The 51,004-nt window shown below is 58.4% G+C and carries 46 protein-coding genes; 28 read left to right on the top strand and 18 right to left on the bottom strand.

The features are described from left to right. Positions 1 to 669: 669 nt before the first annotated feature. Both B5F27_RS08795 and prmA read right to left on the bottom strand, forming a co-directional pair. Positions 670 to 1,419 (bottom strand): 16S rRNA (uracil(1498)-N(3))-methyltransferase, encoded by a 750-nt coding sequence (locus B5F27_RS08795; RefSeq protein WP_087366645.1) that lies wholly within the window; start codon positions 1,417 to 1,419, stop codon positions 670 to 672. Between the two features lie 30 nt (positions 1,420 to 1,449). Then, the gene (gene prmA / locus B5F27_RS08800) at positions 1,450 to 2,364 is read right to left on the bottom strand and encodes a 50S ribosomal protein L11 methyltransferase (protein WP_087366648.1); all 915 of its coding nucleotides are present in this window, start codon (positions 2,362 to 2,364) and stop codon (positions 1,450 to 1,452) included. 554 nt (positions 2,365 to 2,918) lie between these two features. Here prmA and B5F27_RS08805 point away from each other — a divergent pair. From B5F27_RS08805 to B5F27_RS08845, 9 genes are all read left to right on the top strand, one after another. Then, a complete protein-coding gene (locus B5F27_RS08805; RefSeq protein ID WP_087366651.1) occupies positions 2,919 to 4,388 on the top strand; it encodes a PTS transporter subunit EIIC in 1,470 nt (489 codons plus the stop codon). Between the two features lie 222 nt (positions 4,389 to 4,610). Next, positions 4,611 to 5,339 (top strand): glucosamine-6-phosphate deaminase, encoded by a 729-nt coding sequence (gene nagB / locus B5F27_RS08810; RefSeq protein ID WP_087247948.1) that lies wholly within the window; start codon positions 4,611 to 4,613, stop codon positions 5,337 to 5,339. A gap of 101 nt (positions 5,340 to 5,440) precedes the next feature. Further along, complete coding sequence (nagA, locus tag B5F27_RS08815; protein WP_087247950.1) at positions 5,441 to 6,568, top strand: N-acetylglucosamine-6-phosphate deacetylase; 1,128 nt, start codon at positions 5,441 to 5,443, stop codon at positions 6,566 to 6,568. A 350-nt stretch (positions 6,569 to 6,918) separates the two neighbouring features. Then, positions 6,919 to 7,827, top strand: a complete 909-nt coding sequence (locus B5F27_RS08820) for a phosphate ABC transporter substrate-binding protein (protein ID WP_087366654.1) — start codon at positions 6,919 to 6,921, stop codon at positions 7,825 to 7,827. A gap of 201 nt (positions 7,828 to 8,028) precedes the next feature. After that, positions 8,029 to 8,871 carry a phosphate ABC transporter permease subunit PstC gene (gene pstC / locus B5F27_RS08825; protein WP_087248010.1) on the top strand — a complete coding sequence of 281 codons (843 nt, stop codon included), beginning with the start codon at positions 8,029 to 8,031 and terminating at the stop codon, positions 8,869 to 8,871. Between the two features lie 31 nt (positions 8,872 to 8,902). Then, complete coding sequence (pstA, locus tag B5F27_RS08830; protein WP_087366739.1) at positions 8,903 to 9,730, top strand: phosphate ABC transporter permease PstA; 828 nt, start codon at positions 8,903 to 8,905, stop codon at positions 9,728 to 9,730. A gap of 19 nt (positions 9,731 to 9,749) precedes the next feature. Next, positions 9,750 to 10,520 carry a phosphate ABC transporter ATP-binding protein PstB gene (pstB, locus tag B5F27_RS08835; RefSeq protein WP_087247954.1) on the top strand — a complete coding sequence of 257 codons (771 nt, stop codon included), beginning with the start codon at positions 9,750 to 9,752 and terminating at the stop codon, positions 10,518 to 10,520. A gap of 26 nt (positions 10,521 to 10,546) precedes the next feature. Beyond that, positions 10,547 to 11,215, top strand: a complete 669-nt coding sequence (gene phoU / locus B5F27_RS08840; protein ID WP_087247956.1) for a phosphate signaling complex protein PhoU — start codon at positions 10,547 to 10,549, stop codon at positions 11,213 to 11,215. A gap of 237 nt (positions 11,216 to 11,452) precedes the next feature. Further along, positions 11,453 to 11,857: a helix-turn-helix transcriptional regulator gene (locus tag B5F27_RS08845; RefSeq protein WP_087366657.1), complete on the top strand. Its 405-nt coding sequence runs from the start codon at positions 11,453 to 11,455 to the stop codon at positions 11,855 to 11,857. A 193-nt stretch (positions 11,858 to 12,050) separates the two neighbouring features. On the opposite strand, the gene B5F27_RS08850 is transcribed toward B5F27_RS08845, so the two are convergent. The 10 genes from B5F27_RS08850 to B5F27_RS08895 form a co-directional block, all read right to left on the bottom strand. Continuing rightward, positions 12,051 to 13,976: a DEAD/DEAH box helicase gene (locus B5F27_RS08850; protein WP_087366660.1), complete on the bottom strand. Its 1,926-nt coding sequence runs from the start codon at positions 13,974 to 13,976 to the stop codon at positions 12,051 to 12,053. 126 nt (positions 13,977 to 14,102) lie between these two features. Further along, positions 14,103 to 15,398 carry a DUF1015 domain-containing protein gene (locus B5F27_RS08855; protein WP_087366663.1) on the bottom strand — a complete coding sequence of 432 codons (1,296 nt, stop codon included), beginning with the start codon at positions 15,396 to 15,398 and terminating at the stop codon, positions 14,103 to 14,105. 45 nt (positions 15,399 to 15,443) lie between these two features. Further along, on the bottom strand, positions 15,444 to 16,580 hold the full coding sequence (locus tag B5F27_RS08860) for a putative glycoside hydrolase (protein ID WP_087366664.1): 1,137 nt from the start codon (positions 16,578 to 16,580) through the stop codon (positions 15,444 to 15,446). 122 nt (positions 16,581 to 16,702) lie between these two features. Continuing rightward, positions 16,703 to 17,335: an Rnf-Nqr domain containing protein gene (locus B5F27_RS08865; protein ID WP_242962142.1), complete on the bottom strand. Its 633-nt coding sequence runs from the start codon at positions 17,333 to 17,335 to the stop codon at positions 16,703 to 16,705. After that, positions 17,332 to 18,057: an Rnf-Nqr domain containing protein gene (locus tag B5F27_RS08870; protein ID WP_087247967.1), complete on the bottom strand. Its 726-nt coding sequence runs from the start codon at positions 18,055 to 18,057 to the stop codon at positions 17,332 to 17,334. The genes B5F27_RS08865 and B5F27_RS08870 overlap by 4 nt, the downstream gene beginning before the upstream one ends. After that, positions 18,054 to 19,073, bottom strand: a complete 1,020-nt coding sequence (locus tag B5F27_RS08875) for an RnfABCDGE type electron transport complex subunit D (protein WP_087366667.1) — start codon at positions 19,071 to 19,073, stop codon at positions 18,054 to 18,056. The genes B5F27_RS08870 and B5F27_RS08875 overlap by 4 nt, the downstream gene beginning before the upstream one ends. A gap of 23 nt (positions 19,074 to 19,096) precedes the next feature. Then, positions 19,097 to 19,747 carry a ribulose-phosphate 3-epimerase gene (gene rpe / locus B5F27_RS08880; protein WP_087366670.1) on the bottom strand — a complete coding sequence of 217 codons (651 nt, stop codon included), beginning with the start codon at positions 19,745 to 19,747 and terminating at the stop codon, positions 19,097 to 19,099. Between the two features lie 260 nt (positions 19,748 to 20,007). Next, the gene (locus B5F27_RS08885; RefSeq protein ID WP_087366673.1) at positions 20,008 to 21,501 is read right to left on the bottom strand and encodes an ATP-binding protein; all 1,494 of its coding nucleotides are present in this window, start codon (positions 21,499 to 21,501) and stop codon (positions 20,008 to 20,010) included. Continuing rightward, entirely contained in the window at positions 21,501 to 22,199 is a 699-nt protein-coding gene (locus B5F27_RS08890; RefSeq protein ID WP_087247975.1) for a response regulator transcription factor, read from the bottom strand. The genes B5F27_RS08885 and B5F27_RS08890 overlap by 1 nt, the downstream gene beginning before the upstream one ends. 724 nt (positions 22,200 to 22,923) lie before the next feature. Then, positions 22,924 to 23,622 carry a hypothetical protein gene (locus B5F27_RS08895; protein WP_087366676.1) on the bottom strand — a complete coding sequence of 233 codons (699 nt, stop codon included), beginning with the start codon at positions 23,620 to 23,622 and terminating at the stop codon, positions 22,924 to 22,926. Positions 23,623 to 24,653: 1,031 nt separating this feature from the next. Between B5F27_RS08895 and B5F27_RS08900 the strand changes: the two genes are divergently transcribed. The 5 genes from B5F27_RS08900 (at position 24,654) to B5F27_RS08920 (ending at position 29,588) form a co-directional block, all read left to right on the top strand. Beyond that, positions 24,654 to 24,902, top strand: coding sequence for a DUF6061 family protein (locus tag B5F27_RS08900; protein WP_087366679.1), 249 nt, complete (start codon positions 24,654 to 24,656; stop codon positions 24,900 to 24,902). A 166-nt stretch (positions 24,903 to 25,068) separates the two neighbouring features. Further along, positions 25,069 to 25,296: a helix-turn-helix transcriptional regulator gene (locus tag B5F27_RS08905; RefSeq protein WP_087366682.1), complete on the top strand. Its 228-nt coding sequence runs from the start codon at positions 25,069 to 25,071 to the stop codon at positions 25,294 to 25,296. Positions 25,297 to 25,318: 22 nt separating this feature from the next. Next, the gene (locus B5F27_RS08910) at positions 25,319 to 26,128 is read left to right on the top strand and encodes a zinc ribbon domain-containing protein (RefSeq protein WP_087366685.1); all 810 of its coding nucleotides are present in this window, start codon (positions 25,319 to 25,321) and stop codon (positions 26,126 to 26,128) included. Between the two features lie 59 nt (positions 26,129 to 26,187). Next, positions 26,188 to 27,507 (top strand): SPFH domain-containing protein, encoded by a 1,320-nt coding sequence (locus B5F27_RS08915; RefSeq protein WP_087366688.1) that lies wholly within the window; start codon positions 26,188 to 26,190, stop codon positions 27,505 to 27,507. Positions 27,508 to 27,521: 14 nt separating this feature from the next. Then, positions 27,522 to 29,588, top strand: coding sequence for a DUF4839 domain-containing protein (locus B5F27_RS08920; protein WP_087366742.1), 2,067 nt, complete (start codon positions 27,522 to 27,524; stop codon positions 29,586 to 29,588). Between the two features lie 138 nt (positions 29,589 to 29,726). Here B5F27_RS08920 and B5F27_RS08925 read toward each other — a convergent pair whose 3' ends face one another. Continuing rightward, on the bottom strand, positions 29,727 to 30,635 hold the full coding sequence (locus B5F27_RS08925; RefSeq protein ID WP_087366746.1) for a hypothetical protein: 909 nt from the start codon (positions 30,633 to 30,635) through the stop codon (positions 29,727 to 29,729). Positions 30,636 to 30,669: 34 nt separating this feature from the next. Then, positions 30,670 to 31,515 carry a sigma-70 family RNA polymerase sigma factor gene (locus tag B5F27_RS08930; protein WP_204897036.1) on the bottom strand — a complete coding sequence of 282 codons (846 nt, stop codon included), beginning with the start codon at positions 31,513 to 31,515 and terminating at the stop codon, positions 30,670 to 30,672. A gap of 215 nt (positions 31,516 to 31,730) precedes the next feature. Between B5F27_RS08930 and B5F27_RS08935 the strand changes: the two genes are divergently transcribed. The 7 genes from B5F27_RS08935 (at position 31,731) to B5F27_RS08965 (ending at position 38,829) form a co-directional block, all read left to right on the top strand. After that, positions 31,731 to 32,351, top strand: coding sequence for a CHC2 zinc finger domain-containing protein (locus B5F27_RS08935; protein WP_087366691.1), 621 nt, complete (start codon positions 31,731 to 31,733; stop codon positions 32,349 to 32,351). Then, positions 32,329 to 33,693, top strand: coding sequence for a phage/plasmid primase, P4 family (locus B5F27_RS08940; RefSeq protein WP_087366694.1), 1,365 nt, complete (start codon positions 32,329 to 32,331; stop codon positions 33,691 to 33,693). The genes B5F27_RS08935 and B5F27_RS08940 overlap by 23 nt, the downstream gene beginning before the upstream one ends. A gap of 347 nt (positions 33,694 to 34,040) precedes the next feature. Next, on the top strand, positions 34,041 to 35,324 hold the full coding sequence (locus B5F27_RS08945) for a plasmid recombination protein (RefSeq protein WP_087366697.1): 1,284 nt from the start codon (positions 34,041 to 34,043) through the stop codon (positions 35,322 to 35,324). Between the two features lie 21 nt (positions 35,325 to 35,345). After that, entirely contained in the window at positions 35,346 to 35,561 is a 216-nt protein-coding gene (locus B5F27_RS08950) for an excisionase (RefSeq protein WP_333559428.1), read from the top strand. 143 nt (positions 35,562 to 35,704) lie between these two features. Beyond that, positions 35,705 to 36,892 (top strand): site-specific integrase, encoded by a 1,188-nt coding sequence (locus tag B5F27_RS08955; RefSeq protein ID WP_087366700.1) that lies wholly within the window; start codon positions 35,705 to 35,707, stop codon positions 36,890 to 36,892. A gap of 106 nt (positions 36,893 to 36,998) precedes the next feature. Continuing rightward, on the top strand, positions 36,999 to 38,132 hold the full coding sequence (gene ychF / locus B5F27_RS08960) for a redox-regulated ATPase YchF (protein ID WP_087366703.1): 1,134 nt from the start codon (positions 36,999 to 37,001) through the stop codon (positions 38,130 to 38,132). 13 nt (positions 38,133 to 38,145) lie between these two features. Next, positions 38,146 to 38,829, top strand: coding sequence for a 5'-methylthioadenosine/adenosylhomocysteine nucleosidase (locus tag B5F27_RS08965; RefSeq protein WP_087366706.1), 684 nt, complete (start codon positions 38,146 to 38,148; stop codon positions 38,827 to 38,829). 75 nt (positions 38,830 to 38,904) lie between these two features. Here the strand turns inward: B5F27_RS08965 and B5F27_RS08970 are convergent, their stop codons facing one another. The 3 genes from B5F27_RS08970 to malQ all read right to left on the bottom strand — a co-directional run bounded on the left by B5F27_RS08970 (position 38,905) and on the right by malQ (position 42,099). Next, complete coding sequence (locus tag B5F27_RS08970; protein WP_087366709.1) at positions 38,905 to 39,345, bottom strand: hypothetical protein; 441 nt, start codon at positions 39,343 to 39,345, stop codon at positions 38,905 to 38,907. Positions 39,346 to 39,499: 154 nt separating this feature from the next. Beyond that, entirely contained in the window at positions 39,500 to 40,303 is an 804-nt protein-coding gene (locus B5F27_RS08975) for a GGDEF domain-containing protein (RefSeq protein ID WP_087366712.1), read from the bottom strand. Between the two features lie 230 nt (positions 40,304 to 40,533). Continuing rightward, the gene (gene malQ, locus B5F27_RS08980) at positions 40,534 to 42,099 is read right to left on the bottom strand and encodes a 4-alpha-glucanotransferase (RefSeq protein ID WP_087366715.1); all 1,566 of its coding nucleotides are present in this window, start codon (positions 42,097 to 42,099) and stop codon (positions 40,534 to 40,536) included. Positions 42,100 to 42,303: 204 nt separating this feature from the next. Between malQ and B5F27_RS08985 the strand changes: the two genes are divergently transcribed. Genes B5F27_RS08985 through B5F27_RS08995 form a run of 3 tightly spaced genes read left to right on the top strand, consistent with a single transcriptional unit; the run spans position 42,304 to position 45,379 of the window. Continuing rightward, the gene (locus tag B5F27_RS08985) at positions 42,304 to 43,491 is read left to right on the top strand and encodes an alanyl-tRNA editing protein (protein ID WP_087366719.1); all 1,188 of its coding nucleotides are present in this window, start codon (positions 42,304 to 42,306) and stop codon (positions 43,489 to 43,491) included. 34 nt (positions 43,492 to 43,525) lie between these two features. Beyond that, positions 43,526 to 44,281: a tRNA (guanosine(46)-N7)-methyltransferase TrmB gene (gene trmB, locus B5F27_RS08990; RefSeq protein WP_087247989.1), complete on the top strand. Its 756-nt coding sequence runs from the start codon at positions 43,526 to 43,528 to the stop codon at positions 44,279 to 44,281. A gap of 24 nt (positions 44,282 to 44,305) precedes the next feature. Then, entirely contained in the window at positions 44,306 to 45,379 is a 1,074-nt protein-coding gene (locus tag B5F27_RS08995) for a putative ABC transporter permease (protein ID WP_087366723.1), read from the top strand. Positions 45,380 to 45,487: 108 nt separating this feature from the next. Here B5F27_RS08995 and B5F27_RS09000 read toward each other — a convergent pair whose 3' ends face one another. Further along, positions 45,488 to 46,180 (bottom strand): hypothetical protein, encoded by a 693-nt coding sequence (locus tag B5F27_RS09000; protein ID WP_087366726.1) that lies wholly within the window; start codon positions 46,178 to 46,180, stop codon positions 45,488 to 45,490. Positions 46,181 to 46,499: 319 nt separating this feature from the next. On the opposite strand from B5F27_RS09000, the gene B5F27_RS09005 reads away from it, so the two are divergent. From B5F27_RS09005 to thrS, 4 genes are all read left to right on the top strand, one after another. Continuing rightward, positions 46,500 to 46,727 (top strand): hypothetical protein, encoded by a 228-nt coding sequence (locus B5F27_RS09005; RefSeq protein ID WP_087247995.1) that lies wholly within the window; start codon positions 46,500 to 46,502, stop codon positions 46,725 to 46,727. 159 nt (positions 46,728 to 46,886) lie between these two features. After that, positions 46,887 to 47,525 carry an RpiB/LacA/LacB family sugar-phosphate isomerase gene (locus B5F27_RS09010; protein ID WP_087366730.1) on the top strand — a complete coding sequence of 213 codons (639 nt, stop codon included), beginning with the start codon at positions 46,887 to 46,889 and terminating at the stop codon, positions 47,523 to 47,525. 52 nt (positions 47,526 to 47,577) lie between these two features. Further along, on the top strand, positions 47,578 to 48,075 hold the full coding sequence (locus B5F27_RS09015) for a DUF1622 domain-containing protein (protein WP_087366733.1): 498 nt from the start codon (positions 47,578 to 47,580) through the stop codon (positions 48,073 to 48,075). A 756-nt stretch (positions 48,076 to 48,831) separates the two neighbouring features. After that, positions 48,832 to 50,619 carry a threonine--tRNA ligase gene (gene thrS, locus B5F27_RS09020; protein ID WP_087366736.1) on the top strand — a complete coding sequence of 596 codons (1,788 nt, stop codon included), beginning with the start codon at positions 48,832 to 48,834 and terminating at the stop codon, positions 50,617 to 50,619. Positions 50,620 to 51,004: the final 385 nt, after the last annotated feature.

Genomic DNA, 51,004 nt, shown 5'->3' on the forward strand with positions numbered 1-51,004 from the left:
CAAAGGAAGGTCCTTTCCTTTGTGTGCCTATAATACCATACCCCCCCCGGTGTCAAGACCCGATTTCAAATTTTCCCATTTTTGCTTAATTTTATATAGTTTGGGAAGGTCCATCTTGGATACAAGCCGTTTTGAGGTGGGAGAGGAGGAGGAAATTTCCCGGGTTCTGGTCCTCTGATTCAAAAATCTGCGGCGGCAAATTTGCAAAGAGCAATATGATCCTGAACGGCAGAAAAACGGCCAAAACCACACTTTAAAACAAAAAATCCCCGCCCCTGCGGTAAGCAGAAGCGGAGATTTTTGTATTTTATAGAGCTTTCCTATCTACCGGAAAGCAGCACACCAAAACAAACTATAGATTCGGCCTCGCAAAACCTTGGACTCACCGGGGCGCAGCCCGGGAACCTCATAAAGCGGCTGAAACCTCGCCGCCGGCAGGGCCTTGTAAGGACCACAGCAGTCAGCGGTACCAGGTGAAAAGCTTTTTGCCTACTTTTTCTCAAAAAGAGAAAATCAGGTTCTGCTTGAGCCTTGCATCGTACCGGGGCGCAGCCCGGGAGCCTCATAAAGCGGCTGAAACCTCGCCGCCGGCAGGGCCTTGTGAGGACCACAGCAGTCAGCGGTACCAGATGAAAGTCTTTTGCCTACTTTTCTTCCAGAAAAGTAGGGTTATTCGAGGTTTTGGGTGAGGGTCATGACCGAGGCCAAGACGGCCAGGGGCGCGGTCTCACAGCGGAGAATGCGGGGACCCAGGCCCACTGTTTTCGCGCCGGCGGCCGAGGCGGCCTCGGCTTCTTCGGCGGCAAAGCCGCCTTCGGCGCCGGTAACGATGGCAATGCGCAGCGGCCGTCCCTCAGGGGCCGGCGTGTCGGCCAGCAGCTGGCGCAGGGGCGCGCCGCCGCATTCATAACAGAACAGCACCAGGTCGTACTGGTCAAAGGTGCGGCAGACTGCTCCGAAATTGAGCAGCGGCATCCCTACGTCGGGCAGAATGCCCCGGCCGCACTGCTTGGCCGCCTCATAGGCGATGCGGTTGTAACGGACGTTCTTCTGGTCCTCCTTTTTGGGGGCCGCCACGCAGTAACGGCTGAAAAAGGGAATGATGTGGCTGCATCCCAGCTCAACGCCGTGGCGGATGATCTGCTCCAGCTTGTCCTGCTTGGGATAGCCCGCCAGCAGGGTCACTTCCACGGTGGGCTCCGCCGCCGAGGGATACCCCTCCTGGATGGAGAACTCCACTTCGTCCTCCCCAAAGCCGGTGATGGTGGCGGTATACTCCACGGCGTTGCCGTCGCAGAGGATCACCTGATCCCCTGCCCTGGCCCGCATGACCCGGGCCAGGTGATGGGCGTCGGCTCCCCGCAGAAAGGCCCGGCCCTCGGCGGGCCAGACATCGGTGGTAAAATAACGGTGCGGCATCTTGGTTTCTTCTCCTGTTGATTGGTAGGTTCAGGCGGCGGTGCAGATAAAGCAGACCCAGCCGCGCTTTTCTTTGCGCTCCTTCACTGCCAGGCCGGCAGCCTTCAAAGCTGCCTCCACCTCGTCGGCGCGGGTGTCAATGATTCCGCTGGCAATGAAATGCCCGCCGTCGGCCAGCAGTCCCGGCACCGCCGGGGACAGAGAGATGATGGCATTGGCCACGATGTTGGCGGCGACAATCTGATAGGTGCCGCTGGCCTGATCGGACAGGTCGCCCACCAGTCCGCGGAACTGGCTCTCCACCCCGTTGAGGGCGGCGTTTTCCACGGCGGTGCGGACCGCCACCGGGTCAATGTCCACGCCTTCGGCGCTGGCTGCCCCCAGCTTGAGGGCCGCAATGGCCAGAATGCCGCTGCCGGTGCCGATATCCAGCATCCGCTCGCCGCCCTGGACCAGCTCGTCCAGCGCCTCCATGCAGAGGCCGGTGGTCTCATGGCCGCCGGTACCGAAGGCCAGGCCCGGGTCCAGCAGCAGCTTGACCCGGTCGGTGTCGTACTCCTGCCAGGAGGGCACCACCGCCAGGCGCCGGCCAATCTCCAGCGGATGATAGTACTTCCGCCAGCCGTTCTGCCAGTCCTCCTGCTCTACCCCTTCGGTTTCCACCGTGTAGGCAATGCCGGCGGCCTCCATCCGGGCCTCGATGGCCGCCAGGGTCTCGGCAGGCTGGGCGCCCGGTTCCAGATAAATATGGATAATCACCACGTCCCGGGGCTTTTCCAGCAGCTCGGGCTCGATGAGGTCCACATGGGCGATCTCCGCCACCTGCTCCTCAATGTCGCCGTAGTCCTCAATGTAGATGCCGCCCTCGGCGATCATGGTTGCAGCCGCTTCGGCCAGCTCGGCGTCCTTCTGGGCTACCGTCACTCGGATGTCCGTCCATTCCATTGTATATGCCTCCTGTCAAACATAATCTGGTTTTGTCCTGTAATATGATAAGGTGAATGCCGCCGGCCGGAACAGCCGGGGTCCCTTCTTTCCTGTTTTGTTCCGGCCCGCCGGCGGGCGGCGCTCCGCCCCCGTGCGTCCGGGTCCGCTTGTCCCGTCCGTCAACGCAGCCCAAAGCCCATCCGCACCCAGCAGGCACCGTCGGGTTCAATAATCATATACGATTATTATACCACAACCCCCTTCGTCCGGTCACCCCCAAACCGCGCCTATTCAGTTTGGTGCATCTTTATTCGCTCGAAGCTGAATATTTTTCATACCTTCGTCAATCCTTTTCCCGCGAAAATAAAACCGGCTGTATTTTTTCCGATATTCATGCAATTCGTCCAAAATTTTTTTCATTTTCCAGAAAATCTATAGCTTTTCTTTGACAAATGTGCTACAATGTTGTTACACAAGTGTGAACACGTTGGCAACCAGAAGCGTGTTTGCACGCCCTTTATTTTTCATGGAGGCGGCGGTTACCGCCTCGCGCACAAGGGAGGATATCACTTATGATGAAATACCTGCAAAAACTGGGCAAGTCTCTGATGCTGCCCGTCGCAGTGCTGCCCATCTGCGGTCTGCTGATGGGTATCGGCTATGCGCTGTGTCCGTCTACCATGCAGGGCGGCTCGGTCGAGGGTCTGGCTCAGATCATCGGCTTCCTGCTGGTGAAGGCCGGCGGCGCTCTGATCGACAATATGCAAATCCTGTTCGTCATCGGCGTTGCAGTCGGCATGGCCGATGAGCCGGACGGCACCCCCGCTCTGGCTGGCCTGGCCTCCTGGCTGATGGTCCAGCAGCTGCTGAGCGTCGGCGTGGTCACCACCATCATGCCCAGCATCGTGGAAGGTTCCACCCAGTACATCGCTTTCAGCAAGATCTCCAACCCCTTCATCGGCATTCTGTGCGGCCTGATCGGTGCCTGGTCCTACAACCGCTTTAAGACCATGCAGCTGCCCGACTTCCTGGCCTTCTTCAGCGGCAAGCGCTTCGTCGCCATGGCCGCTGCCGTGGTCTCGATTCTGGCCTCGGTGGTCCTGCTGTTCGTCTGGCCTCTGGTCTTCGGCGGTCTGGTTGCCGTGGGCGACGCCATCGTCGGTCTGGGCCCCTGGGGCGCCGGCATCTACGCTTTCCTGAACCGTCTGCTGATCCCCATCGGCATGCACCACGCTCTGAACAACGTGTTCTGGTTTGAGACCATCGGCCTGGGCGACCTGACCAACTTCTGGGCAGGCAAGACCAGCGCTGACGTCGGCTGGAGCCTGGGCATGTACATGTCCGGCTTCTTCCCCTGCATGATGTTCGGTGTCCCGGCTGCTGCTGCCGCCATGATCGCCACCGCAAAGAACAAGAAGGCTGCTGCCGGCCTGCTGATCTCCACTGCAGTCTGTGCTTTCGTCTGCGGCGTTACCGAGCCCTTCGAGTTCTCCTTCATGTTCGTGGCATTCCCCCTGTACGTCGTGTACGCCCTGCTGTACGGCGTCATGACCGTCATCACCTACTTCAGCGGCTTCCGCGCAGGCTTCTCCTTCTCGGCTGGTGCAACGGACCTGGTCTTCTCCGCTTCGCTGCCCGCTGCTGAAAAGACCTGGATGATCCTGCCTCTGGGCCTGCTGGCTGCCGTTCTGTTCTTCGTGGTCTTCTACGTCCTGATCAAGACCTTTGATTTCAAGACCCCGGGCCGTGAGGACGAGGATGAGAACACCGACGCAGAGAAGAAGGTTGTGCTGGCCAACAACAACTACACCCAGGTCGCTGCGGGCGTCCTGGCAGCTGTGGGCGGCAAGGGCAACATCAAGAATGTTGAGTACTGCGCAACCCGTCTGCGTTTCGAGATCAACGACTACACCGCCGTTGATGAAAAGGCCGTTAAGAATGCAGGTGCTGCCGGCGTTGTCCGTCCCAGCAAGAATGCCTGCCAGGTCATCATCGGACCCAAGGTGCAGTTCGTTTACGATGAGCTGAAGAAGATGCTCTGAGAGCGGCCGGCTCTCTGAGCCATCGCCGTCCCACTCATCCTATTCCCATGTAAACCGGCGGGGACTGGTTGCCCCGTCTCCCCTTTCATAGCCGCCGAGGGCGGGCCGAACAGCCCTGCTTTCGGCGGCTCCTTTTTGTCACAGTCTGTCCATACAGATGTGTTATAATGGAATTATCCAAAACGTGAGCAGGAACACACCCTGAAACGGAGGTTTATCCCTATGAAGATCATTCGCGCAAAGGATTACAAAGACATGTCCCGCAAGGCCGCCAACATCATCTCGGCCCAGGTCATCATGAAGCCGGCCTGCGTGCTGGGCCTGGCCACCGGCGGCACCCCCGTGGGTACCTACGCCCAGCTGATCGACTGGTACAACAAGGGCGACCTGGACTTCTCCGAGGTCACCACCGTCAACCTGGACGAGTACCGCGGCCTGCCCCGCACCCATGAGCAGAGCTACTGGTACTTCATGCAGAAGAACCTGTTCGAGCATGTGAACGTCCGTCCCGACCACATCCATGTGCCGGACGGCTCCAACCCCGACGCCGAGGCAGCCTGCCGCGAGTATGACCAGATCATCCGCGACGTGGGCGGCATCGACCTGCAGCTGCTGGGCATCGGCATCGACGGTCACATCGGCTTCAACGAGCCGGGCGAGGCCTTCGAGCTGGGCACCCACTGCGTGGACCTGACCGAGAGCACCATCGAGGCCAACAAGCGCTTCTTTGACGGCAACGAGGCACTGGTTCCCCGCCAGGCCTACACCATGGGCATCAAGACCATCATGCAGGCCCGCAAGGTCCTGATGGTGGCCAACGGCGCCAACAAGGCCGAGATCATCAAGAAGGCTTTCTTCGGCCCGGTCACCCCCGAGGTCCCGGCTTCCATCCTGCAGATGCACCCCGACTTCATCCTGGTGGGCGACGAGGAGGCTCTGAGCCTGGTCTGATCCCACTGCACCGCCGTTTTGCGGCGGATTGATTCGCTCCCCGGCCCAGGCGGTTCTACAGGGACAAGCCGGCCCACGGGAGCGGCAGGAGGTATTTCCCCATGATCCTGAAAAACGCTCTCATCTATACCCCCGAGCACACCTTTGTTCCCGGGGACCTGGCCGTCCGTGACGGCCGCATCGTCACCGATCTGACCCCCCAGCCCGGGGAGGAGGTCATCGACGCCGGCGGGCTGTACGCCCTGCCCGGCCTGCTGGACCTCCACTTCCACGGCGCCATGGGCCACGATTTCTGTGACGCCAGCGAGGAGGCCATCCAGGCCCTGGCCGATTTCGAGGCCAGCCGCGGCATCCTGGCCATCTGCCCCGCCACCATGACCTATTCCGAAGAGATTCTGAACGGCGTCATGGACGCTGCCGCCGCCCACAAGAACGGCCGCGGCGCCGACCTGGTGGGCATCAACATGGAGGGCCCCTTCATCAGCCCCCAGAAGCTGGGCGCCCAGAACCCCGCTTATCTCCACGGCCCCGATGTAGGGATGTTCCGCCGCCTGCAGAAGCGGTCGGGCGGCCTCATCAAGCTGGTGGACATCGCCCCCGAGGTGGAGGGCGCGCTGGACTTCATCGCCCAGTGCAAGGACGAGGTGCGGATTTCCATTGCCCACACCTGCACCGATTACGCCACCGCCATCCAGGCCTTTGACGCCGGCGCCAGCCACATGACCCACCTCTACAACGCCATGCCTGGCATCTCCCACCGGGAGCCCGGCCCCATCATTGCGGCCCTGGAAAAGCATGCCGAGGTGGAGCTCATCACCGACAACATCCACATTCATCCCGCCATGGTCCGGTTCACCTTCAACACCTTTGGAGATGACCGGGTGATCTTGATTGCCGACAGCATGATGGCCTGCGGCCTGCCCGACGGCCAGTACAGCCTGGGCGGCCAGGCGGTCACCGTCACCGGTCCCCGGGCTACCCTGACCGAGAACCCCGGCGTCATCGCCGGCAGCGCCACCTGTCTGTATGACTGCATGAAGCGGGCCGTCCTGGATATGGGCGTGCCTCTGGAGAGCGCCGTCCGCGCCGCCTCCGAGAACCCCGCCAAGAGCATCGGTCTGGAGGCCGACTATGGTTCTCTGGCTCCCGGCCGCTACGGCAACATCATTCTGGCGGACAAGGCTCTGAACATCCAGTCCGTCATCCAGAAGGGCGTCCGGATCGTCTGATCCCACTCCGCCCCCGCAAAACCCTGAACCCATCCCGGCGAACGGCAGCGTTCGCCGGGATTTTGTTTTGTGCCGCGGGGGCGTTTCGTCTTTTTGTCGGGGCAAAAGGCCCGATTTTCTCCACTTTCACGGGAAATGTAAAATTTAGGGCTATTCTTTTGGCCCCGATTTTACATTTTCTTTTCGTTTCGGCAAAACTACTGCCCAAAACTTTACGCGAATTTTCCCTGGTCATGGTCGCAGCCGGGGCGGTTTGGTTGTACAATAGGGTCGTTCCGAGAGGAAAGCAAAAAGAAAAAGATCGCCGGGCCGACACATTCCCGGTGCTGTGATTTTGGAGGAAAATTCCTATGAAAAAGATCAATCGTCGTTCCTTCCTGGCCGTTTGCGGCGCTGCGGCTGTGGCCGGCGTTCTGACCGCCTGCGGCAGCTCTTCCAGCTCCACCGCTGCTTCGTCTGCTGTGTCTTCCACCGCTTCTTCCACTGCTTCTTCCGCCGCTGCCGGTGATCTGAGCAGCCTGTCCGGCAAGATCGCCACCGGCGGTTCCACCTCGATGAACAGCGTCATCGAGGCTCTGACCGAGGGCTTCGCCGAGGTCGCTCCCAACGTCACCATCAGCTACGATCCCACCGGTTCGGGCGCCGGCATCACCGGTGCTGTGGAGCAGACCCTGGACATCGGCCTGGCTTCCCGCGGCCTGCACGACGATGAGACCGGCGTCACCGCCACCACCGTCGCCCTGGACGGCATCGCCATCGTGGTCAACAACGAGAGCGCTGTGTCCGACCTGACCGTGGATCAGCTGGCTCAGATCTTCACCAAGGAAATCACCAACTGGTCCGAGGTTGGCGGCGAGGACGGCGAGATCGTTGTCATCGGCCGTGAGGCTGGTTCCGGCACCCGCGACGGCTTCGAGAGCATCGTGGGCGTGGAGGATGCCTGCCAGTACGATCAGGAGCTGACCGCTACCGGCGCTGTCATCTCCGCTGTGGCTTCCAACCCTCTGGCCATCGGCTACGCTTCCCTGTCCGCTGTGGGCGACACCGTCAAGACCCTGACCGTCGGCGGCGTTGAGTGCAGCGAGGCCACCGTTCTGGATGGTACTTATGAGGTCCAGCGTCCCTTCAACTTCATCACCAACGACTCTGTGGAGCAGTCCGACGCTGTCAAGGCCTTCATCGAGTTCGCTACCAGCGAGGATGCTGCTGAGCTGATCCGTCTGGCCGGCGCTGTGCCCCTGGTTGACGCCCAGGGCTAAGCCCAACCAAAGCCCGGGTCTTAAATCCTGAGATGCTCCGCCTGGGTCCATGCGGTCCCAGGCGGTTTTTGGGAGTAGGCCGCCGTTTTGCATCCTGATACCATGGGGGTTACTATGAAACAGCAAGACTCCGCTTCCGGCGCCGTCGTCCGGAAAAAATTCAACAAGCCCCACAATGCAGCCGAATGGCTGGAGCTGGTGATGAACGTCATCTTCTTCCTGTGCGGCATTCTGGCCATCGGCTGCGTGGCCCTGATTACCGTGTACATGGTGATCTCGGGTCTGCCGGCCATCGGCCAGATCGGCGTTGTGGAATTCCTCTTCGGCCAGAAATGGGCCTCGACCGCCGCCGAGCCTTCCTTCGGCATCCTGCCCTTCATCCTGTCCAGCGTGTATGGCACCCTGGGCGCCATCCTCATCGGCATCCCCATCGGCCTGCTCACCGCCGTTTTCCTCTCCAAGGCCGCCACGCCCAAGCTGCGCACGGCAGCCACCTCGGCCATTGAGCTGCTGTCCGGCATTCCCAGCGTTATCTTCGGCCTGCTGGGCATGCAGCTGCTGGTCCCCGCCGTGGCCGCGGCCTTTGGCCGGGCCTCCGGCGCCTGCCTCCTGACCGCCATCCTGGTGCTGTCCATCATGATTCTGCCCAGCATTGTCTCGGTGTCGGTGACGGCCCTCAACGCCGTCCCCCGGGAGTACGAGGAGGGCAGCCTGGCTCTGGGCGCCACCGAGGCGGAGACCTGGTTCAAGGTCAGCGTCCCGGCCGCCAAGAGCGGCATTGCCGCCGGCATCGTTCTGGGCATCGGCCGCGCCGTGGGCGAGGCCATGGCCGTCATGATGGTGGCCGGCAACAGCCCCAACATGCCCGGTCTGTTCAAGAGCGTCACCTTCCTGACCACCGCCATTGCCAAGGAAATGAGCTATGCCAGCGGCCTGCAGCGTCAGGCACTGTTCAGCATCGGCCTGATCCTGTTCCTGTTCATCATGGCCATCAACCTGGTCCTCAACTTCTTCCTGAAAGGAGGCCGCAACGGTGAAAAGTAATCGCTACGCTGATTTTTCTCCCTCCCGCCGCCTGTGGAACCAGTTCTTCACCTGCGCGGTATGGATTGCCGCCGTCCTGGTGATTGCGCTGGTGGTGGGCATCATCGGCATGGTTCTGGTGCGGGGTCTGCCCCACGTCAGCTGGACCTTCCTGACCACCACCTCCAGCATCCTGCGGGGCACCAACGGCATCCTGCCCGCCATCCTGAACACCCTGTACATCATTCTTTTGACCCTGATTATCGTCCTGCCCCTGGGCGTGGGCGCCGCCGTCTATCTGACCGAGTACGCCACCAACCGCCGCCTGATCTCGATGATTGAGTTCACCAACGAGACCCTGGCCGGCATCCCCAGCATCATCTACGGCCTGGTGGGCATGCTGGTCTTTGCCCAGACCCTGGGCTTCCAGACCAGCCTGCTGTCGGGCAGCCTGACCCTGGTCATCATGACCCTGCCCACCATCATCCGCACCACCCAGGAGTCCCTCAAGACCGTTCCCATGGGCTACCGCGAGGGCGCTCTGGGCCTGGGCGCCGGCAAATGGCACATCATCCGCACCATCGTGCTGCCCTGCAGCATCGACGGCATTGTCACCGGCTGCATCCTGGCCATCGGCCGTATCGTGGGCGAGAGCGCGGCCCTGCTGTTCACCGCCGGCGCAGCCCAGGTCATCGTCGGCAACATCATCGAGGCCTACACCTCCAACGGCGCGACCCTGTCGGTTCTGCTGTATCTGCGGGCCTTTGAAAACGGCGACTTCGACTCCGCCTGGGGCATCGGCGCCGTCCTGCTGATTCTGGTTCTGGTCATCAACATTGCCGCCCGCCTGGCCAAGAAGCATCTCCGCCAAAAGGGCTGATTGAATGAGGTAAAACGATATGGAAACGCAAAACACCACCCCTGTTATTTCGGCGAAGAACCTGAACCTCTGGTACGGTGACTTCAAGGCCCTCAAGTCCATCTCTCTGGACGTGGGCGAGCGGGAAATCACCGCTCTGATCGGACCCTCGGGCTGCGGCAAGTCCACCTTTCTGAAAACGCTGAACCGGATGAACGACCTGGTGCCGGGCATCCGCATCGAGGGCGACGTCACCCTGCGTGGTGAGGACATCTTTGGACCCAACATGGTCCTCACCACCCTGCGCCGCCGCGTGGGCATGGTCTTCCAGAAGGCCAACCCCTTCCCCATGAGCATCTACGACAACATCACCTATGGTCCCAAGCTCCACGGCGTGCGCAAAAAGGAAGAGCTGGACGAAATCGTGGAGAGCAGCCTGCGGGGCGCCGCTCTGTGGGACGAGGTGAAGGACCGCCTGAAAAAGAGCGCTCTGGGCCTGTCGGGCGGCCAGCAGCAGCGTCTGTGCATTGCCCGCGCCCTGGCCGTCAAGCCCGAGGTCCTGCTGATGGATGAGCCCACCAGCGCCCTGGACCCCGGCTCCACCATGAAGGTGGAAGAGCTGATGAGCGAGCTGAAGAAGAACTACACCGTGGTCATCGTCACCCACAACATGCAGCAGGCCGCCCGTATCAGCGACCGCACCGCCTTCTTCCTGCTGGGCGAACTGGTGGAGGTGGGCCCCACCAGCGAGATCTTCAGCACCCCCGCAGACAAGCGGACCGAGGATTATATCTCTGGCCGGTTCGGCTAATGGGTTGATGAGAGAGGAGAAAACCTATGAGCATTCGCAAGCAGTATGATGAGGCGCTGACCGAGCTGAACCAGGCTCTGGCCGAGATGGGCCAGGCCTGCGCCGACGCGGTGGAAAACGCCATGGAAGCTCTGGCCTCCACCGACGCCGAAGCCGCCGCCCAGATCATCCGGGACGACAGCCAGATCAACGAGATGGAGCACGACATTGAGCACCGCTGCATGGTGCTGCTGCTCCGCCAGCAGCCGGTGGCCGGGGACCTGCGCCGGATCTCCGCCGCCATGAAGGTCATCACCGACCTGGAGCGGATCGGCGATCACGCTGCGGACATCGCCGAGATCATGCCCCACTTGTTCACCTCCCGCAAGGCCGGCGACCCCGCCGTCAGCGACGCCATCCGGATGGGCCAGAAGGCCCACAAGATGGTGGTGGACGCCCTGGCTGCCTTCCAGGCCGAGGACATGAACGCGGCCCAGAAGGTGATTGCCGACGACGACGAGGTGGACTATGACTTCAACGCCGTCAAGCGGACCCTGGCCGAGGAGATTGCGGCCAATCCCGGCCAGGTGGACGCCGCCCTGGATCTGCTGATGGTCATCAAGTACCTGGAGCGGATCGCCGACCACGCCGTCAACGTGGCCGAATGGGTCCAGTTCACCCGCACCGGCCTGTACAAAAATGAGAACCTCTTCTGATCTTTTTCAAAACGGGCCCTCTGGTCCGGCGGCCTGCCGTGCATGCGGCGGGCCGTTTTTTGCGCTTCGAAGGGCTAAAGGACCTTATTTTTGTACAGATTATGAGCAATCTGTTTCCTGCCTGTTGCCAAGATGTAAAAGTTCTTCCATACGTGCAATTTTGCAATAAAGCTCGTCCTTATTTCGTATTTGGAGTGAACGAAAGAGCTCCAGGCTCTGCATCGATCGGAGGAAACTATGACTGAACTACAAGCGAAGGACCTGCGTACAGGCCCCGGCCGGAGCGGTACGGTGAACAAAGAGGCGCTGGTCCGCGCCGCCCTCGATGAAATCGTCAACAACTATCGGGAGGCCAACCTCTCGAATGTGGCGCGTACTTATGAGGTTTCGCTGGCCTACGTCAGCGAATGTGTCCGGGCCGAGACCGGCAAAACCTACAAAGAACTGCTACAGAAGCACCGTCTGGAAACGGCGGCCCGGATGCTGCGCCGCAGCGACATGACCATTCAGCAGATCATTGCCCAGGTCGGGTATGAAAACACCAGCTATTTCTACCGCCTTTTCCGGGCCCACTATGGCCAGAGCCCCCGGGAATACCGGATGAGCCGCCTGACCCGCTCCTCTTTCGCGGACCGAAAATAAGGTTCGCGCCTTTCCCCTTCCCCTGCAAAAACCGGCACCCCTTGGGCGTTCTGCCCGAAGGATGCCGGTCTTTTTGTGCAGGAAAGCAAAATTCAAGGCAGACCCGCGGCGGCCTGGAGCCTCCGCGCAATCTGCCTCGAATCCTCACGCTGCCCCCCTCTGTCCAAACAGAGCGGGGGCGCTTTTTCTATTCTCAGTAATCCTGGCTGTGGTCCTCGATGGGCGCCGTGGCGCCGCCGTGAGCCTCCATATACTCCTCAAAGCTGGAGAACTTCTGCTGGGGCGGCCGGCGGCTGATGAGCACCAGGCCGGGGTCGTCGCTGCGGCTCTCGTGGCTGCGGCTGCCGCGGCCCTTGGGCTGGCTGGAAGCCTGGGCCCGGCCGGAATTGTTCCGGCTGTTCTGGCTGCGGCCTGCGCCGTGGTCGGCGGGGGCGTTCTTGGGGGCGGATGCCTTGGGCTGGGCGGCGGGGCGGTTCTCCTTCTCCCCGCGGGCGGGCCGCTGCTCGGCGCTGCGTGCCTCATTGCCCTTGGATGCGTTCCGGGCGGAACGGCTCTCCTTGTCCTCCTTGCGGCCCTCGGCCTGCTTTTCCCGCTGGGGCCGGGCGTTCTGGGCGTTGCCCTTGCCGCTGCGGCCATTGGGGTTCTGGGGCTGGATGGCGGTGCGGGGCTTCTCCCCCGAGCCCGCCACCGTCTTGGCCGGCAGAACCGCCGTCTCGGCGCCGGTCAGGAAGTGAGGGTCAAATTTCGGCTGCTGCTGCGGATTCTGGCCGCCCTGGGCGGGCTGCTTGCCGCGGCCGCCGTCCCGCCGGCCGCGCCGGGAACGGGAACGCTTCTCCCCGCCTTCGCTGGCGCGGGGAGCGGTCTTTTTGGTTTCGTCCATGATGGTCTCCTCTTTCTCTATCTTGAGGGGCTGCACCTGCCGCACCTTCAACGGCCGGGCAGGCTGCGCCGCCTTGGGTTCCTTCTGGGGTTCCTGGGGCTGAGGACTGTCCCAGGGATGTCCGCTCACCACCGGGATTTTCTTGCGGTTCAGCTTTTCGATGCCCGCCAGGTACTCCCGCTCCTCGGGAGCGCAGAAGCTGACGGCGGTACCGTCCGCCCCGGCCCGGGCCGTCCGCCCGATGCGGTGCACATAGGTTTCCGGCACCTCAGGCAGGTCATAGTTGAACACATGGGACAATTCGCTGATGTCGATGCCCCGGGCGGCGATGTCGGTGGCCACCAGGACCTTGGTCCGGCCCGCCTTGAAGCCCTCCAGGGCCGCCACGCGGGCGCTCTGGCTCTTGTTGCCGTGGATGGCCGCCGCGGTGATTCCCTGCTTGGTCAGGTCCCGGGCGATGCGGTCGGCCCCGTGTTTGGTGCGGCTGAACACCAGCGCATTGCGGACAGGGGGCTCCAGATTCTGAATCAGCCAGGGCAGCAGCCGGCGCTTGTCCGCCTTGGAGACAAAATACAGGCTCTGCTGGATGCGGTCCACCGTGCTGGACACCGGGTCCACCTTTACAAAGGCGGGGTCCCGCAGGATGGTGGCGGCCAGCTGCTCAATTTCGGTGGGCATGGTGGCGCTGAACATCAGGTTCTGACGCCGGGCCGGCAGCTTGGCGATGACCTTTTTCACGTCGTGGACAAAGCCCATGTCCAGCATCCGGTCCGCCTCGTCCAGGACGAAAATCTCCACCCCGGACAGGTCCACATGCCCCTGACCGATCAAATCGTTGAGCCGGCCGGGGCAGGCCACCAGAATGTCCACCCCTTTCTTGAGCTGTTCCACCTGGGGCGCCTGGCCCACGCCGCCGAAAATCACGGTGTGGCGGAGGGGCAGGTACTTGCCGTACTGGCCAAAGCTCTCCTCAATCTGGAGGGCCAGCTCCCGGGTGGGGGTCAGGATCAGGGCCCGGATGGACCCCGGTTTGGAGGCGGGCCGGGCCGACAGCAGATCCAGCATGGGCAGGGCGAAAGCCGCCGTCTTGCCGGTGCCGGTCTGGGCGCAGCCCATCAGATCCCGGCCTTTCAGCACCGGCGGGATGGCCTTTGCCTGAATCGGAGACGGCTTTTCATAGCCCGCCTGGGCGACCGCCCGCAGGATGGGTTTGGATAAATTCAGTTCTTGAAATGTCATTCTACTCCTTGGTTGCGTGTGGGAAAACAGGTGAAAAATCCGTCATGCCCGGACGGCACAGTGCGTACGGGCATGACACAGGCAGGGATATCCCGGCCCGGGCCCTGGGCCCGGCCGCCGGATGGTTTATTCGGTGATGCGGCGGCACTCCATGTAGTACCGCTTTTCTTCGGCGTGACCCATGCTGAAGGTCTTGCGGGGCAGCACGCCGCCCAGCACCACGCCGCGGAAGATATCCCCTTTCTTCATGGGCGGCAGCAGCAGGCCCACAGCCCCCTCCTTCGCGCAGAAGGAACGGACGGCGGCCTCATCGTGGACATAGTCCACCCAGGCTTCGGGGTGGTTTTCGAGGAAATACTCCACGAATTCGTCCACCGTGCCCACCCCCAGAGGGGCGGTGGGGTTCTCGAAGCTGAGGGCGCACTCGTCCTGCGGGCCGGTCAGGCGGAGCTTCTGTTCAAAGTTCTCCCCGAAGCGGACCCCCGCCATATTTTCATCGCTCCATGTAACCAGGTTCAGCAGCACCGTCTCATAGCTGGTGTTGAACAGAACCCGGTGGATCGGCTCGATTTCCACCGCGTCCGACCGCACATTGCAGACCTCTGCCAGACACCAGCGGGCCGGATGATTTTCCCGCTGCTGGGGGGTCAGGGTCTTTTTGATTTCCTCCCAATAGGCCTTGGCGGTGGCCAGGGAGTGGTTGCCGTCCCCGACGGCCAGAGCCAGGGGGCGGTCATTGGGGGCCGCAGGATACTTGGCCAGGAAGGTCTCCTGGCTGCTCAGAACCGCCATGGCCTCCTCGATCTGCTGGATCAGGGCGGGGTCCTCCACCGCCCAGCCGGCCACCGGGCCGCCGCCCAGCATCAGCTCCCCTTCGTACAGGGGGCGCAGCTGATCCTTCTGGCGGCCGATGGGCTCAATCAGCAGCTGATCGGGGTCGTCCGCCAGCATCATCACATGGGGAGTCTCCAGGCAGGCGCCGCGGCGGACCGCCATCCGGGGCGGGATCCGCTCCTCCACCGTGTGCTCACTGGGCCGGATCAGGGACAGGCTGCCCAGATGGTAGTTGTACGCCTCCAGGTCCACCCGGCCCACCAGGCCCTGACGGACCCGGCCGCTCTGGAGGGTCCGCTCTACGTAGACAAAGCCGTCCACCGCCCGGGTCAGGACGCTGCGGCTGTATTCTTCCATGGTCCGGTGGATTTCATCCACCCGGGCCTGCTGGTCCTTGTCCCCCAGATACACCTCCGGCAGGATCATCCGCAGGGTGCTGGGGCCGCCGGCGGCTGCCGCCTCGGCGCTGGCCCAATAGTCCCGGTCACTGGTAAACTGGTCACAGGCAATGCAGCCCCACTGTCCCAGCGGCACGGATGCCTCGGGCAGAAGGATATGGGCCGGCATAAAGCAGGACGTTTTTTCCATGATTCGGTTCCTCCCTCTCACAAAAGACCCAAACTGTGGGTCAGATCAATAAAAGCTCCCGGTCTCGCTGTCCCGCACGACAACGTACTGAGCCCCCAGCTCTTTCATCTGGGCGACGGTCTGGGCCAGCTGGGCCGGGTCCTGGGCTTCCCCGGCCGGCAGGCTGATGACCAGATTCTTCACCCCCAGCTGGGCGGGCAGAGCCCCCAGGGTGGAGCTGACGCCGGTGCAGCTGGACACAGGGTATTCGTACCACAGGGTGACCCGCCCCGCAAACCGGGCGTCCCATGCGGCAATGTCCGCCGCCAGCTGGCCGTCGCGGCCCACGCCGCCGGTCTCGCCGTAGCTCTGTTTGGAGGAGGTGGACTGGGGGAACTGCACCGCCGACAGGCAGACCTGTTCAAAGCCGCAGTTGTACAGTTCTTCCACCAGATCTCCCACAAACTGGATGGCCGAAGCCCCATAGGGATTCAGCCAGGCCTTGCCGCCGGCGGCCGCATTGGCTGCATCCAGCCAGAGGTAATTGCCGTCGCCGCTGTACTGAATGGCCATGGAGCGGTCGGTGTAGCTGGCCACAGGGTCCTGGAAGGCGGCCACTCCGGCCACCGGCACCAGGCCCTCCTCCTTGAAGATGGAGGCGATGAGGGCAGGGTCCACCACGCTGGCGGCCACACTGCCGGAGGCCGCCGGCACCGCCGACGCATAGTAAATATAGCCGTTGGTATCTTTCAGGGGTACCAGGGCATAGGTCACGCCCTGGCTGGCCAGGGTCTGGGCGGTGGCCCGGATGGATGCCTCATCCCCCAGCGCCGAAAGGCTGACGGTGGCCCAGCTGCCATCCCGAATGGCGGTGCCGTCCACCGGCTCGGGCCGGGAGGACGCCGCTTCCGAGGAAGCCGCCGAGCTGGCCGCCTGGGACGAGGAGGACGCAGCCTCGGACGATGCGGCCGACGAGGCCTCCGAAGACGCCGCCTCGGAGGAGGACGGCAGGTCTCTGTCCCGCACCACCGTGTACCAGGTATGGGTGGCCCAGTCCAACACATAGGGCGCGGCCAGCCAGGCCACACCCAGCACCACCACGGCCAGCACAAGGATGCCCAGGGCCTTCTTGATCTTCATTCCCCGGCTGTAAAAGCTGCGGTGATACCGCTTGACTTTTTTGTTCCGCCTTCTCTTCGGCATGGTTCCTTCACCTTTCCCTTACAGGCGGGAAACAATTTTTCCTGCCACCGTTCGTGAAATATCGTTCTAAGCCAGCCCGGTTCCCGGGCCGTGTCCCCAACAGAAAACGCCTTCGGCCCGGTTTACAGGATGACGGTGTGGCCGGTCAGGCCGTAAATGGCCAGCGCCAGCACGCCAATGTAAATCAGGGTGATGGGCATCCCGCGGAAAGCCGCGGGAATCGCCTGGCTGCGCAGGCGGTTCTGGGCTTCCGTCACCAGCAGCACCGCCAGCAGATAGCCCACGCCGCTGCCCAGGCCAAAGCCCATGGACTGCAGCAGGCTGAAGCTCTGGGTCCGGCCCAGAAGCAGGGTGCCCAGCACACAGGTATTCAGGCAGGCCAGCGGCAGAATCCGCAGCAGCTGACGCTGCCAGGGCAGCTTGACCAGATGCAGAAAGACCATTTCGGCCACACTGACCACCGCAATACAGGCCAGGTAGACCAGAGGCCGGGAGGCTGCTCCCAGCCCAAACGACGCGGCCACGCCGCCCACATACCAGGCCAGCGGGGCCAGCAGCAGCTGGGTGATGCACTGCAGGATACCGAACAGGACGCTGTTGGTCCGCTCGTCTCCCACCAGCTGCACCAGGCGGGAGACGCCCAGCGCACGGGTAAAAACAGCATTCTGGGCCAGAACCGCCATCATGGCGTAGCCAAAGAAGATGGTCAGCGCCTCGGAAAGAGAGCCGGCCGGTGCAAAGATGGCAGTATTCACGGTTCTCCCCTCGCTTCCTTCTGATGGTTGACAATCACCTGGTTGCGGGCCTCATTGGCCAGGAATGCCCGATACCGGGCCGCCAGGGCCCGCCAGATGGCGCTGAGGACGCCCAGCAGGATGAATCCGCCCGCCGGCATGGAGGCCAGGGGCAGCAGCACGGTATTGGCCGTCACGGCAAAACCAAAGACGGTGCCGGAGGCCAGCCATTCCCGGACGCAGCCCACCAGCAGCAGGACCACCGCATAGCCCACCGTCACCCGCAGGCCCTTGGACACCGACTTGCGCAGGGTCTCCTGGACGCGGCCGTAGCGGTAGATGATGAGGGGTTCCACCACCAGCATGGGCAGATAGATACCCAGGGTCAGCAGTTCCATCCCGAACAGACGGCTCATGAGGGGGTAAAACAGCAGATACATGACCGCCGCGGTGCCGGAATAAATCAGGCCGCGGGGCAGCAGTTTGGCACGCAGTTCCTCCTCGCTGGCGTGCTCCTCCAGGGGCACCAGCTTGCTGAGGAAAAAGCTCACCACGCGGGAGGGGGTCAGCAGCAATGCCACCGCCACCGCCAGCATCAGGGCGTTGCGGCCGGTGGTGGCCAGCACCACCACCGGGGCCAGGCCCATGCCCTGCATGATGACCGGGTTATTCAAAAAGATGCGGTCGTGATGGGCGTACTTGCCCGGGTCACGAAGGATGACTTCCGCCTTGCTCTGTTTCATAAGGCAGCCTCCTTCCCGCCGGCCCGCCGGTTTTCAGGCAGGCGGTACAGCCGCTCCACCACGCGGTCCAGCCAGCCGGCCAGGCCGTTCATCATCAGGATGGCAAAGCAGACCGCCGTCTCGTACACGCCCACATAGCGGAACAGCATACTGACGCAGCCCAGCAAAGCCCCATACAGCACCTGGCCCAGTTTGCGCCGGGGGCAGGTATAGGGCTCGCTGATCAGGAACACCGCGCTGTACAGAGTGGCGCCGCTGACCAGTTCGTATTTCACCAGATTGAGACGCTGCCAGACGCTGTCCCACACGGCGGTGTGGACCAGATCGGCCTGGCGCGGGAACAAAAAGACAATTACAGCGCAGGCCGCCAGGAAACTCAGGGCAGCCGGCAGCCGGATATCTTTCTGGGTGCAGAGGAACAGCCCGCAGGCCAGCAAAATCAGGACGGCGCCGCTGCCCAGCGGGGCGGCGAACTCGCCCAGAAAAAGGGACAAAGACCCTACGGTGGGCAGGCCGCCGTTGCGCAGGGTATTGCTCATGCCGCTGACCAGGTTGACCCCCGAGGTGTCAAACAGGGGGATATTGGCGTAGGGCTGGGGGTACAGAAAGACCTGTTCCGACCAGGACACCGCCACCACCACATAGCCCACAGCCGCGGGATGAAAGGGGTAGCTGCCGTAGCCACCGAAGGCTTCCTTGCCCAGCAGGACGCCGGCCACCACCGCCACCACCAGCACATACCAGCTGACCGTCGCCGGCATCAGCAGGGCGATGACGAGGGCAAAGCTCTCATTGGACCAGTCGGAGGCGCTGTACACGCGGCGGCGCAGCACCGCCACCAGACGGTCGCACAAATTGCCGGTCAGGAGGGCCACCAGGCACATCACGACCGGCCGCGGCCCATACAGATAGGCCGACATGCAGACAAGAGGCAGCGCCATCCAGCAGATGTGCTTATAATACCGGCCCGTCTGGGCCAGCGCCGCCTCCTGTTCTTTTCTTGTTGTTTCTTCCATTGGTCATCCTCATCCGAACGGAGTTACACCGCCGCCAGGGCCTGCACCACAGCAGCCGGGTCAGCCGCAGCAAACACGGCGCTGCCCGCCACCAGCACGTCTGCGCCGGCTTTGGTGCACAGAGGAGCCGTCTCGGCGTTGACGCCGCCGTCCACCTCCAGCAGGAACTCCAGGCCCCGGGCCTGGCGCTCCGCCTTGAGGGCGGCCAGCTTATCCAGGGCCGAGGGCATGAACTTCTGGCCGCCAAAGCCAGGCTCTACACCCATCACCAGGACCAGGTCCAGCCGGTCCAGCCAGGGGAAGAGCTTTTCAGCCGGGGTGCCCGGGCTGATGGTCATGCCGCCCTTGCAGCCCGCTGCCTCGATGGCGTCCAGCACAGCAGCCGGGTCGTCCTCGGCCTCCAGATGGAAGTTGATGAGGCTGGCGCCCGCCTTGGCAAAGGCATCCACATAGGACAGCGGATGGCTGATCATCAGATGCACGTCAAAGAAAGCGCTGGGGATGCCCCGGTGCAGGCTGGCCAGCACCGGCACGCCGAAGCTGATGTTGGGCACAAAGTGTCCGTCCATTACATCAAAGTGGAGCATTTCGGCTCCGGCTTCCAGCGCCATGCGGCACTCATCCCCCAGACGGCAGAAGTCGGCAGATAAAATCGATGGACTGATGATCGCCATGGTATGTTTACTCTCCGTTGTATCAGTTTTTTGTATTCCGTTTCGTTGGCGGCGCACCATGCGCAGCTTACATTTTAGTGTACACGAAAACGGCACAAAAATCAAACCCGACGCCGTCTTTTTCACGGAAATGACGTAAATTCATCGGATCAAATGCCCAGATTTTCCACAAAATCCCCTGTTTTCGGACCAAAAAGCCCGCCGGACAGGGTCCAAATTTCGCGCCGGACCGTCCACTCTGCCCGTCCGCCGGCCCGAAATTACTGCACCGGCCGGGCGGGGCCGGCCTGGGTGGTGTCGTCGGACAATTTCAGCAGATCGCCGCGGCCCGGCACCTCCACCGGCAGGGTAAAGACAAACCGGCACCACTCGCCCTGTTTGCTCTCCACCCGAATCTGTCCGCCGGCCAGGTTCACCAGCACCTTGCAGATATGCAGGCCCAGCCCGGCGCCCCGGGCATGGAGGCCGCGGGACTGGTCCTCTTTATAGAACCGCTCAAACACAAAGGGCAGCGCGTCCTCGGCAATGCCCTGGCCGCTGTTCCAGATGGAAATTTCGGCCTCGGGGCCCAGCTTTTCGACGTTGAACCGGATCACCCCGCCGGGAGGCGTGAACTTGATGGCGTTGTCCAGCAGGTTATACACCACCTGATGGATCAGGTCGGGGTCGGCGTACACCAGCACCCGCTCGTCCATGGTGAGGCCTTCCAGGTCAATCTGGCCGTCGTTGATCCGCTGTTCGGCGGACAGGGCCACCCCGGTGAGGGTTTCCCAGATGTTGAACATCCGGGCGTTGACCCGGTACTCTCCCGACTCCAGCTTGGACAGGTCCAGCATATTCTGGACCAGCCGGGCCAGACGGCCCGTCTCCTGGGACACCAGCTGCAAATAGTGGTTGTGGAGCTCAGGCGGAATGGTGCCGTCCAGAATGCCGTCGATGAAGCCCTTGATGGTGGTCATGGGGGTGCGCAGCTCGTGGGCGATGTTGCCCATAAACTGGCCCCGGGAGGTGTCAATCTGCTGCAGGTTGGCGGCCATGGTGTTGAAGGTGCGGGCCAGATCGGCGATTTCGCCGTCGCCGTCCACGTCCTCCACCCGGACCGAGAAGTCACCGCCGCCGAATTTCTGGGCGGCCTCGCTGATCCGGTGCAGGGGCTCGGTGAGGCTGCGCATCATGAACATGGTGAGGACGCTGGCGCAAATCAGCATCAGGCAGGCCGACAGGAGGAAGTTGGAGGCGAACCGCCCCACAAAATCATCCAGCATCTGCCCCGAGGCACAGACAAAGATATAGCCTATGGTCTCGGAATTGCTCAGAATCGGCCGCGCCGAGACATAGAACTCCTCGTCAAAGGAGCCCTTCATCTTGCCCAGCTCGTGGTATACCCCTTCTTCGGCCCCGGCCACATTGGCCAGAACCTCCGGGGGAATGTTTTCCTGGGTCAGGTGGTTGCTGTTGGAAGCAAGAACCACCTTGCCCTCGGTGTCGGTAAAGAAAATATAGACGTTGGCGCTCTCGCCGATCAGGTCCACCTGACCCACGACGCTCTCCATCTTCTCGCTCTCGGTCAGGTCGTCCCAGAAATACCCTACCGTCCGGCCGGCCAGGTCGCCCACGTCGTCCAGGGTATCAAACCGCTCCTCAGCAAAATACTTGCTGAACAGGACCAGCTGGGACAGACCCATGACAGCCACCGCCAGAATCAGCAGGGTGGCCACCGTGGAGAAGAAAGCCACCGATATGCTTTTGCGCATTACTGACGCACCTCGAATTTATATCCCACGCCCCAGACGGTTTTCAGCTCCCACTTGTCGGAAGCGCCGGCCAGCTTTTCACGCAGGCGCTTGACATGGACGTCGATGGTGCGGGAGTCGCCGTAGTACTCAAAGCCCCAGACCTCGTCCAGCAGCTGGTCCCGGGTATACACCCGGTTGGGGTGGGAAGCCAGGCAGTACAGCAGTTCCAGTTCCTTGGGGGGAGCCTCCACCACCTTGCCCTTGACCTTCAGCTCGTAGCTGTTCATATCCAGGCGGAGGTTGTCAAACTCCACCACGCCTTCCACCGGCTTTTCAGCCGCCGCGCCGCCGGCGCACCGGCGCAGCACCGCCTTGATGCGGGCCACCACTTCCTTGCTGTCGAAGGGCTTGACGATATAGTCGTCGGCGCCCAGCTCCAGGCCCAGGACTTTATCGAAGGTCTCGCCCTTGGCGGTAAGCATGATCACAGGGGTATCGCCCTGTTTGCGGATGCGGCGGCAGACCTCCCAGCCGTCCAGCCGGGGCATCATGACATCCAGCAAAACCATATCCGGCTTGATCTGGGCGTACTTCTCCAGGGCGTCCTCACCGTCCGAGGCGAGGGTGACCTGGAAGCCCTCTTTGGTCAGGTAGAGCCGCAGCAGCTCACAGATATTCTGGTCATCGTCCACGACGAGGATCTTTTCGTTTGCCATGGTATATTCCTCCAGCCATTCCCATCGCAGCGGGCGCGCAGCGCGCAAAATCTCCTTCCCCCTGCGTTTTACATTTTGCGATATAGCTTTATTATACGGAACAGATATGACAAAATAAAGAACTTTCCGGCTTTTTCGTGAAAAAGCTTCACTGTGTACCATACACTTTCCGGGTCTCCGGCACTTCCGCGGGGCCTTTACGCTCCGGCTCGTTCCCGGCGTTTGGGGCTGCGCCCCGGTACGATGCAAACTGCCTCATAGCCTGATTTTTGACCCGCAGAAAAGCTCCATAAAATATCAAATCCCCGCTCCTTTTCACAGGAACGGGAATTTTTACTTCCCCCTGCCCTGCGGGCTTTCCTCTTGCGCTTAGCCAATTTTCCCAGCGGGCGGCAACGCGCCCTTGTGAAAATTGGAGCGCTGCGCCAAACACAGCTCCCTGTTTCGTCCGCTGGACGCGGTCGCTGTGTTTGTCCCACAACAAACAATGCGAGGGCCAGCTCGTGAGAGCCAGCCCTCGCAGAGGGACCCTATCTTTCGTGACGCAAAAGTTCTTTTGTTTTGGTGCGATCAACAACAGAAGGAATATTGGTTAGACATTCCCCTTTGTCGCCACATCGGATGGGTTTATTACCCGAGCCTTTAAACGGTCTCTTGTTCAAAGGCCCCTTATATCAGCCCTCAGTCATGGTGCTACTGGGGGTGTTATAAGTAAAATAGGAAATTAGTCAGCAGAGGCAGTGCGGGTAACAGTCACAGCAACAAAGACAACGGAGTTAGCAGCGCCAACATAGGTGTCATCCAGAGCCTTGCTTGCAACGCTAGCAGAGATAACATAATCATAATCATACTTATCCTCGCCAGCAACGTTGTGCTCAGGCAGAGCGCCAGCAGCTTCAAACTGTGCCTTAACCTTGGCAGCAACCAGCTTCACAGCCTCATCTTCGCCCACAGCGCCGTTAACAATATAGATGGTGCCATCCTTAACGGTGCGGTTATCATAGCCATTGTTTCCAGCATACCAAGCCATCTGGAGATCGGACTCTTTAATGCTGTCCTTAAGAGTAAAATCTGCCCGATCCATAAAGTCGTCGACCATATTCTCCACATCAAGTCTACCAATATAAGTCGTCAGATTCTCTACACTCGTCTTTTTAGCCAGATCCTCCAGAGTGGGCTCACTGATGTAGTTCAGAGCCTTCTCCAGAGCAGTAATATCGGCAGCGTTATCTTTGACAGTGATATAGTCCTCATCAACCACATCACCCAGCTTGTCAGCCAGAGTAGCAGAAAAACCAGCAACAACAGTCTCGCCGCCCTGCTCAGGGGTGGGATCCTTCTTATCGTTGTCGCCACAGCCAGCCAGCATGCTGACGGCCATGATGCCGGCCAGAGCCAGAGAAGCAATCTTCTTGAGTTTCATAATGAATTTTTCCTCCTTAAATGGTGTAAAAGATAGAGACCCAAAACAGGTTTCAAAGGAAGGTCCTTTCCTTTGTGTGCCTATAATACCATACCCCCCCCCGGTGTCAAGACCCGATTTCAAGATTTTCCATTTTTGCTTAATTTTATATAGTTTGGGAAGGCCTATCTTGGATACAAGCCGTTTTGAGGACGGGAGAGGCGGAGGAAATTTCCCCGGTTCTGGCCCTGTGATTCGAGGAATTGCGGCAGCGAATGAATAAAAGCAAAGCCATACCGGAGTTTGCATCGTACCGGGGCGCAGCCCGAGAACCTCATAAAGCGGCTGAAACACTTTCCTCTTGCGGTGCCCTGCATTTTCAGCGCATCAAGGATGATGCTTGAAAATGCAGACCGCTGCGCCACTCACGGCTCCCTGTTTCATCCACTGGATGCGGTCGCCGTTCGTGCCTCTTGCGCTTAACCGATTTTTGCGGCGCGCCACGGCGGGCGCTTGCAAAAATCGGAGCGCGGCGCCAGCTTCGGCTCGGCTGTTTCGTCCGCAGGACGCGCCGAGCCAAAGCTGCCTTGCATCGTACCGGGGCGCAGCCCCAAACGCCGAGAGCGAGCCGGAGCGTAAAGGCCCCGCGGAAGTGTCGGAGACCCGGAAACTGTATGGTACACAGTAAAAAGCTTTTTGCCTACTTTTTCTCGAAAAAGTAGGTTGCGCTTGGGGCGAGGGTTCAGTATAATGAGGAGGAACGCAAAATCCGGCGCTGTGCCGCAGACGGCGCAGCCTGCTATAAAGGAGCATTATCGTATGAAATTAGGTATCGGTGGATAATCGGCCTTTTTATATCTCAATATTCCTTCACAAAGCTCAATATTTCCCATATTTACGAACTTTTCCGTCACATAACCCCATGCATCTACATATACTTTCATGACAAATTGGTGCGGAATTGGTGCGGAGTGTGGGAATCAACATTCGGGAAGCGGGTTCATCACGACAGATTATTTGTTAAAAATGAAAGCTGTAAGGAGATTAACGCTGTGAACCATTTACTATCCTGTGAATTCAATATCGACACTGCTTGTGTCGAGTTAAAATATGCCGATGGCAGCATGATTTCCATTGATACCATTGCCGTGGAGAATGAAGTGGCCGACAATATGTATGAACGCTCTGAGCTGGACTGGCTGATTTATAACGCTCCGGCTGAGTATGCAGATCTGGTGCTGAACGGCGATCCCATGAAGTATCTGAAAACTGTGACCGTATATAAGCCTTTTGAAAACTGACCGTACAACCGCCCGCAGGAAAATCTGCAGGCGGTTTTATCTTCGAAAAATTCGCAAGAAGTTGCGAAGTTTAGCCAAATTATAGCTGTATTTCATTGACTACATAGCCAACCAGATGTATAATATTCCCATACGGTTACAGTAGCAAATTGAGAAAGAGTGAGTTATGAAAATTAGTTATAAAAAGCTATGGATACGTTTGATCGAACAAGAAGTATCCCCTGCAACGCTTCGAAAAGATTTGAATATCGCTACGGGAACCATGACCAAATTGCGGCGGAATGAGGAAGTGGCACTTTCTGTGTTACTGCGCATCTGCGAATACCTTGACTGCAATATTGGAGATATATGCGATGCAGTACGCACGGAAAGCAATGATTCCTTTGACGAATAAATAAATTTTGGGGGACGAGAAAATGCCAGTTTTTACATCAGATAATGGGGCATACAAACAGAATTCAAACGGCAAAAAAATGATGTTTTGCCCTTATTGTGGAACCAAACTGGATGATGGCGCACGATTTTGCAAAAACTGTGGAGAAGCTGTCTCCGATAACAAACAAGGAGCCAAACAATCTCAGCAGAAAGAACCGTTCGGTGAAAACTTAACTGAACGAAAATACGTTTATGAAGGGTACATACACAAATGCCCAAATTGCGGAAACATTATCGATGCATATGAAACGGTTTGCAAAGCTTGTGGATATGAAATTAGAGGAAGACATATTACAAGCGTTGTTCATGACCTTGCTTTATTATTAGAAAGAACGGATGACCCTCAAAAGAAGGAGGAATTGATTCGGACTTTTTATATTCCTAACACTAAGGAAGATATATACGAGTTTTTTATACTTGCACTTTCATTCATTAAGATTGGTGAAGCAAATACAAATTCATGGATGGTTAAACTCGAGCAAGCCTATCAGAAAGCAGAGCTTTCTTTTGGAGGCACGCAAGAATTTGAACGCCTTAAACCTATGTATGAGCAAGCACGAATTATGAATAAGAAAAATTCCAGGTTTAGTTTTTGGAAGAGTACAGGTAAGTATTTTAAATCAGGATACGCATGGGCACTGCTTTTCTGTGCTATAGGATTATTCTTCCTTTTAGTAAATATGGCCTTTAGCACAGAAACTCTTGGAATCATTGGCGGTGGTTCTTGTATTGCGGCTATGTATATTGCTATGATGACAATGGTTAGCAATGATGAAAAAAAGAAGAAGTAAACATTTTAAGTAAATTATATGTTCGTTCCCGTTAAGAAATCCAGATTAGGGGGTATATTATGCCGGTGTTTAATAAGCATAACCGCAAGGGCGGTTTCATGGACGAAATTCGCTGCGATGAGCCATCGTATCTCATTTGGAAATGGCATCCTGCCGGTGTTCAACTTGGTAAGGGAAATAGAGAAAACGCTATTCGCTGGGGTTCTTCCCTGCGTGTTAAGGATGGCGAAGTGGCGGTCTTTGTCTATCCCCAATATGATGGCACTGCACAGGAGTATATTGAGGGACCTTGCGATCTGATTCTCAATACGGAAAATCTTCCCATTCTCGCAAGTCTTGTTGGCCTTGCGTATGATGGTGGAACACCTTTTCAGGCAGAGGTTTATTTTATCAATCTTGCCCGAATGATTCAGGTGAAGTTCGGCGTTCCATTTTTTGATATATACGATCCTCGCTTTGCGGATTTTGGCGTACCCGTTGCGGTTAGAGGTACAGTCAGTTTTAGCATTGCGGACTACAGAGAGTTTATCAAGTTACATCGTTTGAATAATTTTCAACTTGAGGATTTTCAGCAGCAAATCCGGGATACTGTTAGCCGGTATGTGAAGGATACAGTGGCTAACGCCCCGGCTGCCCATAATATTCCGGTGGTTCAGATTGAAACCAAAACAGCACAGATTAATGATGTAGTGGAGTATGATTTGGCCGAGCGGCTGAAGGAAAACTTCGGTATTCTGGTTTCTGGTGTGGATATTGGAGCCATTGAGATCGACAAAAACAGCGAGGGATACCGCCAGCTTATGGCTGTCACAAAGAATGTTGCCGCAACAAAGATCGAAGCCGAGACGCAGGATTACATGGAGCGTCTGCGTATCCAGCGTGAAGAAGGCCAGTATGCTGTGCACAAGCAGACGCAAACAGCCAATATTGGTGCTTTCCAAGTAGAGAAGCAGGCTGACGTTGGCATTGCAGGTGCACAGGCTCTTGGTCAGATGGGTGCCAATGGTGCCGGTGATGTGAATTTGGGTGGCTATGGAGACGGCTTTAATATGGCCGCTATGATGGCGAGTATGGCTGTCGGTGGTGCCGTCGGGCAGAATATCGCCGGAGCGATGAACAATATGATGGGCAGCATCAATCAGCAGACAACACCCAGTGTTGTACCTCCTCCCATTCCTACAGTGGCCTATCATGTAGCAATCAACGGGCAAGCTGCGGGTCCGTTTGATATGACCTCTCTTACGCAGATGGCCGCAAACGGGCAGCTGACTGGGGATAGTCTAGTATGGAAAAATGGTATGGCACATTGGGAAAAAGCAATATCGGTAGATGAACTGAAAGGATTGTTTAGCACAATGCCGCCGATTCCAGAAGAATGAAGGAGAGTTGAGAAATGATTAAATGTTCAAGGTGCGGAGCAGAATTGTCTGATGACACAAAATTTTGCTCATACTGCGGAAACAGAATTAATGCAACCACTCCTCCCCCTGCCGAAGAAGATTCCATTTCCTTTGAAACTTCCCATAAAACTTCTCATCCTGAAACAACTTGGTCAAATGGCGACAAGGTCGATGCTCCAAAATCCTTGGCAGATAAGATCAAGGATAAGGCTTCCGATAAATGGCACAATCTGAGTACATACGGAAAAATAACAACAGTTGCAATAAGCGCATTTGTTTTGCTATGTCTTGTGGCGCTACTGTTCGGTAAAACCGCTGCCGCTATTATTGCAATTTTGCAAATTGTTTTGACCGTGGCTGCGGTGTTTATGAAGAAGCAGGTCATCAAGGCACCTCAGAAGTGGCTTCATATTGTTGCGCTTGTCCTTGCCGTGATTCTGTTAGTACCGTATATGACCTTGTTTGGTATGGATTATGGTGATGCCGAGAAATTTGCGTGGTCCGATATTTTGCTTGCAGATGTTATTCCTGAGCCGAAATCTCATTTGGGAGAGATTTTAGCAAACTCTGACGAATACCTGTCTTTGTATGTGTATAAAACCAGCGCAGAAGATTACAGCAAGTATGTTGATGCTTGCGAGGAAAAGGGCTTTACGGTTGAAGCGGAGCAGTCTGATCTGTCTTATTACGCCTATAACGCGGATGGGTATAAATTGTCACTGTATTATGATGAAAATGACAGCAAAATGAGTATCAGCGTAGATGCTGCCGAGGAATATGGAGCACTCGTGTGGCCCGACAGTGAAATTGCGAGCATGCTTCCTGTCCCCAAATCGACAACAGGAGAAATTACTCAGGATGACGAAAAAGGTTTTGCAGCCTATGTAAGCGACACTCCGATTGAAGAATATAATGCTTATGTGGCGGCGTGTGCCGATAAGGGATTTACTGTGGAAGCCTCTGAATCAGAAAAATCGTATTCGGCAAAAAATAGTGACGGGTACCAGCTTTCCGTTTCGTATCAGGGAAATGGCGTTATGTCCATTTCTGTAGATGAACCAGAGTATGCAGTGTCTTTGGAAATCGAGTGTGTGGAAAATCTCCTGTTCAGCAAATATGATGTTGATGTTTACGTTGATGATTCCATGCAAGGGACTATCAGCCACGGGACTACCGAAACCTATAACCTGAATCTGACCAAGGGTGTTTACGAGATTAAATTTGTGAGTGCAGAAGATGATGAGGTAACAGGTGGGGTTTCTATAGACATTTATCAGGACGAATCCCTCAAATACAAGATTTCCTGTACCAGCTCACAGATCAGTGTTGAAACTATTCAAGGCACTGTTTCACAGCACGGTGAAGATGAGGCTGCTATGCCCCAATCTGCATCCTCGTACAAATACCAAAACTATGTGGATGTGCAAACGGAACTTTCAGAAGCCGGATTTACCAATATCTCTTTTGAAATTCTGTATGATATTGAACTCGGATGGACAGAAGAAGGCGAAGTGGATAGTGTGTCTGTGGATGGCAATGCCGAGTTTGAGCAGGGAGATATATTCAAGAAAGATATAGCCATCGTGATTACATATCATATGCCAGAAGAAGATGATCCTAACAAACCTGTTGAAAGTGAAACGCCAAACTCCACAACAGAACCCACCACTGAACCAACAGAAAATCTTACCGTAGAGAATTGTCCTGATCTTGCAGCACTTTTAACATTGCGTGATCCAGGTGATCCTTCCGTTGCGGCCTTTGCAAGCAAATACTATGGTCAAGTTATCGAATTTGACGGATGTGTAATGAACATGCAACACCATGGCGATTTTGATACTCGCTGGGATGTTCTGCTTGGTGCTGGTGATTATGACGAAAACAGCGCTTTGGGGCCGAATTTCCGTCTAACAGATGTCAACTTCTATGATATGAATGTATCAGGAGGTGACAGTGTGTATGCGGGGCTAAATGTTCACATTGTTGCAGAAGTTGGTGACTACAACTCGAATTCTCAGCTATTTGAATTGGACATCATAAGCATGGACATCAAAAACTGACCGCATGGCAAGAAGTCCTTAAGCGTAAAAACCCACAGACTTCATCCTTGCATAGGATGAAAGTCTGTGGGTTTTTGTGTTTTTTGGAGATTGTGAAATATGCAAGGCAGACTGGAAGCAGAGGTGTAAGCATCCTCGTCAGTCCGTTTCTCCCTTGGATTTCTCACGGCTCTTGTAGACATTATACTGATTCTTGCACCGGGCGCTGCAAAATGCGGCATTGGACCGGCTGCCCAAAAACACCTTATGGCAATGCTTGCACAGGCGCAAGGGCTGGTCATCGTCCACCAGCATAAAGCTGAACATCATCTGGATGCCCAGCAGCAGGGAATGGAAATCCCAATAGATGGTGGGCTTATCCAGCAGCTCGATGTGATAGCTGGGTGCGATCCCCCCAAATGCGGCCATAGCCTTGCGGTGTAGCCCACGTTCGTCCTCGCCCATGAAGTCATAGTCATTGTAGTAGAAAAAGGCGGTGGTAAGCGTAAAGGCCCAGTCCTTGAACTGCTGGGCTACCCAGTCGTAGGGTTCCGCATACTCCCGCTGGAAGCTCATGTTCTTGGCCATCGGCTCATCCATGAAGGTCATAGTCAAAGCAATCATGGCCCGGTCTCCGGACACATTCCATGTGGATTCAATGCCCTTCTTCACCACATCCAGCTGGTCGAAGGGGTAAAAGAGGGACAGATAGTGGTCTGTCGCCATGGATTCTTCCTTGATGAAATGGTTTTTCGGCAGGTACACCGCCTCGTAGTCCATAAAGGTCGGTGTGGTAGGCAGAGCGGTCATCAGCCCCAGCAGGCCGTACCGGGTGACAAACTCCATCACCGCCTTTTCCACTTCTGCCTCTGGTTTACGCCCCATCAGCAGCATCCCCACATTCAATGCATCCAGCACAATGTTCGGGACCTCTTTCAGCGGATTGTAGACATCCGGCTTTGCGTTTTTGCCGGGGGTGATGTACCGCTTGCCATCTTCCGCTGTTTTCAGCTCATAATGATCGTAGCGCACCCAATGAGAACGGGATTGTTCAAATAGATTCTTCATTATGCGTGCCCTTTCTGTTTCATCGTCCCTGTCATCAGGGGCGGTTTTTCTTTTTTCTGCGTTTGGTCTTGTTCTCCCGCCTGATCACGGCGTCCTTGCCCTGTTTCTTTGCGATTTTCGAGTATTCCTCCAAAAACCGGCGCTCCCGCAAGGTCAGGCTATTTTCCGGTTTGCAGCACAGATGTTCATACATCTGGCGCTGCAATTTTTTATGGATGGTTTTCCGCAGCTTGCGGATATTGCGGTCAGACTGCCCACGAATGGCAGCAAGCCGGGTGGTGCTGTAGAGCCGCAAAGAGAGAAAATACAGGACTTCCTTGTGTTCCTCGCTGAGAGTTTCGATCATGCCGGAGATAAATGGGTCGGCACTCAGCTGGTGCATCTCATAGGGACAGTCAAACAGAATATCCAGAAAGTTTCCGGCCATCAACTGCCGGTATGCAGGGTTGTTCATCCATCGGGGAATGAGCTTTGGCTCCGGCACCGCCTGGTATTCCAGCGGCACATCCCCACGGAGGTTTTCGTGGTCCCGCTCCCGGCGCTCCCGGTTCCGGTCCAGCTTGTTCCATTCGTCCACGACCACCCGGAAATCGCTTTCAGTGCGGGCCGCTTCCTCCAGCCGGCGCATGGCTTCGGCCCGTATCTCCCGCTTCAGCCGCTTTTCGCTGACCGGAGCAGCTTCTTCCTCCTCGTTCTCCAACTCGGCATCATAATCAACGGGATGCTCGTCCTGTTCCAGCTCGCTTTCCAGCTCTGCCAGGCGTTCTTCCGCAAGGGCCTGTTCCAGCGTTTCCTCCGCTGATCCGGCAGAGGCGTCCTCATCCCATCCGGTGAAGCCATCTTCGGTATCCAGAAGCTCGTCATCTGTGGGATACGCCATGACTCCACCTCCTTCAAAAAATTTTTATGATTTTTCAAAAAATGGTTCCGTTTTACACCCGGGATTTCTCCTATTAGTGAAAGGATAATCTGAAAGCAGATTACTTTTTTCGGAACCATATCAACATTATACAACAGCTGCGCCGGAAGCGCAAGAAAGAGAGGTTCTATGAAAAAAACGGCATCCAAGCATTTTTCAGAGGGGAGGGAGCGAAAATGACGCTGTTTGAGCTGGTGAAGCAAACGATTCGAGTGCGGGATGCAGCGGAGCATTACGGCTTGCAGGTCAATCGCAGCGGGATGTGCCGCTGCCCATTCCACGATGACCGGCACCCCAGCATGAAGCTGAATGAGAAGTATTTTTACTGCTTCGGCTGCGGGGCCACCGGCGATGTGATTGACCTTGTGGCAAGGCTCTTTGGTTTGAGCAGCTTCAAGGCGGCACAAAAACTGGCCCAGAACTTCGGAATTGACCCGGATAAGCCCCCGGCGGCAATCGCTCTGCCCAAGCCAAAACGCCCCCTGCTGACGGCATACCGGCAGGAGGAAATGCGCTGCCTTCGGGTGCTGTGTGATTATCTGCATCTTTTAGAACGCTGGAAGGTACAGTATGCGCCCAAGGTGCCGGAAGATGCTTTGGATGACCGGTTTGTGGAAGCCTGCCAAATGTTGGACTATGTGGAGTATCTGGCGGATTTGCTCATTGCCGCCGAACTGGAACAGCGGATAAGAATCGTAGAAATGCTGAACAAAGAGGACCTGATTGCCAGCTTGGAGGAGCGGCTGGAACGACAACAGAAGGAGGAAACGCCCTATGAAGAAAAACAATCCGCCTGACGGAATGCCCGTCTGGTTTGATGGAAAAAACATCAACGAAGCCCTGTTTTGTGAGGAGTTCTTGCAGACGCACAAGATTCTCTTCACAAACGGGGCTTTTTTCACGCCCGAAGGCCGTGTAACCGATGAGCTGCCCCTGCGGGGAGAGATTTTTGAGGAGCTGAAATGCTGTGCGGTCAGCAATATCCCCCGCAAAATCAGCAACATTGTGGAGCTGATGAAGCTGGCGGCGCTGGTGGAGGATTTTCCACCGAAGGCTGACCGGATTCACCTCTCCAACGGGACGCTTTTTCTGGACGGAAAATTTGTGGAGGGAAAATCTGAAATCGTCCGCAACCGGTTCCCCGTGGCCTACAACCCCAACGCCCCGAAACCCGTCCTCTGGCTGCAATTTCTGGACGGCCTGCTCTACCCGGAGGACATCCCCACCTTGCAGGAATACATCGGCTACTGCCTGATCCCCAGCAACAAGGGCCAGCGGATGATGGTCATCAAAGGCAACGGCGGCGAAGGCAAGAGCCAGATCGGCGTTGTGCTGGGAACTTTGTTCGGCTCCAACATGAAGGATGGCAGCATCGGGAAAATATCCGAGAACCGATTTGCCCGTGCCGACCTGGAGCATATCCTCCTGTGTGTGGATGACGATATGCGGATGGAAGCCCTGCGCCAGACCAACTATGTAAAATCCATCGTCACCGCCCAGGGCAAGATGGATTTGGAGCGCAAGGGCAAGCAGAGCTATCAGGGATGGATGTGCGCCCGGCTGCTGGCCTTCTCTAACGGCGATTTGCAGGCACTGTTTGACAGGAGCGACGGGTTCTACCGCCGCCAGCTGGTGCTGACCACAAAAGATAAGCCTACTGGCCGTGTGGATGATCCCGACCTGGCCGAGAAAATGAAGGCCGAGGTGGAGGGCATCCTGCTGTGGGCCTGTAAGGGCTTGCAAAGGCTGGCTGCCAACAACTTCAAGTTTACCGAGAGCCAGCGCACTAAAGACAACCGGGAGGCTGTCAAACGGGACAATAATAATATTTTTGATTTTCTGGAATCCGAGGGATATATTCGGCTGAAAGCAGACAGTACCATCAGTTCTAAAGAACTGTATGAGATTTACCAGATGTGGTGCGAGGAAAACAATCTTACGGCGCTGAAGCGGCGCAGCTTTAGTGATGCTGTGATCGCCAATCAGGGCAAGTACAATCTGGAATACTGCAACAGAATCACCAACATCGCCGGGCGGCGGGTGTGGGGATTTTTCGGAATTGAAGCGATTGCCAGACCTTATATAAACGGATTTTCCAATGTTTCGGAAGATACGTACGTACCGAGGCAGGCCGAGTAACTCAGTGCTTTTGTACGTATGTACACAGCATTTCACCCAAAACCGTTCTATAGAGGACTCTCGTATCGCACCCCAAACGGCAGACAAACCACGCCTTTGTTTGCTGCCGGATGGCTGGTGTTTGGCAGAACATCGGCTGTCCGGGCTGAACAACAGGAAACGATGCAGATGGTTTCCGGGCAGTTCAGCAGCGATCATCGCAATGACCGCAATCCCCCCTCGGGAGAGCCCACGGCACTTTGCAGCCCTTCGGGATGAAAGTGTCATAGTGGGTTATTACACTTCCCGCAGGAAGTGCATCCCCGTCCCCCAGCCGTCTGCTGCTGAGCTGAAAGGAGCTGACTTGTATGGCCAGAAATGACGGAATCGACCGTACCTTTGCCCGTAATCAGGACTTGCCCACCCTTGATGATGTGGCAAAGGTGCAGGAACACAATGAACGAGAAAAGGACAACTACTCCAACCAGGACATTGATACCAGCCAGACCCACCGGAATATTCACTTCAAAACCCCCACCGACAGCTATGCTGCCATGTTCGATCAGATGATTGCCGATGGCGTTATCTCCACCCGTGGCCTGAAGGCCGATGCGGTAAAATACGGGGAACTGATTTTCGATGTGAACTCCGCTTACTTCCACAATCACGGCGGCTATGAATATGCCAAACAATTTTACACCGACGCATACAAAGCAGCCGTAGAGATCGTGGGTGGTGAGCAGTATATTCTCTCCGCTGTCATGCACGCTGATGAGCGCAACCGGGCTATGTCGGAAGCTCTGGGTCAGGATGTGTACCACTACCACCTTCATGTGGTCTATGTCCCGGTGGTGGAAAAACAGATTCTCTGGTCGAAGCGGTGCAAGGATAAGTCGCTTGTGGGCACGGTCAAGGAGACCATCATGCAGGTCAGCCGCAGCAAAAAGTGGGAATCCAGGGTGGCTCTGGATGAGCAGGGAAATCCACTTCTGACCGCCAAGGGGAAGAAAGTTCTGCGGGCATCGTACAGTGTCCTGCAAGACGATTTCTTCAACTATATGAAAGCTGCTGGATATACCGATGTGGAGCGTGGAGAGCGTGGCAGCACCGAGGAACATCTGACAGTGACCCAATTCAAGGTGGCACAGGAGCAGCAGCGTCTGGAGGCTATGACCGCTCAGATCGCTCAGACGGAGCAGACCTTAAATAACACGCAGGCCGCCATTGAAAAAAAGGAAAAGGAGCTGCAATCCCTGCAAAAGCAGGCAAAAGAGCAGCGCACCGCTGCTTTGACTGTGCAGGAAATCCGCTCCATGGGAAAAAAGACCATTACCGGCAATATCACACTCACTCCATCCGAGTGCAATATCCTCAAGGACTATGCAACCACTGGTCTTCTGGTCAAAGCGGAAAACAGCCGCTTGGAAGAAAAGCTACGCAGCGCCCAATGGAGTGCCGCCATCTGGAAACAGAGATACGATGCCCTGTACAACGCATATCAAGAATTGAAGAAAGAGGTCCAGCCGTATCTGGACGCTGTCAAGCTCGCACCTGAAAAGGTACGGGCTTTTTTTGATGCCATTTTGACACGGACCCGACAAGCAAGGCAACCGACCAAACCTATTCGCCGCAAGCAAGATATGGAACGCTGAAAGAAAGGAATTTTACTGCCTATGATGAATCAGAACCAGCAGGCAACGAACCTGCCCATTGATCGTAAGATGCTGCTCTCCATTCGTGAGGCAGCCGAATACAGCAACATCGGAATCAACAAAATCGACGAGATGCTGAAACAACCCAACTGCCCCTTTGTCCTGTATGTGGGCACTAAAAAATTGGTAAAACGTAAGGCATTTGAGGAGTTTATCGAAGGTCGGGTTGCGATTTGACAAAACAGCCGTTTTTGGTGCGCCGGACGCTGATTGGTGCGCACCAAAAACGGCGTAATATATTGAAAAAATTGTGTTTTTGTGTTAGAGTAGAGTGTCGTGATGAACTCACGTTTCCTACTCTAAGGAAAGGAGTTCATTATATGGGCAAAAACTTAAAAGGCAGAGAATGCGGAAAAGGTATCTGCCAGAGAAAAGACGGTAAGTACGCCGCAAGATATACCGCAAAGGACGGTTCCCGCAAGGAAAAGCATTTCGATACGCTCCCGGAAGCTCGCAACTGGCTTGCCGATGCACAGTACGAAGATAAGCACGATGTTCACAATCCATCCTCAGAAATGACGGTGGATTCCTGGTTTGAGTTCTGGATCACCCATCTGATTGCAGATCTGGCACCCAATACCAAGAGAAATTACCGGGAACGGTATCGAGTGAACATCCAGCCGGTCATCGGAAGTATGCGCTTGTGTGATGTCAAACCGATGCATTGCAAGATCGTTCTGAACAAGATGGAAGCAACTTATGCAGGTTCTACCATCCGTCAGGCGTATATTGCGATGGGAACCATGTTCCGTGCAGCAGTCATGAACGATATGCTCATCAAGCATCCCATGGACGGAGTTCGTTTTTCAAAGCCGGTCCGTGCCGTGGATGACATTAAGTTCCTGACTGTAGAAGAACAGGCCGCTTTTCTGGAAACCGCAAAGCGATCTCACAATTATAGGCAGTATATACTGCTGTTGGAGACCGGGCTGCGGACTTCGGAAATGATCGGATTGACCTGGGATTCTATTGACTGGAAAAAGCGGACGCTGACCGTCAGCAAAACGCTGGAGTACCGCCATAGTGAAGGAATCTGGCGTGCCGGTCCTCCCAAAACCAATAGCAGCTACCGCACCATTCCGCTGACAACCCGTGCATACGATGTATTAAAATCGTGCTACGAAGAACGTCACACCCGCAAAGAATCAGAACTGCTGTCTCAAATTCTGGAATATGTGGATCGCCGTACCGGAGAGCCACAGTATCTCTGTATGAGAGATTTGGTGTTTATCAATTATCGTACCGGAGAACCCGCCAAAAACAGTTCCTATGACACGCATCTGTACAAACTCTGCGATGAGGCCAAAATCAAACGGTTTTGTATGCACGCTCTGAGACACACCTATGCGACCCGTGCGATTGAAAGCGGAGTGCTGCCGAAAGTCCTGCAAAGGCTGCTGGGTCATTCCAGCATCAAAACAACCATGGACCGCTATGTCCATGTCACGGATGATTCCCTGACCAACGCCATCAAACAGTTTGAGCAAAACACCAGTCTGGCAAGTTGAAAAATGGTGCGCTGCTGAAAAATTGGTGCGGAATTGGTGCGGTGGACATTCCCCTAAACCCAGAAACCATTGAAGACACGAGAAAAATGAAAGAGAGTTGAGATATATGAAATTAGGTATCGTCGGCCTGCCCAACGTGGGCAAGTCCACCCTGTTCAACGCCATCACCTCGACCCGCAACGCCGAGGCCGCCAACTATCCTTTCTGCACCATCGAGCCCAACAGCGGCATCGTGGCGGTGCCCGACAGCCGGCTGGACAAGCTGGCTGAAATCTGGCAGACCAATAAAAAGACTCCCGCCATTGTGGAGTTCGTGGATATCGCCGGCCTGGTGAAGGGCGCTGCACAGGGCGCCGGCCTGGGCAACAAGTTCCTGGGCCATATCCGGGAATGCGACGCCCTGGTCCATGTGGTGCGCTGCTTTGACGACGACAATATCATCCACGTGGTGGAGGATGTGACCCGCGCCGAGGCCGTGGACCCCATCTCGGATATCGACGTCATCGACTATGAGCTGATCCTGTCCGACCTGGAAGTGGTTCAGAACCGGGCCGGCCGGATGGCCAAGGCCGCCAAGAGCGGCAACAACAAGGGCGCAGCCGCCGAGGCTGCCTGGCTGGAACAGCTGGCCGCCCATCTGGCTGAGGGCAAGCCTGCCCGCAGCTTTGACTGGGACGAAACCAGCGACGACCAGCAGAACGTCCTGCGCGAGATGGGCCTGCTGAGCGCCAAGCCGGTGCTGTACGCCTGCAACGTGGGCGAAGATGACCTGATGGAGGGCATCGAGAACAACAAGTATGTTCCCCTGGTGGCCCAGCGGGCCGCCGCCGAGGGCGCCAAGGTCATCCCCATCTGCGCCCGCACTGAGGAGGACATCGCCGACTACAGCCCCGAGGAAAAGAAAGCCTTCCTGGCCGAGATGGGCATCCAGTCCAGCGGCCTGGACAACCTGATTACCGCCAGCTATGACCTGCTGGGCCTGATCTCCTTTCTGACCGACGGCAAGAAGGAATGCCGCGCCTGGACCATCCGCCGCGGCACCAAGGCTCCCCAGGCTGCCGGCAAGATCCACAGCGACTTTGAGCGGGGCTTCATCCGGGCCAGCGTCATCCATTACGCCGACCTGGAAGCCAACAACTTCGACTATGCCGCCGTCAAGGCCAAGGGCATGCAGCACACCGAGGGCAAGGAATACGTGGTGGAGGACGGGGACGTCATCGAGTTCCTGTTCAACGTCTAAGGAGGTGGACGCAATGGTCATCGGCATTATGGGCGCCATGCCCGACGAGGTGGATCAGCTCTGCGCCCGCCTGACCGACGTGCAGGTTGAGGGCTACGGCGGCGTGCAGTATCACTGCGGCAGCCTGGCCGGACGCCAGGTGGTGGTCTGCTGCGCCGGCATGGGCAAGGCCAACGCCGCCGCCACCACCCAGGTCCTGATCACCAAATACGCCGCCCAGCAGATCATCTTCTCGGGCATCGCCGGGAACATGACCAGCAAAATCGGCATCGGCGATGTGGTCATCGGCGGAACGGTGCTGTATCATGACGCCCAGCTGGACATGATCTGCCAGAATCCCCCCTATCTGAAGGAATACCACGGCGATCCCGCCCTGATTGCAGCGGCCGAAGCCGCCTGCGCCGAGGCCGGGGTCCGGTACATCACCGGCAAGATCGCCACCGGCGACCTGTTCATCGGGGACAGCGCCTCCAAGGAGGCCATCGCCGCCAAGTGCGACCCCGACTGCGTGGAGATGGAGGGCGCCGCCGTCAGCCAGATTGCGGCCAAGAACAACGTTCCCTGCGTCATCCTGCGGGCCATGAGTGACAACGCCGACGAGGACGGCCACGAGGTTCTGGTGGTGAAGAAATTCAGCATTGCGGAATATGTAGCCACCGCCACCCGGATTGTGGCCTCCATGATCCAGCGGCTGTAATCCCCCGCCCCATCATTCATACGACAAAAGGCGCAGCCTTCCACACCGGGAGGCTGCGCCTTTCTTTGGGTCTTGTTACAGGAACTGTTCCAGCTTGATGCGGTTGTCCTCCTCAAAGTTCTGGAGCCGCTGCATCAGCCGTTTGGTGCCGGGGGCGGCGTTGGGATAATCCTTCTGGCACTTGATGCAGTCCATCACGCCCTGGCTGCTGCCCTCGGACAGCATCTCGGCCAGGTTCCGGGTGGACTTGTCGGTGAGGGTTTTCATGCTGATCCCCATTTTGGTGTTCATCTTGGCAAAGGCGGACTGGCCCTGCGCCTGGCCGCCGCAGGCCTCCATGTCGCTGTGGGCCTCCTGGCTCAGCTCCTGATAGCCGTTCCGCTCCCGAATCAGTTCGGCGCGGAACCGGGCATCGTCGGTCATGGGCAGGATCTGGGCCAGGGTATTTTTGCCCATCTCGGTGTTCTGGATGACCGCCTCCAGCATATTCAGGTTATCGTTTTTCTGGTGTTCCATCGAAAAAGCCTCCTTTTGGGTCTGGGAACGCCCCCGCAAGGGGGGACTTTGGTTCCTAGTGTGTACCAAAAGGAGGCTTTTATACCGTGGGTTTCGGGGCACAAAAAATCCGGCCGGAGGGCGGACGCCGTTCCGGCCGGATACAGGTTTGATCTCAGTCCCGGGCGCAGATGCAGTTGCCGCCGCTGGACACTGCGGCACACAGCCGCTTGTCGCACAGGTGGTACAGGTTCTCCCAGCTGCGCTGGCCCTCGGCCAGCTCAGAGGTGCCCGCCACGCCGATGGACAGGGTGAAGGCCACCCGGCTCATCATGCCGGTGCCGGCGATGCAGCTGCAGGGCATGGAGGCGTAATGCTGCCGGACTTCTTCCTCCAGCTGGGCCACCGTCATTCCCTCACAGACAATCAGGAGAATCCCGCCGTGGAGGCGGCAGACCACCCGGCTGTTGGGCACGTCGTAGTGTTTTTTCCACTGGTTGACGATGGTGCAGACGATCTGGTCCAGAGAGGCCTGCCCGTGGGCGTACCGCAGGCGGTCGGCCTCGTCCAGCGACACCAGCGCCGCGGCGGCCTGGCCGCCGGCCTGGAGGATTTCATCCAGCCGGGGGCTGAACACCGTCTCCACATAGCGGCGGTTGTAGGCGCCGGTCAGGAAGTCCCGGTTGAGGTCCTCCCGCACCAGTTCCCGCTCCCGCTCGGTCATCCGGTCCTCGGGCAGAGTGTTGCCCGCCAGGGGCGCGCTCATCTGGATGCCATAGCTGGCCCCATCCACCTTGACGCGGCGGCGGAGCACACAGCTCACCTGGCCGCCCCCCTGCTCATAACTCACCTGCATGGCGTCATCCTGCCAGTGATCCTCGGACTCGGGCGGCAGCGCAACAACGCTGACGTCCTCAAAGACCATCTGTAAAGCCTCGGTCAACCTTTGCAGGTCCTGCACCGTACATCCTTTTTTCATCGCTGTTTCCCCCGCTATGCGCCGGTCCTTCTTCATGGGCCGCGGCGGCAAAATCCCTCCGTCCGGCTTTGCTCCCCACGCTCCAAGGCGGCTGCATATTCCCTCAGACGGGCCCTCTGCCCATCCATTTGCCAGCTTGTCTAAATAACCAGCATATGTAAATTATATCACGGACTGGATCTATTTTCCAGCCGCGGGGGCAACTTTCCCCCCGGATTGCGGAAATTTTGTCATTCTGCTAAAAGATTCTCCCGGGTACGGCAGCTTACCTCACATTCCTGGCGGATTCGCTCGGCCAGGGCGGCGGTGTCAAAGCCTTTCTTGGCCCGCCATGCCCAGTTGCCGCCCAGACGGCCCGGGGTGTTCAGATGGGCCTCGGCGCCCAGGCCCAGCCAGTCGTACAGGGCGATGATGGCCCGGTCCGCCGGGGAGCTGAGGGCCGCCCGGAGAATGGCCTGACGGGCCTCGGCGGGCTCCACCAGGGCAGCCTGGGCCGCGGTGGGCTTGAGGTAGCTGGTCAGGTGCAGATAGGCGGCAACGTTCCGCTTTTCGGTCTTGGTGGCCACGTTTTCCCACCAGTCGGTGATGGTGGTGTTGTCGTGGGTGCCGGGGTATACCACGCAGTTCTTGATGTGGTTGTAGGGCAGGTATTCATTGTCCCCGCCGGTGAAGGCAAACTGCAGCACCTTCATGCCGGGGAAGCCGCTGTCGGCCAGCAGCTGGCGGACGCTGTCGGTCAGATCGCCCAGGTCCTCCGCGATGATGGGCAGCTGGCCCAGGGCGTTCTCCAGGGCGTGGAACAGCTCCATGCCGGGGCCCTGCTCCCACTTGCCGGTCTTGGCGGTGGCGCTGGAAGCCGGGATGGCCCAATAAGTATCGAACCCGCGGAAGTGGTCAATCCGCACCAGGTCATAAATCGAGGTGGCGTAGCGCACCCGCTTGATCCACCAGGCAAAGCCGGTCTTGCGGTGATAGTCCCAGTCATAGAGGGGGTTGCCCCACAGCTGGCCGTCGGCGGCAAAGTAGTCCGGCGGGCATCCGGCCACCCGGGCGAACCGGCCCTCGCCGTCCAGCTCAAAGAGGCTGCCGCCCACCCAGGCGTCCACCGAGTCGGCCGAGACGTAAATGGGCATATCGCCCAGAATCTTGATGCCCCTGGCGTTGGCGTAGGCTTTCAGCTTGCTCCACTGCTTGCTGAATTCATACTGGAGGAACTTCCAGAAGCCGATCTCATCCTGGTTTTCGGCGGCGTAGCGGCGGAGGGCCTCGGCGTCCCGCAGGCGGTATTCCCGGGGCCACTCGGTCCAGGGCTTCATCTTCTGCTCCGACTTGAGGGCCATGTACAGGGCGTAGTCGTCCAGCCAGTCCTCCTGGGTCAGGGTGAAGGCGTAATAGTCGTCGGGGTAGTACGTCTCGCAGCCATGGACGCCGACGCACTTGGCCTGCCATGCCTTATAGGCGGCCCGCAGGAGCTCATAGCGGCTGTTGTACAGGGCGCCGTAGTCCACCACGCAGGGGTCCTCGCCCCAGTCGGCTTCCTCCAGCTGCTCTTTTGTGAGCAGGCCCTCGGCCTGCAGGGCTTCCAGGTCGATGAAATAGGGGTTGCCGGCAAAGGCCGAACAGCTCTGATAGGGACTGTCCCCGTAGCCGGTGGGGCTGAGGGGCAGAATCTGCCAGATGCTCTGGCCTGCCGCCGCCAGAAAATCCACAAACTTCACAGCCTCTGCGCCGAAGCAGCCGATCCCGTAGGGGCCGGGCAGGCTGGAAATCGGCATCAAAATTCCACTTTCACGCATGTTCCGTTCCTCTCTTTTTTCAAACGTGCCGCCCTTTTATGCGCGGCCCTGTCTATTTTATGATATCACAACCGGTAACTATTTTCCACAGGCAAAAATCGTGGTATAATAGCCCTAAACGGGCTATTTGACCTAAATGACAGCGCTTCGCGCCCATTGGTTTTTGTCTGCCGTTTCCCGCTGTTCAGAGAGAGGAAATCCATCATGCACCCAACCGAACGTTTTTACGAAGCCGACCCCTACCGCACCGAGGCGGACGTCCTGATTGAGGCCGCCGAGCCTCTGGCCGAGGGCGGGGGCCGCATTGCCATGACCGGCACCATCTTTTATCCCGAAGGAGGCGGCCAGCCCGCCGACCGGGGTACCCTGACCCTGCCCGACGGCACCGTCCTGCCGGTAACCGACGTCCACGAAAAAGAGGGCATCATCTGGCACACTGTGTCCCTCCTGCCCCCCGACGCCAAAGCCGGGGTTCCCGTCCATCAGCAGATTGACTGGGAGTGGCGGTTTGACAAGATGCAGCAGCACACCGGCGAACACATCCTGTCCGGAACCCTGCACCGTCTGTTTGGGGCCGAAAATGTGGGCTTTCACATCGGCAGCGAGGCGGTGCGGATGGACACCAGCGTCCCCATCAGCCCCGAGGGGCTGCGCCAGGCCGAGGCGGAGGCCAACCGCTTTGTCTGGCGGGATCTGCCGGTCCAGATCAGCTATCCCAGCCGGGAGGAGCTAGCCCACATGACCTACCGCAGCAAAAAGGAGATCGAAGGCCAGGTGCGGATTGTCACCATTCCCGGGGCCGACGTCTGCGCCTGCTGCGGTACCCACACCGCCACCACCGGCCAGGTGGGTCTCATCAAGATTCTGGCAGCGGAACACTACAAGGGCGGGATGCGGCTGTCGGTGGTCTGCGGCGGACGGGCCCTGGCCGAAGTCCAGGCCATGCAGGACCGCCAGAGCACCATTGTGGCCCTGTTGAGCGCCAAGCCCGCCGAGACGGCCAACGCCGTCCGCCGGGTTCACGCCGAACTCACCGCCCTCAAGTACACCCAGTACGGCCTGTGCGGCCAGCTCTTTGACGCGCTGGCCGGGGCGGTGGACCCCCACGAGGACGCCATCCGAACGGTGGCCGGTCTGGACCCCGACGGGCTCCACCGGCTGGCGGTGCGGCTCACCGAAGCCACCGACGGCCTGTGCGCCGCCCTCACCCCCACCGACAAGGGCTGCGGCTACTGTCTGGCCCGCCGGGACGGGGACGTCCGTCCCCTCACCAAGGCCCTCAACGCCGCCTGCGGCGGACGGGGCGGCGGAAAGCCCGGCATCTGCCAGGGCAGCTGTTCCGCCGGGCCGGAAGAAGTGGCCGCCTTCCTGCAGAACGCAGCCCATTCGTAAAATCATCAATCCATAAAACAAGGAGTATAACCCTATGCGCATGCGTTTCAAGCCCTACGCGCGGGCCGAGCTGCTCGCCGCCGACTTCCACATCCATGACCCCTTCCACCTGCAGGGCCAGTGGCACAACCAGTTCGCCAACCCGGATCTGCCCCTGGTGCTGGAGCTGGGCTGCGGCAAGGGCGGCTTTATCTCCCAGCTGGCCGCCGCCCACCCCGAAAACAACTATCTGGGCATCGACATCACCGACAAGGTGCTGATTCTGGCCAAGCGGAAAATTGAGGCGGCCTACGCCGCCGTCAACCGTCCCATCGACAACGTGCGGATTATGAGCGCCGACATCGAGCGGATTCGCAATCTGTTTACCCCCGAGGACACCGTCAGCCGGATTTACATCAACTTCTGCAACCCCTGGAGCAAGAACGCTTCCTCCAACAAGCACCGCCTGACCCATCCCCGGCAGCTGATCCAGTACCGGGATTTTCTGGTGGACGGCGGGGAAATCTATTTCAAGACCGACGACGATGACCTGTTCCGGGACAGCCTGGCCTACTTCCCTGCGGCGGGCTACGAAATCACTTGGCAGACTTACGATCTCCACGAGAATGAGCCGGCCTGGAACATCCGCACCGAGCACGAGGGGATGTTCACCGAAATGGGCATCAACATCAAAGCCCTGATCGCCCGCAAAATCCCCGGCGACGACAGCGTCACCTGGGTGGAACCCAAGCGCCGCGGCGGCCAGGACGAGGACGACGCCGAAGCCCCTGCCTCCGGCAGCGAGGAATAACCGGCTTTTTTGAGAGGCTGTCTTATGATCTTTGGATTCACCTTGTATCAAATCGCAGCGTATTTCCTGATTTACTCTTTCCTGGGCTGGGGGCTGGAGGTGGCTTATGCCGCCGTCACCACCGGCAAGCTGGTCAACCGCGGCTTTCTGAACGGCCCGGTCTGCCCCATCTACGGTTTCGGGATGCTGACCATGCTGTTTTTCCTGACCCCGCTGCTGAACAACAATATCCTGCTGTTCATCGGAGGCGTCATCATTCCCAGCGCCATCGAGCTGGCGGGCGGCTGGCTGCTGTATAAGATCTACCACACCCGCTGGTGGGACTACACCGACCGGCCCTTCAACCTGGGCGGCTATATCTGCCTGGAATTCTCCCTCTACTGGGGCCTGGGCGCCGTCTTTATGATGAAGCTGGTCCATCCCACCATTGCCGCCCTGGTGGGCATGGTGCCCACCACCGCGGGATGGATCATCCTTGCCCTGCTGTACATCCTGTACGGCGTGGACCTGGTGGTCACCACCATCACCGCCACCGGTCTGGCGGAGGAGCTGGAAGCTCTGGAGCGGATTGCGGACGGCATCCACGACATCAGCGACGTGATGACCGACCTGATCGGCTCCACCGCCCTGGACGCCGACCAAAAGCTGGACGAGAGCCGTCTCCAGATCAAGCTGGCCCAGGCCGAGCTGCGGACCGCAGGCGAAAAGCTGTCGGCCAAGGAGATCCGCCGCACCTCCCGTGCTGCCCGTGACAAGGCGGACGAGGCCATCGAGGCCGCCCGCCGGGCCGGCGAGCTGGCCCGGCTGAACGCCATGGAGGCCGCCGAAGCGGCCCGTCTGGCTGCCGCCGGCACCATGGAGCGGGCCACCGACCGGGCCGCCGAGCTGCTCCAGCTGGAAGACCTGCGGGCCGAGCTGGAAGCCCGTTCGGAGGAAATGCAGGCCCAGATGCGGGCCCAGATGCAGCACGGCTCCTTCTTTGGCGCCGGCCGTCTGCTCCACGCCTTCCCCCGGATGCGCCACGGCCGCCGTCACCTCTCCCTGGACGCTCTGCGGGAACGCCTGCGCCGGAAGGACGACGACGAATCCCAGTCCTGAATACCAAAAAAGCTGCCGCAGGGTTTTGGCCCTGCAGCAGCTTTTCTTTTTGTATTCCCTTTTGATTTTCCCGGGAAACCGGCCCCTCAGGGACCGGTTCCGCCTTCATCAGGTGAGCTGATTGGGATAGATGACGAAGTTGACTTCCTTGTTCTCCAGGCGGTAGACAATCCGCAGGGTCTGGAGGTTCTCGGTGATCTGGCCGATGCAGTCAATGTGGGAAGCGCCCTTGGGGACTTTGGCGTATGTATTCTCCTTGCGGGGCTGGCCTGCCGAACCGGTGTAGCAGACGGCGCCGAACTTGCCGTCGTTCAGGTACATGCCGTTGTTGTAGCCCCAGATGACAGCGGGGGCCTTCACCATCCGGTTGGCGTTGGGATAGGTGGGATACTCGCTGGTTTCCTCGGCGTTCTTCTCCCAGCGGTAGAAGTAATCCCGCACCTTTTCGTCGGTGTACTTGGTCTCGAACCAGTCGAAGCTGTAGCGCTTGTTGTACAGCTCGATGTCGGCGTCGGTGGTGTTGGTCATCTCGATCCGGAGATAGACATAGCGCTGGCCGTCCTCCACCTTCAGCTGATAGTTGGACGCCACATCGGTGTGGTTGGAGGCGGTGACCTCCCAGGCCTCGGCAATCTTCATGGAAACCGTGCCGCCATTTTTGTCGGTCCAGGTGACGGTCTCTCCCAGGCCATACTCGGCGTCAAACTTGGTGCAGCCGCCCAGGAGGCTGGACGAGGCCAAGGCCAGGGCGCCTATGCCGGCGCACCTCATAAAGTTTCTGCGGGAGATTTTGCAAGACATAGGATGTCCTCCTTCACGTTTCTTATGTTACACCGGCCCTGCAGCCCGAAAAAGCTGCCGCGGCATACGTCTCGGTATGGTTTGATTCTATCACAGGGGGCAGATTGTGTCAATCAACACCCAGAATTTTTCATTGGATACGTCCTTTTTTCGATTTTTGCGCCGGGCCGCCGGGCGGCCCGCTGATCCATGAGCCGCCTGCATGTATACGTTTGATGGGTGCAATTTATTTCATCTGTTTTTCCACAGCGGACGCCTTGCAGGGCCGGTCTGCGGTCCATTATAATAGAGTCAGAGAAGACCCAAGGAGGGATGTTCCATGAAATCTTCGGTCCTTCATCTGCCTGCCCACTGCGCCCCCATCGGGGCGGAAAACCTGGCCGGCATCGACGGCGGATGCTGCCACCGCGCTGCCGGCTGCTGTGCCGTTTCCTACGACTGTCCCTATCAGGGCCAGCCCGCCGGACGGCATGCCCGCCGGCGCCGCCACGCTGCCTGGTGCCAGCCCGACTGCACCGGTTTTGACTGCATGGTACAGGCCGAATGACCCCCAAACCAAGCCGCTGCAACTGCCTTTGCAGCGGCGCTTTTTGTTTGTTGGATGCATGGCATTGACTTTCCTGTCCAAAACCGGTACACTGGGACGTAGGAAAAAAGCCGCGCCGTCCCGGGAGTGGACAGCGCCGGGAAATGGAGGTTCATCCCTATGAAAATCGCACTCATCAACGAAAACAGCCAGGCCGCCAAGAATGGCATCATCCTCGCCGCCCTCAAGAAGGTGGTGGAGCCCATGGGCCATGAGGTGGTCAACTACGGCATGTACGCCGCCGACGATGCTGCCCAGCTGACCTACGTTCAGAACGGCATCCTGGCCGCCATCCTGCTGAACAGCGGCGCCGCCGACTATGTCATCACCGGCTGCGGCACCGGCGAGGGCGCCATGCTGGCCCTGAACAGCTTCCCCGGCGTCATCTGCGGCCACGTGGAAGATCCCGTGGACGCTTACACCTTTGCCCACGTCAACGACGGCAACGCGGTGGCCCTGCCCTTCGCCAAGGGCTTCGGCTGGGGCGGCGAGCTGAACCTGGAGTACATCTTCGAGAAGCTGTTCGGCTTCGGCCACGGCCAGGGCTATCCCAAGGAGCGCCGCGAGCCCGAGCAGCGGAACAAGATCATCCTGGACGGCGTCCGCGCCAACAACTTCAAGCCCCTGATCGACTGCCTGAAGGGCCTGGACCCCGCTCTGGTCAAGGGCGCTGTGGCCGGCGAGCACTTCAGCGAGCTGTTCTTCCCCGCCTGCAAGGATCAGGAGCTGGCCGACTACGTCAAGACCCTGCTGGACTGAGCCTCTGACCCTCCGATTCCACCCCACACCCAGAAAGGATAACCGCTAACCCATGCTGCAACTCTTTGAACAAATGGACTCCGGGATGGAGACCGCCCTGGCCGTCTCTGTCCCTCTGATTTCCGGCATCGCCGAGCTGATCGGCCTGCTCATCATCGTAGTCAGCCTGCTGCGCACCACCTACCACTATCTGCGGGTAGTTTTGTTCCACGACGACTACGACTATCATCTGGAGATGAGCACCGGCCTGATTACGGCGCTGGAGTTCCTGATGGCGGCCGAGGTCTCCAAGACCATCCTGCTGCCCAGCCTGGACGCCGTCCTTCTGCTGGTGGCAACCTTTGGTTCCCGCGCCCTGATGAGCATACTGCTGCGGGTGGAAATGCGCTCGGAGCGGGCCGAGCGGGCCGAGGCCAAGCGCGACGAACGCCGGGCCGAGCGCCGGGCGGAACTGGAGTCCAGTCCCTTCTGGCCCTGGAAACCCGGCTCTGCCGGCGAATCCGCCGGGGCGGACCGTTCCGACGGTCCCGACCAGCGGGAAGCTCAGTGACCGGCTTGGGCATTTTGGCGAAAAGCAGGGGCCGCCTTTTGGCGACGCTGTGAAACGTCCCAAAACGCCGCGCCCGTTCTTGACATTTCGCACAAAGCGAGCTATACTGACATCGTCGAAAGCAAAGGCGCTGACGGACTGGAGTCTGTCAGCGTCTTTTTGTTTTCGCGGCCCGGCGCCTTCCGCTTTTCGGGGAGAATAGAGGGCTCTCTGAGAGGCGGCCCCTGCCGCAAGGGTTACGGTGCGCGGGCGTTCTCCTTCTTCTTTTTCTTTCCTTTTACCAGATGCAGAAAGCAGAGCAGCCTCCGCCCCCAGCCTCCGACAGGGCGGGGGCTGTTTTGCTGGGGCAGACAGGTTTTTGCCCCGCCCGCTTGCATTTTTGCCGCAGGTGTGCTACAATCTTCTCAGTTTCATCCTGGCCAAGCGTGAGAGGGCCCCGGCGCCCTCTCGGATGCGGACAAACAGGGGCAGAACCGCGACGCCTGAGAGAGGGCTGCCGCCGCAGCGATGCGGCGTGCTGCAAGCAGCCTGGCGCAGCCCGCCCCCTACCACCGCGGAGTGCAGAGGCGAACCTCTGCCGGGTGTGCCCGTTACAGCACATCGAGAGGCGCAGCCCTCTGGGCGGCGCAATTCGGGTGGAACCGTGGAGCGTTCCCGGCAAAGAATGACCGGCGCTTCATCCCGTGCATACGTTCTGCGGGATGAAGCGCTTTTTTATTTTCCATGCAAACCCTATTTGGAGAAAGGAATACTGCGATGAAGATCATTTACAATGACGGCACCGTTGCTGAGTGCCCGCAGGACCAGGAACTGCACGTTTTGCGCCACACCGCCGCCCACATCATGGCACAGGCCATCAAGCGCCTGTACCCCGAGGCTGACTTCGGCTATGGCCCCGCCACCGAGAACGGCTTCTACTACGACGTGGACCTGGGCGACACCAAGCTGACCGACGAGGATCTGGCCGCCATCGAGAAAGAGATGCGGAAGATCGTCAAGGAGAACCTGCCCATCAAGGCCTTCATCCTGCCCCGTCCCGAGGCCATCAAGCTGATGGAGGACCGTCAGGAGAAGTTCAAGGTGGAGCACATCGGCGATCTGCCCGAGGATGCCACCATCAGCTTCTATCAGCAGGGCGAGTACATTGATATGTGCGTCGGCCCCCACCTGACCTACACCAAGGCCCTGAAGGCCTTCAAGATCACCCAGCAGTCGGGCGCCTACTGGAAGGGCGACAAGGACAACAAGATGCTCACCCGCATCAACGGCGTCGCCTTCCGCACCCAGGAGGAGCTGGAAGCCTGGGAGAAGCAGCAGGAAGAAGCCCGCGCCCGGGATCACCGCCGCATCGGCAAGGAAATGGGCCTGTTCATGACCGACGACCTGGTGGGCCGCGGCCTGCCCATGTTCCTGCCCAACGGCTACACCGTCTGGCAGGAGCTGGAGAACTATATCAAGGCCAAGGAGCGCGCCCGGGGCTATCAGCACGTCATGACCCCCTGCGTCGGCACCGTCAACCTGTACAAGACCTCCGGCCACTGGGATCACTACCGTGAGAACATGTTCCCCGCCATGGAGATGGAGGGCGAGAGCTACGTCCTGCGTCCCATGAACTGCCCCCACCACATGATGATTTACGCCAACCGGCCCCACTCCTACCGCCAGCTGCCCATCCGCATCGGCGAAATCGCCCACGATTTCCGGTATGAGTCCAGCGGCACCCTGAAGGGCATCGAGCGCGGCCGTCACTTCTGCCAGAACGACGCCCACCTGTTCGTGACCCCCAGCCAGATCAAGAGCGAAGTGGCCGCCGTCTGCGACCTGATTTTCGAGGTGTACAAGGACTTCGGCATCACCGACTACCGCTGCGTGCTGTCCCTGCGCGACCCCGCCGACAAGAAGAAGTACCACGACGATGACGCCATGTGGGATCACGCCGAGACCGCCCTGCGCGAGGTTCTGACCGAGCTGGGCATCAACTTCACCGAGGAGATCGGCGAGGCTGCCTTCTATGGTCCCAAGCTGGACGTCAACGTCCGTCCCGCCGTGGGCGCCGAGTACACCCTGTCCACCTGCCAGCTGGACTTCTGCCTGCCGGCCAAGTTCCACCTGACCTACGTGGACAGCGACGGCACCGAAAAGACCCCCGTGGTCCTGCACCGCGCCATCCTGGGCTCCATTGACCGCTTCATGGCCTACCTGATCGAGGAGACCAAGGGCCGCTTCCCCACCTGGCTGGCACCCACCCAGGTCAAGGTCCTGCCCGTCTCGGAGAAGACCCTGGACTACGCCACCGAGGTCACCGAGAAGCTGGTTGCCGCCGGCATCCGCGTTGCTCTGGACAGCGACAACGAGAAGATCGGCTACAAGATCCGCGAGGCCCAGCAGGTGGACCGCGTGCCCTATATGCTGGTCCTGGGCGCCAAGGAAGCCGAGGCCGGCAACGTCTCGGTCCGTGACCGCAAGGGCGAAACCACTACCATGGAGCTGGATGCCTTCATCCAGAAGGTCTGCAACGAAATCGCCACCCGCGCCCACGAGTAACCCCCATCCTTTCAACTGGTACCAGCAACTGCTGTGAACTTCACAAGGCCCTGCCGGCGGTCAGGTCTCAGCCTCTTTAGGAAGGCTCCCGGCCTGCGGCCCGGTACGATGCAAAGTCTGTCATCGCCTGATTTTCTGATCCACAGCAGAGCTTCATAAAAACACAAATCCCCGTTCCTGTAAAAAGGAACGGGGATTTTCTCTTCCCCCGCGGCTGCGCCGCCGCCCCCAAGGGCTAAAACACAGGGTACATTCTCTATTCTATATGTTTCCCCGTATAACAAACAATGCGAGGGCCAGCTCGTGAGAGCCGGCCCTCGCAGAGGGACCCTATCTTTCGTGACGCAAAAGTTCTTTTGTTTTGGTGCGATCAACAACAGAAGGA

The organism is Faecalibacterium sp. An192 (genome assembly GCF_002160175.1).
Taxonomy (GTDB): domain Bacteria; phylum Bacillota; class Clostridia; order Oscillospirales; family Ruminococcaceae; genus Faecalibacterium.

Coding starts and splice junctions, on each gene's coding strand:
- B5F27_RS08795 (WP_087366645.1), bottom strand. CDS start 1,419: ATGCCGCACCGTTATTTTACCACCGATGTCTGGCCCGCCGAGGGCCGG.
- prmA (WP_087366648.1), bottom strand. CDS start 2,364: ATGGAATGGACGGACATCCGAGTGACGGTAGCCCAGAAGGACGCCGAG.
- B5F27_RS08805 (WP_087366651.1), top strand. CDS start 2,919: ATGATGAAATACCTGCAAAAACTGGGCAAGTCTCTGATGCTGCCCGTC.
- nagB (WP_087247948.1), top strand. CDS start 4,611: ATGAAGATCATTCGCGCAAAGGATTACAAAGACATGTCCCGCAAGGCC.
- nagA (WP_087247950.1), top strand. CDS start 5,441: ATGATCCTGAAAAACGCTCTCATCTATACCCCCGAGCACACCTTTGTT.
- B5F27_RS08820 (WP_087366654.1), top strand. CDS start 6,919: ATGAAAAAGATCAATCGTCGTTCCTTCCTGGCCGTTTGCGGCGCTGCG.
- pstC (WP_087248010.1), top strand. CDS start 8,029: ATGAACGTCATCTTCTTCCTGTGCGGCATTCTGGCCATCGGCTGCGTG.
- pstB (WP_087247954.1), top strand. CDS start 9,750: ATGGAAACGCAAAACACCACCCCTGTTATTTCGGCGAAGAACCTGAAC.
- phoU (WP_087247956.1), top strand. CDS start 10,547: ATGAGCATTCGCAAGCAGTATGATGAGGCGCTGACCGAGCTGAACCAG.
- B5F27_RS08845 (WP_087366657.1), top strand. CDS start 11,453: ATGACTGAACTACAAGCGAAGGACCTGCGTACAGGCCCCGGCCGGAGC.
- B5F27_RS08850 (WP_087366660.1), bottom strand. CDS start 13,976: ATGACATTTCAAGAACTGAATTTATCCAAACCCATCCTGCGGGCGGTC.
- B5F27_RS08855 (WP_087366663.1), bottom strand. CDS start 15,398: ATGGAAAAAACGTCCTGCTTTATGCCGGCCCATATCCTTCTGCCCGAG.
- B5F27_RS08860 (WP_087366664.1), bottom strand. CDS start 16,580: ATGCCGAAGAGAAGGCGGAACAAAAAAGTCAAGCGGTATCACCGCAGC.
- B5F27_RS08870 (WP_087247967.1), bottom strand. CDS start 18,057: ATGAAACAGAGCAAGGCGGAAGTCATCCTTCGTGACCCGGGCAAGTAC.
- B5F27_RS08875 (WP_087366667.1), bottom strand. CDS start 19,073: ATGGAAGAAACAACAAGAAAAGAACAGGAGGCGGCGCTGGCCCAGACG.
- rpe (WP_087366670.1), bottom strand. CDS start 19,747: ATGGCGATCATCAGTCCATCGATTTTATCTGCCGACTTCTGCCGTCTG.
- B5F27_RS08885 (WP_087366673.1), bottom strand. CDS start 21,501: ATGCGCAAAAGCATATCGGTGGCTTTCTTCTCCACGGTGGCCACCCTG.
- B5F27_RS08890 (WP_087247975.1), bottom strand. CDS start 22,199: ATGGCAAACGAAAAGATCCTCGTCGTGGACGATGACCAGAATATCTGT.
- B5F27_RS08895 (WP_087366676.1), bottom strand. CDS start 23,622: ATGAAACTCAAGAAGATTGCTTCTCTGGCTCTGGCCGGCATCATGGCC.
- B5F27_RS08905 (WP_087366682.1), top strand. CDS start 25,069: ATGAAAATTAGTTATAAAAAGCTATGGATACGTTTGATCGAACAAGAA.
- B5F27_RS08910 (WP_087366685.1), top strand. CDS start 25,319: ATGCCAGTTTTTACATCAGATAATGGGGCATACAAACAGAATTCAAAC.
- B5F27_RS08915 (WP_087366688.1), top strand. CDS start 26,188: ATGCCGGTGTTTAATAAGCATAACCGCAAGGGCGGTTTCATGGACGAA.
- B5F27_RS08920 (WP_087366742.1), top strand. CDS start 27,522: ATGATTAAATGTTCAAGGTGCGGAGCAGAATTGTCTGATGACACAAAA.
- B5F27_RS08925 (WP_087366746.1), bottom strand. CDS start 30,635: ATGAAGAATCTATTTGAACAATCCCGTTCTCATTGGGTGCGCTACGAT.
- B5F27_RS08930 (WP_204897036.1), bottom strand. CDS start 31,515: ATGGCGTATCCCACAGATGACGAGCTTCTGGATACCGAAGATGGCTTC.
- B5F27_RS08935 (WP_087366691.1), top strand. CDS start 31,731: ATGACGCTGTTTGAGCTGGTGAAGCAAACGATTCGAGTGCGGGATGCA.
- B5F27_RS08940 (WP_087366694.1), top strand. CDS start 32,329: ATGAAGAAAAACAATCCGCCTGACGGAATGCCCGTCTGGTTTGATGGA.
- B5F27_RS08945 (WP_087366697.1), top strand. CDS start 34,041: ATGGCCAGAAATGACGGAATCGACCGTACCTTTGCCCGTAATCAGGAC.
- B5F27_RS08950 (WP_333559428.1), top strand. CDS start 35,346: ATGATGAATCAGAACCAGCAGGCAACGAACCTGCCCATTGATCGTAAG.
- B5F27_RS08955 (WP_087366700.1), top strand. CDS start 35,705: ATGGGCAAAAACTTAAAAGGCAGAGAATGCGGAAAAGGTATCTGCCAG.
- ychF (WP_087366703.1), top strand. CDS start 36,999: ATGAAATTAGGTATCGTCGGCCTGCCCAACGTGGGCAAGTCCACCCTG.
- B5F27_RS08965 (WP_087366706.1), top strand. CDS start 38,146: ATGGTCATCGGCATTATGGGCGCCATGCCCGACGAGGTGGATCAGCTC.
- B5F27_RS08970 (WP_087366709.1), bottom strand. CDS start 39,345: ATGGAACACCAGAAAAACGATAACCTGAATATGCTGGAGGCGGTCATC.
- B5F27_RS08975 (WP_087366712.1), bottom strand. CDS start 40,303: ATGAAAAAAGGATGTACGGTGCAGGACCTGCAAAGGTTGACCGAGGCT.
- malQ (WP_087366715.1), bottom strand. CDS start 42,099: ATGCGTGAAAGTGGAATTTTGATGCCGATTTCCAGCCTGCCCGGCCCC.
- B5F27_RS08985 (WP_087366719.1), top strand. CDS start 42,304: ATGCACCCAACCGAACGTTTTTACGAAGCCGACCCCTACCGCACCGAG.
- trmB (WP_087247989.1), top strand. CDS start 43,526: ATGCGCATGCGTTTCAAGCCCTACGCGCGGGCCGAGCTGCTCGCCGCC.
- B5F27_RS08995 (WP_087366723.1), top strand. CDS start 44,306: ATGATCTTTGGATTCACCTTGTATCAAATCGCAGCGTATTTCCTGATT.
- B5F27_RS09000 (WP_087366726.1), bottom strand. CDS start 46,180: ATGTCTTGCAAAATCTCCCGCAGAAACTTTATGAGGTGCGCCGGCATA.
- B5F27_RS09005 (WP_087247995.1), top strand. CDS start 46,500: ATGAAATCTTCGGTCCTTCATCTGCCTGCCCACTGCGCCCCCATCGGG.
- B5F27_RS09010 (WP_087366730.1), top strand. CDS start 46,887: ATGAAAATCGCACTCATCAACGAAAACAGCCAGGCCGCCAAGAATGGC.
- B5F27_RS09015 (WP_087366733.1), top strand. CDS start 47,578: ATGCTGCAACTCTTTGAACAAATGGACTCCGGGATGGAGACCGCCCTG.
- thrS (WP_087366736.1), top strand. CDS start 48,832: ATGAAGATCATTTACAATGACGGCACCGTTGCTGAGTGCCCGCAGGAC.